We start from the raw sequence: 40,766 nt of genomic DNA on the forward strand, positions 1-40,766 counted from the left end.
AGTCCACCAATAACAAGTAACAAGTTCACCAATAACAAGTAACCAAATAACGAGTAACCATTACAATAGAACCCATATTTTCCTAATAAAATGAAAACAAACGTTGCTTTACTACTTTTGCTTATAAGCATTCAAGGAGTATTTGCCCAGCAGGCTATACTTCCTGAAGTTCCTAAAAAACTAGAGTTTGCTAGCATAACCGTAAAACTCGACGTAGATGCCCAAAAACTTGTCCAAAAAGAAGTCAATTCTTTACTTACTCCCGAAAATAAATACTTACTCGATAAACTTGAGCGAATTCAATGGTATTTTCCAATCATTGAAAATATTCTCGAAGAAGAAGAAGTACCCGAAGATTTTAAATACGTAGCCGTGGCCGAAAGTTCGCTCCTACCTGACGCAATTTCTACATCAAATGCCGTTGGTTTTTGGCAAATGAAGCCAGCCACTGCTCAAGAATTAGGCTTACGAGTTGATAAAGAAATTGATGAACGTAAAAACATTTATGCTTCTACAAGAGCAGCAGCTTTGTATATCAAACGTAATAATCTGATTTATAAAAACTGGATTTCCTCACTTTTTTCTTATTCTCTTGGTGCAACTGGCATTAGCAAAATTGTTCCATCACAATGGTCTTATGCCAACGAAGTAAGCTTTGACGCCCAAACTGACCGCTATTTAATAAAAGCGATTGCCCACCGCATAGCTTTTGAATACAGAATCAATCGTTTGAAAGAATCTCGTTTCTCGTTTGTTGAATACAAAAAAACAAAAGGCAAAACATTCAACGACATTGCAGCCATGGCAAATGTAGATGTCAATGAACTAAAAAAATATAATTCTTGGCTTCTAACCGACGCCATTCCCAGCGATAAAGATTATTCAGTGGCGATCTTGGTTCCGGCCGAAAACCTAGAAGATGTACAATCGAAACTTAACCGTCAAAATGAATTGGCAACAAGTGATGCTGCATTCCCGATTTTGAAGAGAGTAACGGTTGTAACAGCGTCGGAGGAAGAACCAATTTTCTATGAAATCAATGGTAAAAAAGGTATTTTGGCAAAACCAGGCGATGATGTGGCTTCGTTGGCAAGAAGTGGCAAAATGAAAATTGCAGATTTCCTTCGCTATAATGATATGACCGACAAAGATTTTGTTGAAGAAGGAAAAATCTATTATTTGAAGAAAAAAGATCGCAAAGGGCCAGTGCCTCATCATGTTGTTTTGACAGGACAAACTATGTGGCAGATTTCGCAGATGTACGGTATCCGTATGAAGAATTTACTTCGCCTCAACCGCATGAATACTGTTCAAAGAATTCAAAAAGGTAGAGTGGTTTATTTGCAGAAAAAACGCCCGAAAGACCAACCAATTGAGTATCTAAATGGCAAAGACAGCGAAGAATTGGAGAAAGTGCCAATGAAAGAGCAATATGATGGAACAGAGGAAAAGGTGTTGGTAAAAGATGCTCGTCAGCCAGAAACTACAGAAAAACCAACAAAACCAACGCCTAAACCTACAATTCCTGAAAGTGTGGTTGTAGAGGAAAGTGGTAAGAAAAATAATCGTCCTTCAAGAGAAGAAGATGATATAATAGTGATTTCGGACAGAGACGATGTAACTCCAGCCGAACCCAAAAAAGCACCTGTGAATCCAACACCTCCAGCTGCGGTAAAGAATACACCAGTGAATCCGACACCAACTACTGTAAAATCGGCACCAGTAAAAACAACTACTACGCCAGCCCCGACAACTACTTCATCGAGTTCGGGCGTACACACAGTTGATGTTGGCCAAACACTTTATAGTATTGCTCGTCAATATAATGTTTCTGTGAAAGAATTAGCTGAATGGAATAACATCACCACCAGCGAACGTGTAAAAGTAGGTCAAACCCTAATTGTTAAACAACCGAAAGGAAATACTCCGGCCGCAGTTGTAGAGCCAAAAACGACAAAACCAGCTGCTACGTCAAGCACCTCGCACGTTGTACAAAAAGGAGAAACACTGTATAGTATTTCGAAACGATATGGTGTAACAACTAAGCAAGTACAAGAGTGGAACGACATGAACGACCAAAATGTAAAACTTGGACAGAAATTGATAATTAAGAAATAGTCCATGGACAATTGTCGATAGTCCATAGAAAAGATTTGTAATTTTTATAAGTATAAGAGAAAATATAATGATTCTAATAGATAATACTTGTATTAGTGATGATGTCGCCGACAAAATGTTTGTCTGTGATTTAGAAAAGTGCAAAGGGGCGTGTTGTGTTGAAGGAGATTTAGGAGCTCCGCTCGAGGAAGCAGAATTATCTATTTTAGAAGAAGTATATGAGCAAGTAAAACCCTATCTCTCGGCAGAAGGAATCAAGGCAATAGAAGAACAAGGAAAATATATCAAAGATTGGGAAGGAGATTACTCAACTACAACAATCGGCGATAGAGAATGTGCCTATGCCATTTATGACGAAAATAAGATTTTGAAATGTGGTATCGAACAGGCTTATCTTGACGGCAAGATTTCTTGGAAAAAGCCAATTTCGTGCCACCTCTACCCTATTCGTATCACCAAATATGAAAGTTATCACGCTCTCAACTACGACCGTTGGTCAATTTGTAGTGATGCTTGTTCGTTGGGTGAAAAACTGGGTGTACCTGTTTATAAATTCTTGAAAGAGCCTCTCATCAGAGCCTATGGCGAAGCATGGTATGCTGAGTTAGAAAAAGAAATTAGCAAAACCCCTAACCCCTAAAGGGGAATTTTTGAATTTTATAACGTCGGCAAAATTTGGCGTCCGTAATGAAACTATTTACCGACGTTTTATTACTCGTATCAATTCTAATGTCTAAAGCGAAAGAAAATAGATTTGATGATATTTTTGATGTTGTTCGGCTTATCCCACACGGTCGAGTGACAAGCTATGGTGCTATTGCCAAATATCTTGGAGGCGGTGGTGCCAGAATGGTTGGCTGGGCGATGAATGCTTCACACGGTGAGCTTGATGTTCCTGCTCATCGGGTTGTTAACCGAAACGGATTACTAACAGGAAAGCATCATTTTGGCGGTAATAGAATGCAAGAATTACTTGAAAGTGAAGGAGTTAAGGTTGAAAAAGACCAAGTTGTCGATTTCAAAAAACTTTTCTGGAATCCATCAGACGAATTACTTTGAGCCACTTTTACTTCTTCGGCAAGCATCGCTGCAATACTTTACTTCATCCCAAACTTTTTCCCACTTTTTTCGCCACGTAAATGGTCGCCCGCAGGTAATACACATTTTTGATGGCAGATTTTCTTTTTTTACACCTTTCATTGATTTATTCTATTTTTCTATATTTTATCTGACAAAACGCTGCATTCATTAAACAATCTGATTTTGGAATTGTTGTTTAAAATGAGAATTAAGATTGTTTTTTATGAATTCAAAAGAAAAATACAAAGCACTACCCGACGAAGATAAAGATAGAATTGTAGAAATGGCTTGGGAAGACCGAACCCCATTCGATGCCATCGAAATACAGTTTGGCTTGAAAGAACAAGAAGTAATAGAATTGATGCGTAGAGAAATGAAGCCATCATCGTGGCGTATGTGGCGTGAACGTGTGCAAGGACGCAGCACGAAACATTTGGCCAAATCTTCAATTGACGATTTTAGACATAAATGCAGTCGTCAACGAAGTATCTCGCACAATAAAGTTTCTAAAAGATAAAACACCCAATTTCTGTTTTCGGTGATTTTCCCAAAATAAGTTTTCTTTTTTGTTAATTTTTCAGAATTTATAATTGTTTTATTCAAAAAAGCAGTAACTTTGTGCCAAATAATATTTTGCACTTCCAAAAACAATTACTCCCAATGAGTATTAACAAACTTGACCAGATAGACCATAGCCTACTGGAAATCCTTCAAAGTAACGGTAAAATTACCAACGCTCAACTTTCAAAAGAAATCGGTTTATCACCTGCACCTACCCTCGAAAGGGTAAAGAAATTAGAAACTTCGGGTATCATCAAAAGTTACCACGCTCAAATAGATAGAGAAAAAGTTGGTCTTGGAGTTATGACATTTGTACAGGTTTCGCTTGCGGGGCATAGAAAAGCAGTAAGTGAGGCTTTTGTCGAAAAAATTTCTAAAGTACCTGAAATCATCGAGTGTCATCACGTAACTGGCTCATGCGATTTTTTACTGAAAGTTATTGCAAAGGATATTAATTCGTACCAAAAACTTATCATGGAAACTATCAATGAGATTGAAGAGGTAGCAAGTACCCAAACGATGGTGATTCTTTCTACTTTCAAAGATACTCAGGTTTTACCTGTACCTTGATAGATATTGATTTGTCCACTGGCAATAGTCGGCAGTCAACTGAAGCTAAAAAAAGCTCTAAAACTAATGGTTTTAGAGCTTTTTTATTGCCGTTTTTATCAAGGTAATTTTTCAATCTTACCAATCTTTTGCCAATTTGGGTCTGGTTGTAAAGTAGTAGCAATATAAACCTCGCTCTTTTTATAGTTAAAAACATTTGCCCCATTCATTTTCATTTGTGCTGAAATTTGACTCGGTGTCAGTTTATACATACTTCCTGTAACTGCATCAATTACAATTCCAATCACTCCTCCTACTAATATATTGCCGAAAAACCACCCATCGACTTTTCGTTGTAAGATTGTTTCATAAGGCATATATCCTTCAAGTGATAGTGTAATTTTGTACTCTTTTTTAGTGCTTGGTTCACCATCCATTCTGCCCATACGTGGTAAACCTAGAACTTTTGGTGTCTGTCCGAAATCTCTATCATCAACTCGTATTATTGCACCTTTGGGTTGGCTACTAATAAAAACATCTTGGCTTTTACCGTGAATAATTGATGCACAGCTCATAGAACTAAGTAGTAAACAAGAGCAAATGAACAGTTTAAATACCTTATTAGTTGTAGAATTCATAATAAATTGTGTTTAAATAATTGTGGTGATATAAAATTGGTAAAACGAATACAGTACTAATATCGAGTAAAAAATCAATTTTTGATAATTTTCTTGCTAAATCTCAAACTTGCTGATTTTATTGTAATTATATAAACTCCTGCGTGCAAATCACTCAACAAAACTTTCTCTGACTGATTAAACGATACATTTTTTTGTAGGACTTGTTTCCCTCTTACATCTTTGATTGTCAGCGTTCCTATGATTGGTTTAGCTGTGTGGTTTTCAATCGTAATTTCATCGGATATTGGATTTGGGAAAATACTTATTTTTTCAGAAGATTCCTCATTGCTCAATGGTGCTAATACACTCACACTATTTTCTGATAAAACCGTGCCTACACCGCACGAATTCATCACTTTTTCTATTGTATAATTGATAGCAGCCGTTGGCTTAACTTTCAAACTTAGTTCTTTGGCTTGCGTGGTTGCTTCGGGTAAGGAAGAGATTTTATAAGTAAAAGGCGGCGTACCATTGAAGCGTAAATTTAAAGTCAGTGTGGTATCAAAAGGCATTACTTTATTACTTATAAAACCTACTAATGCTGGAGTGGCAATTGAGAAGCTTTTACTTGGAACTTCCTCAAAATAATCTACATTGGGTCTTACTCGAAAGCGATAATTTTTCCCTTCTGGCAAGGCATCCGACAAAATAATCTGAAACGGACTTTTATTAGTTTTTCCTAATAGTATAGGTTGCGTGAATGAACCATTAGCATCTGACAATTCGAGTTGGTATTCCCATTTATCAAGTTGAGTATTTTTGACCGAGAATGGCACATTTACACTGTTTTTGACACAAATTTGCACATTTTCAGGAAATTCAGTTGCGATAACTGGCTGAGGCAAAACCGAAATTTGAAAATTATCCTTCAAAAAGCCGAGCGAATCTACCACCGAGATAAGGGTATCTTTTCGAGGAGAAACCTCGATAAAATCTTGATTATTAACGCCATTCGACCATAAATGTGAACCTTTCCACGAAGAGGTCAACCGAATTTTTTCGCCGTATTCTATCGTTTTTTTCTCGGTTTTGTTGACATTCTTAAAAACCGTAAAATTATCTCTAATCACGCCATCGGCAGCAACCCAACGAGCATCCAAACGGTTATCATTAATGGTAAAAAGCAAAGAACCACCAATCGAAATATTAGAATACACCGAACTCGGGTGCGGGTTTGGGTCGCCATTCCAATCCAATCGACCAGCCGAGCCGACTACGCAATAAATTGTTCCTTCATTTTTATTGATAATTGGCTTTGAACCTTCAGTTTTTTCGTACCTCCCATTCACATTCTGAACAGCATGTACGTTTACATTAAATGATGTTGAATGTCCTGTATGCCCTTTCATCAAATACGAACGTTCGTAAGAATGGCTATGCCCATTTAAAACTAAATCTACATTAAATGTATCAAAAATCGGAACAAGTTTCTCTCTTGTAGATACTAAATCAGGTTCGGCATTTGAATCATGCGAACGCTTAGTATAGGGCGGATGGTGAAAAGTAATGATGGTCCAAAGAGATTTTCCTCTATTGGCTTCTAAATCATTGATTAGCCATTGATATTGTTTACTTCTAGGGTCAGAAAGTCGATATTTACCCTCATCTAAGCCATACGAATCGAGTGCGATGATGTGAATATTTCCGTAATTAAATGAGTAATATTCCTTTGTATTTGATGCTAAACCACCCATTTCACCTTTGGTTGGCACACTGATTACATTGAAATAATTAATCTTTTTATCGACTTGGGCAGTGGGTGTTTCTAAGTATTCGTGATTGCCTGGCACTGGAAAAAAAGCAGTATTTCCGAGAACATTACCTCCATAAAAATCAAAAATTTGGCGTTGATATTCAATATCCGTTCCGCAACAATAAGCGTTATCGCCCAACCAAAGCCATAAATCAGTATAGTTTGATTTATTCTTGAGGTATTGTTCCTTTACTGCTGTTTGATTGTTTATATACTTTTCGGTAGAATTATCGCCAAAATCGCCCATTGCCCAAATATTTATTGGGCGTACATCTGTTTGAGAAGGTGCGGTAATGAAATAATGATCTTTTCCTGAAACCAAAATTTTAGATTCAGTGCCAACTGTGTACCGATATTTAGTATTTGCTTGAAGGCCCCTAAGTTGAACAATGTGCTCGGTAGTGGCTAGATTTTTTAACTCAACTTTCGGATTATTAATTATACTCACATTTGCAGAGTCTACTACATAAGTTACAAAACTTAGGGTTGGTATGTCAGTTCGCCAGCGAATAATAACACCATTTTCACTTAACTGTTGTAGATATGGCCCACGTGTTATAGTCTGTGCAACAGCAGTACCCAACCATTCTTTTTCGAATGGGAAGGACAAGAAGGAAAGAATTACTAGAGTAAACTTAAGTTTGTTTTTGAGCATATTTTTAGGAAAATTCCCCAAAAATACGCCCAAAAGTGCTTTCATTGTTCAGAAAACTATTATTTCTTTTTCCTTTCGGCTTTGATTAGCTTTTTAGTTTCATCAATTAGTTTACTGGCTTCTTTGTACGTATCTAGCTTTTTATCGCCATTGCTTGTTACGATATTAAAATATTGAAGTGCTTTTACGTAGTCTTTTTCGGCACTTGCAATTTTACCCAGTGTAAGATTAGCTCCGAGAAAATACCCAGAATCTTTGGAGTTATTTTGCAAGGCAAAATCAATCGTTTTTTGATAATACTCCTTCGCTTTGGGTAAATCTCGCTTATAATTATAGTTGATATAACCCAAAATATAAGCTGCATAACGCCCTGCGGTACTTTCATACCCATATTTCGCAACATTCACATTGGCCAATAATTCTTCGGCCAATTTTTCTGCTTCATCAGATTTACCCAACATAAAGGCTGTTCGTGCCGCATAACGATGAAAAAACGAATTATCAGGATACATGGCGTGCATCTGTGCTGCTTCGTAATAGGCTTTTTGGTGCTGATTTTCCATCGAATAAATTTGCATCAAAAAATATTTTGCTTCCATTCGGGTATAAAAAGCATTCGATGCCACATACTCTAACTGCTTGATTCCCTGTGCTTTAACTCCTTTATGAAAGAAAACTAACATCGGTTTAAGTGAGGGATAATTTTCGGGAATCCATTTTGAATAATAATTATAAAGCCCGTCGCCAATGGCCAGTTCTGGGTTAAAATCACCAAAACCACGACATTTATCCAAATATTTCATGGCTTGTTTGCCTGCCCAAGCTGCTTTTACCCAATTCCCACGCTCAGAATGTAATCGACCTTTGAAAGCATAAGCGGCGGCTTGAAAGAAAGCAGCTTCTTTATCGCCATCATCATCATCGAGCATATCATCGGCTAAATCAATGGCTCGGTCCATGTTAGCAAAAAACGAATCATCGTGCGATTCATCTTTGGTATCTGGTACTATTTTCCACCATTCATTTAGACCCAGCAAGAAAAAACCAATCGGATGCTCGGGGTATTTAACAGTCAACCATCTAAAGTCGCGTTCGGCAGCATCATATTTAAAGTTATACATATTATTGATAGCCTGCGTAGCTTCAATCTGAATTGCCCGATTGGCCAATAATACCTCGTGTTGTTTCTTTTTTGTACTGCCTCCAAACCACGAAAACTGAGCTTGAGCCATTTGGCTCATCATCAACAAAACTAATATACTTCTAAAACTTATTTTTACTGACATCTGATTCAAGGTTTTCATAAAATAGCTTTTATGCAACATTAACGGCTTTTTGTTTTCTAAATTATATAAACTTAAAATTTTCTTAAAATTATTTATCTAATTTCCATCGAAGCTTTCGCTTTGGGCGAAGCCTTCCTTAAAAATTCAAATCATTTTCTTAAATTGCAACACCAATAAAATTACCACCAAAATGAGACAAATCAGAGATAAATCTTTCGTTCCATTCATCGAACATAATCCTCTACAGAATCGTATAAAAGCACTTGCTCAAGAAATAAACAAAGATTACGCAGGAAAAAATCCATTATTGATAGGAGTTTTGAATGGCTCATTTATGTTTATTGCCGATTTGTTTAAATCTATTGACATTGAATGCGAGGTAACTTTTATCAGAGTTTCGTCGTACCAAAGTACAGAATCTACTGGAAAAGTAAAGCAAGTATTAGGTTTGAAAGAAGATATTCAGAATCGTCACATTGTAATTGTAGAAGATATTGTTGATACAGGCATGACGATGCAGGAAATTTTGGGTCAATTGGCTGCCAAACAACCTGCTTCAATAAAAATCATGACCATGCTTTTCAAACCAGAAGCGTTGAAAGTTCCACTAAAACTCGATTATGTGGGTTTTGAGATTGAGAATAAGTTTGTAGTGGGTTACGGACTTGATTATGATGGTTTTGGTCGGAATTTAGATGCTATTTATGTTTTAAAGGAATAAATACACTGTAATTTTAGTTAGCAAAGTTTATGTGCGGCCGACGCTCAGTCGCTGTCATTCCGAAGGAATCTGTTAGAAACAAATGAAGTCTGATAAAATAAGTTGAATTTCGATAGATTTACAATATATGAAAGGAGAACAAATTCAAACACTTCATCCGCAAGCAGGAAAATCGAATAAACGTATTTCTTTAGAAAAATATCTTATCGTGAAAGGAAATATTCTTTCAATTTTGAGTGAAGCTCAACTCACACATACTGAGCTGATGGAGCGTTTGTACGAAAATATTAAAGACACTTTTAAAGGAGGCATCCAATGGTATGGAGAAACCGTAAAACTGGATTTGGAGGCAAGAGGTGTAATCGAACGAACTGGCTCAAAACCAGAAAAATATAGATTATTGAAGGATAAGTACAAAGAACTATTTAATTGATAGTATTTTACCACAGAGGTACACAAAGTACAACACGGAGTTACACAATGAATAAATAAAAAAACTCTGTGAAACTCTGTGATTTTTAAACTCTGGGCAACTCCGTGGCGACCGACGCTCGGTATTATCAATTTAATTTTTACCATCACTTATTCATGAATAAACACTAAACTTCTATTAAAGCCCAATAAAATCTTAGGCTTTTTTTCTTAACTTTAAGTCATCTCAAACTAAACCCTAAAATCACCGTGAAGAAACTTCTAACGTTTGTTTACTGCCTCGGCATTTCTGCCATTTGTTTTGCCCAAAACGACTATTTTTTTCCTAAAAAACAGCTCAATTCAGCTATTCCAACTCCAGAACAGTTCTTGGGATATGGCATTGGTTCGCACCACACTCGCCACGACAAATTGGTTGAGTATATGCGTGAACTCGACCGAGTATCTGACCGAGTAACAGTTCAGAAAATTGGCGAAACCAACGAACATCGTGAGCAAATCATCGTGACGATTTCTACGCCCGATAACATCAAGCGATTAGAGGAAATCAGAAAAGAACATCTGACAATTACTGACCCAAGCAAACAAATGCCAGATACCAAGAAAGCACCTGCCATTATTTGGTTGGGCTATAATGTACACGGCAATGAGCCTTCGGGTGGAGAAGCCTCAATTCTGACAGCCTATTATTTAACTGCTACCGAAGACCCAGAGGCTCTCGGATGGCTGAAAGATGCCGTGATTTTGATGGAGCCCGTGATAAATCCAGATGGACGTGACCGACATACGCACTGGGCGAATATGCACAAAGGCGACCCGATGGTAGCTGATGCCAACGACCGTGAACACAACGAAGTTTGGCCAGGTGGACGCACGAACCATTATTGGTTTGATTTAAACCGTGATTGGTATTTGGCCGTGAATGTTGAAAGTAGAAATCGTTTGGCATTTTATCACCAATGGTTGCCAAATGTCGTGACGGATTTTCATGAAATGGGAACAAATGCTTCACACTTTTTTGAACCAACCAAAGAAAATGCCGAAAATCCGCTCGTTCCGAAAACTGTTTATAAAGATTTAAATGGCAAATTTGCTAAATATTTTGAGCAAGCCTTAAACGAAATTGGTTCGTTATACTATACAAAAGAATCGTTTGATAATTTCTACCCAGGTTATGGCTCAAGCTACCCAGACATGGAAGGTGGATTAGGGCTTTTGTTTGAACAAGCAAGCTCACGCGGACACGTACAGGAAAGCCAAAATGGAGATTTAACTTTTGGTTTTACGGTCAGAAATCAACTTGTCAATGCCTTAGCAACCATTAGGGCTTCGCTGGTAGAAAGAGAAACTCTTTTAAAACATCAACGTTCATTTTTTACAGAAATCATAGCTCAGGGGCAAAAATTTCCCACTAAAGCCTATATTATTGGCGATGCAAACGACCAAAGTCGTAATCGAGCTTTTTGGGATTTATTGCTACAACACAACATCGAATTCTATCATTTAACAGCTGATGTTACCGAAAATGGCTCCACATTCAAGAAAGGTAAAGCAGTCGTGATTCCATCGGCACAGCCACAGTTTTTAATGGTTCGTTCGATATTTGACCGACCAACAACATTTGCCGATAGCTTATTTTACGATGCATCGGCATGGAATTTAGCACTGGCTTATGGCCTTCCTCATGCCGAATTGAAAGGAGCTTTCCAAAAAGGAGAACGTATCACAAAAACTGATTTAAAGCCAACCCCTGCCCCATTCACCAAAAGTGACTATGCTTATCTGATTGAGTGGACAGATTATTACGCTCCCAAGGCATTGAATCAACTACTTAATAATCAGATACTTACCAAAACTTCTTTCAAAAAATTTGGTATCGGTGGCAAAGAATATGGATATGGAACCTTACTGGTTTCTGTGCAAAAACAAAAAATTACTTCAGAAGAATTATACCAGAAACTAAAACAAATTTCGCAAAATACGGGCGTCACGATTGAACCCGTTTCAACAGGCTTTAGTACATCTGGCATTGATTTAGGAAGCAATAGTTTTCAGACCGTCAAGAAACCCCAAGCAATGATGCTCGTTGGTGGAGGTGTGGCGGCCCCGGAAGCTGGCGAAGTTTGGCATTTGTTAGATACCAAAATCGGAATGCCAATCACGAAGGTAGAAGTCTATAACTTTGCTCGCTTGAATATCAACCGCTATAACGTTATAGTTTTAGTAGGTGGAAATTATGCGGCATTAGATAAGGCAGCGGCTCAAAAAATAAAAAATTGGGTGGCAAACGGTGGCACACTAATCACCCTTAAGGGAGGCACTGAATGGGCAATCAAACAAGAAATTGCAAAAGAAAAACTGCGTGAAGCCAAACCAGACAGCAGCCGTAATAAGACTCGAATCAACTACGAAGACTTTCAAGCATCAGAAGGAGCAAAACAAACTGGTGGAGCAATTTTTGAAGCCGATTTAGATATTACGAGTCCCATTGGGTTTGGTTTTACAAGTAAAAAACTGGCTATTTATCGAAATAATAATACGATTTTGGAGCGTAGCACAGGAGCAGCAAATTCGGTTTTGGTTTATACTCAAAATCCAAGAATTACGGGTTATGTACATCAAGAATCTTTGAAGCGTATAGCCAACTCGGCTGCCATCAATATTAGTTACGAAGGAAACGGTAGAGCAATTTTATTTTCTGACAACCCAAATTTCAGAGGTACTTGGTTTGGCACAAACAAACTTTTCTTAAACGCCCTTTTCTTTGGCAGTAATATCAATTCTGGAGGACAATTTGGAGCGGAAGAAGAGTGATCGATTGAAACAAAGTAAAAGTCCGAATCAAGTTATCTTTGTTCGGATTTTACTTTTAGAAATTGTCATAAAAATGTCATAATATCTGTATAAAATATCTATAAACTTAAATAATATTGAAAATTTCATTTTGCACGACGGTTATGAATCGCTTGCATCATCTGAAGGAAACACTTCCGATGAATTTAGCCGATACCTCAGCCATCGAAAACATCGAGTTTGTCATTTTAGATTATAATTCTACCGATGGTTTAGAAGAATGGATGCAGCAAAATTTCGATAATTTTTGCGGTAAGGTTGTTTATTTCAGAACTACTCAACCAACTTTCTATAACCGCAGCCATTCTCGAAATATGGCTTTCAGATTAGCCACCGGCGATATTATTTGTAATTTAGATGCCGATAATTATGCAGGAAATGGCTTCGCCGAATATTTAATGGATGCCTTTCAGCAGCAAAACTCCATATTTATTGCTCCCGAAAACAACACTTTGAGCGATACTTTCGGAAAAATTTCTCTAACAAAAATTGACTTTCTACAAATTAGAGGTTACGATGAAGCAATCAAAGGCTATGGTTTCGAAGACAATGATCTAAAAAATCGTCTAATAAATTTAGGCCGTAATGAAACCACATTTAACAAATCTGAATTTTTAAAGGCCATCACACATAGTGAAGTAGAACGAATACAGAACGAATACATCTATAATAATCTTAGGGCAATTTATGTCGAAAAAATAAATTTTTGGAAATCAAAATTGATAATTCTGTATAAAAACAATACTTATGAAGCCGCTCAAATTATTGATAACATGTTTAATAATCTTGAGTCAACAACTGGGCCAATACAGCCGATAGAGTTTCTAAATCGATATTACATTCTCGAAAATTCTATTGAAAAAGGTACTTTTAATAGTGAAGTAATAAAAAAGGCAAATCTAATGACACACCAAGAAACAATTATATCGACAATCAATTTCTACACACAATTGAGCAATAAACTTCGGTTTATAGAGAATTTTAACCTTAAACGAACCATTGTAAACAATGACTCCTTTGGAAAAGGTACAGTTTTTAAAAATTTCGAAAAAAAACACCCTATCGTTTTGGTATGAAAAATCTCTTTAAAGACACTAATATTGAGGGTTTTATGGTATTTTCACATAAAAAAAATTGGAAAACTTTACTTTCTTTTATAGCAAAAACCCTTGAGCACAATCACTTTTTTTTCTTTTTTGATTCCGAACGAGGCTATCACCTAAAAATATTCGTCAGTGAGATTCAAAAAAATCAACTAAATACAATTACCTCCTACTTAAAATCTCTACCATTATCTGATGCTTCGCTATATGAAGATCCTTTATTTGTAAATGTTCCCGAAAACTCATTACACACGCTCAAATATATTCCCTATACACACAACCTTACTTTTCCCGAAAATATAACTAGCCAAGAATATTTTATTCATTTAAAAAATCTAAGTGCTGTTGTGATTGGGGCCTTACAATACAACGATTTTTTTGTTGAAGAAAAAAACAGAATAAACTTTGCTATTCAACTAGTTTTTCTGGCATTAGTCAAAGCCGATAAAACCCTCTTAATGCAGGAGCTTGCAAAAGCATCTGTCAACTTTACAGATAATATTTCTAGTAACTCTCCGTTATTTAATTTTTATAAGGAAATTCAACTCATTGAAACTGAAGAAAACATTGAAGAATGGGTAATCAATTGGCTTATAAATGGAGCGGAATTCTTAAATAAGACTAACCTACATACACTAATAGGAAGTATTTGTATGCTACTTGAAATCAGAGGTTTTACCGATCAATTATATTACACTACAAAGGCGGTATTAAATTACTAATTTTAGATAAATTCTAGCAAAAATCATACCACTTAATAACTTTTTTTCTTTTTTTGATATATATCAAAAAAGACTACGCCAGTGCCTATTTGGGGTTTACAATTACTAAAAAATTATACTTTTGTAAAGTAATTATTTAGGCAAAAATCTATTGAGTGAACCAATGTCTAAATGTTCGTGAACCTTATAAAATATTAACACAATGAAATCATTAGACAATTTTTCATCGTTTGAGATCACAAACGCAGAGGAAGTACAAGGTGGTACTTTCGGTCTTTTCTCATTATTAAGTGCACCTAAGACAATCACTTGTCAGCCCGCACCGAAACCTGCACCATGTTACACTCCTCCGCCAACATCTTGCAACACTGGAGGTTACGCACCTGTATGTGCTCCAAAACCAACAACAAGCATTCCAAAATTTTCGTTTTCATTTAACTGGTCATTTGGAGGTTGTAGATAATCTTTATCAAAACACATATCCCTAAAACAAAAAATAGCCTTGGTTTTCAGGGCTATTTTACTTTCTAAATCTTACTCCTCATTCTACTCAGAGTTTCTTTACTCATACCTAAAAAGGTGGCTAAATGGCTGAGTGGAACTCGCTGCAATATCTTTGGTGTCTTTTCCATGAAGAGCTCGTAACGCTCCAAGGCACTTTTTGTTCTTATTGAGTTGAGTAAATTTATCTCATTTATTAGTAAAGACTCATAGATCTTTCTTACAAAAACATTAAATTCGACGTATTTATCTAATAGTCCTTGAATACTTTTATATGAAATAAAATAACATACTGTTTCCTCAAGCGTTTGAATATATTCTTCGGAAGATGTCTGAGATAAATAGCTGTATGCACTACATATAATATTTGTATCAATTCCAAAGGAGGTTGTAATCTCTTTCCCCCCTTCTTCAAGATAGGTTCGACAACAGCCTTTTTCAATGATATAAATGCCTTTGCAAATTTCACCCTTTTTCAACAAGAATTCGTTTTTAGCAAATTCTAAAATCTTTAATTTCGCCAAAATATCGGCCTGGATATTCGGACTCAGTGATTTGTATTCGTCTATTATATTGAAGGAGTAGTTCATAATATGCTGTGAAAGATAGTATATAAATACTAAAAAAATCAAGTCTTATAAACTAAAACTTAAATTATGGGTACTAAATGGCAAATATTATACCACTTACAACAATTATGATTCCTAATTTATTATTACACTGTTGAAATTTGATTAGGCTGATATTCACTATGAGGCAAAGAGAATGCTGCCGAAATATAATACGTTTTAAGACCTTTCTATGGAATGATTTAAGAGATATGTCTACAGAGTTTTACTAAATTACATCTTAATTAATTCATTCACTCATTAAATAGATTGAATTCGATATTTTTGCTCGAAAATTTCTGCAAATTTTTTCCCAATTGGAATCTCTTTTTTTCCTATAAGCAATTTAGTTTTCTGAAAAGCAGTTATCTTATCAAGAGCAACAATGTAAGAGTGATGTACCCTACAAAATTGCGGTTTTGCAAGTTTCGACTCCATCATTTTTAAGTTCTGACGTGTTAAAATTGGCTTTAGTTGGTTTCTTAAAAAGATTTTGACATAATCTTTTAATCCTTCAACATACTCAACGTCATCAAATAAAATTTTGATCTGTTTATACTCCGAAAAAACAAAAAAAGACCCATTTTCTGGTGTGGTTTGAAGCGTTACCGGTGCTCTGTCTTTCTTTCTGAGCCTAAGTAGTTCTTCGGCTTTATTACATGCTTTAAGCAATCGGTCGAAAGGTATAGGTTTTAGTAGGTAATCAATCACATCCAAATCGTATCCTTCAAGGGCATATTGTTGATAGGCTGTAGTAAAAATTACCATCGGAGGTGAGGGAAGACTTCTTAAAAACTGAGTACCCGTAATGATTGGCATCTGAATATCTAAAAATATCAAATCTACTTTACCTTGCTTGATCAACTCCCAAGCATCAAGCGGATTAGAAAACGTTGCGACCATATTCAAAAAACTTATTTTTTGAATATCATCGGCCATTATCTCTAAAGCAAATGGCTCATCATCAATAGCAATACAGTTTATCTTCGACATCACGTAGTTTTGATTTTTAAATCTACTCTAAATTTACCTTCGGCATTTCTGATATGTAATTCATGCAAATCAGGATAATGCAAGGCCAATCTCCGCTCTACATTTAAAATCCCAATACCTGAGTTTTCATCAGCAAGAAGCATATTTGAGCCATGAATCATATTTTCAGCATAAAACCAAATTTCATTTTTTGTCACACGAATACCTGTTAAAATATCACTTTTTTCTTGGTTGTGCAATCCATATTTAAAAGCATTCTCTACAAATGGAATAAACAAGAGTGGCTCAATCATTATCTGAGAAGTATCACCTTCACAAATAAAATCGACCGAATTCTTCTCTGTAAGTCTCATTTTTTGAAGGTCGATGTAATTTCTCAAATGCTCAATTTCGTGGTCTAATGAGACCTTATCATTCCCGGACTGATAAATCATATACCTCAATAACTGCGAAAGTTTCACAACTGCATCTTCGGTCATTTCTGATTTTTGGCGTGCCAACCAACGAATATTATTGAGTGTATTAAATAAAAAATGAGGACTCACTTGTAGTTTCAAAACTGCTAATTCGGCGGCGGTTTTTTCTAATAACATTTGTTGATTTTCTTCTTTACTCCTAGTACGTTCGTACACAAGAGCCAACATCGAACTAGCAATCACAGATAATAAATAAGAAAAAAATATTCCAAAATATCTCGGATTAAAAAGCCTTGAAGGTGGCTGAATGGGTTTTCCATTATTAAACCTCATGCTCGTTTTCGGAAAAAAAAAATGTTTGAAATGAGGCTTGAATAAAAATTCATAAGCAACCGAATTTATGACTAAAACAAGGCAGAGGCCTAAAGTAAAAAAGCCCAAAAAGTACCAACTCTTTTTTGCATTTAGATAATTGGGCGTTATTACATGCAGATTAATATAAAACACCATTATCAACAAAACCGTACTAAATAATTGTTGATATATAAAAACTTTATAATTGGGCGATGAAAAGATATTATTGAATGGAAGAGCCATTAATGGAATAATACTGAAGATTATCCATCCAGTAATGTGCAACAAAACCGAGTATCGTTTGAGATTATTCATTAAAAATTCTACTTTACCATTGATCAAAACTATGACAAACAAGCTAGATATTTTAAAAAAAAGAAAAAAAATAACTTTGTGTAGAGTAAGGCTGCATTTGTGTAGAGTTGTTTGTATTTTATTCTTGCATTCGCACCCTTAAATAATTCTTTTACAAAATCAAATTTTGTTGTCAACAACTACTTTTTTTGATACACTATCATAGCTTTTTTATTTCATTGACTCTCGAAAAAAAGTCTTTATTTCAATTTTCAAATCCAATTATTGAGCAAATATAAATGAGTACTTAAAAGTAGGTAGTGCTTCACAAACTTAGAGTAAAGACAATTAACCAGATACCGAAGAATATCCACTTTAAATAATTCGTTAATTGGTTTTAGGCTGAAATATTAGTATGGCTTTAACCTAAAATCAATTAGTATTCAATTCAGTTACCACTAGTTTGCAATACTCTTTATGTTATAACATTCTTAGGTAGTTCACATAATTAAGTTGTAAATAACATTTTTTTGCGAAATATCTTGGAAGTATAAAATGTTAGATTTACTTTCGCAAACTATTGATAATCAATCAATTAATAGTTCCTATAAACTAACCCCTAAAAAGAAGCAAAATGGAATTTCGTACTGAAATTGAAGTGGCTCCAGCTCGCTTCAAAATCAGCACTGACTCTAAGATTATGACCGTTGGTTCGTGTTTTTCCGAGGTCATAGGAGGTCAGCTAACTGATAACAAATTACAATGTCTCTGTAATCCTTATGGGACTGTATTTAACCCCTCTTCAATTTTTAAATTGATAAGCCATAGTTTGCAAAATCAGCCCGTTTTTAAGCACTTAATGCTCGAAAATAACGGTATTTGGCAACATTATGATTTCCACTCGAAATTTTATGCCCATTCAAAGGAAGAACTCGAACGAGAACTTAACCTTACACACAGAAAAGTAAACCAGTTTTTGCGTAAAGCTAATTTTTTGGTCATTACGCTTGGTTCGTCGATTGTTTATCAACTCAAAGAAAACAGTCAAATTGTATCTAATTGCCACAAAACTCCTGCAACTAACTTCAAAAAAGAAATGCTAAACGTCAAGGAAATCATCCTGCGTTTCCGTTCGATGTACGAAGCACTCAAGATGCAAAATAATAAAATAAAGATTTTACTGACGGTAAGCCCCGTACGCCACACCCGTGAGACTTTACAGCTTAACTCGGTCAGTAAAAGTATTTTACGCACAGCCTGCTATCATCTCGAACAAGATTTCAACGATGTGCATTACTTCCCAAGTTACGAAATCATGATGGACGACCTACGAGACTATCGTTTCTACAAAGCCGACATGATTCACCCTAACGAACAAGCCGAACAATACATTTTTGAGAAATTTGCCAATACTTATTTCACCGAAGACCTCAATGGTTTTCTGAAAGAATGGAATAAAGTAAAGATGTCGCTCAATCACCGCCCGATTCAGACCGATACTCCAGCACATCAGAAGTTTTTAACCGATTTACTTGAAAAGTTGGATGTTCTGAGCAAAAAAATTGATGTATCAAACGAAATCGCAATCGTACGTTCGCAACTCATTGCAGCGTAAAACATATAAATTCATTGCAAAAATCAGTGTGAACATTCGCACTGATTTTTGCGTTTTATAGGTATAATGATTTGATAACTTTATAAACAGTACGACGATTCGCAGCCTTATCAAATCTCTAAATTAGATAAAAATATGTTCGGTAAAACCTTTCTGAAAGCCCATTGGAGCAAGCTCGTAATGGCAAACTACGAAGTTCCACCCAAAATCTTAGAGAAATACGTACCGTACAAAACCGAACTTGATTTCTGGAATGGTCGATGCTACGCCAGTTTAGTAGGTTTTCGCTTTCTCGAAACCCAAGTTTTAGGGATAAAATTTCCTTTTCATACAAATTTCGATGAAGTAAATCTTCGTTTCTACGTTCGCTACAACGATAACGGAGAATGGAAACGAGGTGTGGTTTTTATCAAAGAAATTGTGCCAAAAGCTATGATTACATTCGTAGCAAATACACTTTACAAAGAAAACTACGCAACGCACCCCTGTAAACACGAAATTAAAACCACTGATAATCAACTCTTTGTAAAATATTCGTGGAAGTCAGATTCGGGTTGGAATCACATCGAAGTAGAAGCCGAAAATGAAACCGAGCCTATCGATGTGGGTAGTGAAGAAGAATTCATCACCGAACATTATTGGGGCTATGCGGGCTATTCGGCCAATAAAACCAATGAATATCAAGTACAACACCCAAGATGGAACGTGCATCGTGTGAAGAACTCGCAAATCTTATGTAATTTTGAGGAACTTTATGGCCAAGAATTCGCTTTTTTAAAAGATACATCACCCACATCGGTGCTTTTGGCCGAAGGCTCAGAAGTAGCGGTTTTTAAAGGAAAAGTAATCATTTAAAGTCGATAGTCAACAGACCGCAGTCAATAATTGCGGCATTTTTCTAAATATAATTTACAGATTAATCACATAAATCAGGTTAATCAAAGTCTAAAATAAATGGGAGAACTAACCATCACGAAAGAAAAAGTGCTACAAGCCCTCAGTACAGTTGAGGAGCCAGATTTAAAAAAAGACCTCGTTACGCTCAACATGATTCGTGACATTGAGGTAGGTGTCAATCAAGTTACTTTCACGGTAGTGCTTACAACGCCTGCTTGCCCACTGAAAGAACTCATCAAGAAAAATTGTACCGAAGCCATTCATACACATCTCAATCCAGATGTAAAAGTAACGGTAAACATGACGGCCGATGTTACGTCGATTCGTAATAATGCTCCAGTTTTGGCGGGTGTAAAAAATATCATTGCTATATCGTCGGGCAAAGGTGGCGTCGGGAAATCGACTGTGACCGTAAACTTGGCAATGGCACTCAAAAAAGCAGGTGCAAAAGTTGGTATCATTGATGCCGATATTTCGGGGCCTTCGATTCCGATAATGTTTGGGGCTGAAAATATGCAACCACTCATTACTCAAAAAGATGGCAAAAACATGATTACCCCAATCATGCAATACGGCATCAAAATGATTTCGATTGGTTTCCTTACTCCAGCCGATAGTGCGGTAGTGTGGCGTGGGCCAATGGCCAGCCAAGCCTTACGTCAGTTCTTCGGTGATGTTGATTGGGGCGAGTTAGATTATATTTTAATTGACCTTCCGCCAGGTACGAGCGATATTCACCTAACTTTGGTGCAAACCGTGCCTTTGACAGGTGCAGTGGTAGTAACAACCCCACAAAAAGTGGCTTTGGCCGACGTAACTAAGGGAGCTTCAATGTTCCGCCAACAACAAATCAATGTACCCATCTTAGGTATTGTTGAAAACATGGCTTACTTCACTCCTGCCGAACTACCCGACAATAAATATTATTTATTTGGGAAAGATGGCGGTAAAAACATGGCCGAAAAACTCAATGTGCCACTTTTGGGTCAAATTCCAATCGTACAAAGCATTCGTGAAGGAGGCGATGAAGGTCGCCCTGTGATGATGGATGAAACACCAATCGTAAGCGAAGCATTCAAAAATGCAGCCGAAGCATTGGCTCGCCAAGTAGCCATCAGAAATGCTTCTGGCGAAAAAACCGTGAGAGTTGAGGTAAGATAATTTAGGCCACAGTCAATAGTTGGCAGCCTACGGTGAGATTATTTTTTAGGTAGAAAGTCAATCAATACATTGCCAGTCCTAAAATCTTTTTAATCGTGTAAATTTTTTATTATTTTTACAACAATATACTTGCTGAAAATAAGCTAAATGGAGAATTTAATAGAAAAAGTAGAAGCGGCATTAAATAGTGTCAGACCGTATTTACAGACTGACGGAGGCAACGTAAGAGTTGTAGAAATAACAGAAGATTTCACGGCGAGACTCGAACTCCTCGGTGCATGTGGCAGCTGCCCGATGTCAACCATGACATTCAAAGCAGGTTTGGAAGAAGCAATTTTAAAGGCTGTACCCGAAATCAAGAAAGTAGAAGCCTTAAATTTGACTCCTGCATTTTAAGACAAAATTGTATTTTTTACAGAAATTACGCTTAAAAATATAAGCCACTTGTTTTTGCAAGTGGCTTTTTTATTAACTTGCACTTGGAATAATTAAGAATTACCTGAATTAGTATATCATTAAGGATTAACAGTTTGAAAAAAATGTAATTCGATAAACAGAATGAACCATGAAATCAGAAATGTCATTTCAGGAAATAGCCGAAATTCAGAAAGAAATCTTATCAAAACAGCCCTCTTTTTCATTAGAGAAGGCAAGAGAGCAAGTATTAAGACTGAAAAATCAGAATACTTCAATAAAGAAAATGAGATAAAGAAACTCATCTTATTTTCCGACATCAATAAGTTGTGGTACAATGATAAGTTAGATGAAAGTAGATATATAGCAGAAGGAGCAGAACAAAAGGTTTACCTTGATTATGATGGAAGGAATGTTATAAAAATCAACGATACGATTTTTTACGAATCATGGAAAGATTATTTCATTAGCCTTCTTATTCATAATTATTTATTTCCAGCTACTTCTTATGAACTGATAGGTTTTTATAAGAATGAACAAAAACTTTGCTCGGTAGTTAGACAACCTTTTGTAGAATCGACCGAACCTACAGATTTGATAAAAGTAAGGGATTTTCTAAAAGCCAATGGTTTTGAAAGAAAGAAAAACAATGATTACTACAATAACGAATTAGGTATTATTTTGGAGGACTTACATGACGAAAATGTCCTGACTAATCAAGGAGTACTATTTGTGATTGATAGTGTAATATATTTAAAGAAAGACCTAAATTAGGAATATATTGGAATATTTTTGCAGACCAAAAACTGTGAACAAAATTTAATAATGGCAAATAAAATCAGAGTCGGTGTTTTTTTCGGTGGACAAGCACGAGAAAGAGAAATTTCGTATTTAGGCGGTAAAACTGCCTTTGAGCATATTGACAAGGCTATTTTTGAGCCTGTGCCTATCTTTGTCGATAGCTTGGGGCATTTCATTCAGATAAATCCAGAGTTGCTCTACGAAGAATCAATTCGTGATTTCTTCCCTTCTAAAAACCTCAACCGTGGTTTTAGAGTTTATATCGAATCTTTGGGCGAACTCAACGAAACCCAACTTTACAAACTCATTTATAAAGTCGGAAAACAAATCCAACCTACTGATTTTTCACAAATCATGGATTTTGCGTTTGTCATTATGCACGGCCCACAAGCCGAAGATGGTGCGATTCAGGGTTTGCTCGAATGGTACGGCATTCCGTACATGGGGCCGGGTCTGATGGGTTCGTCGGTGGGTATCGATAAGCCGATGCAAAACAAGCTCATTTCGCTCGTTACAGGTCAGAAAAAGAAAATGGTAACATTTACTCGTGAAGAATGGCAAGTGGCTGACCGCTCAAAAATGTTTACTGACCTAATTAATAATATCGGTTTTCCGTTTGTGGTTAAAGCTCCGCACCAAGGTTCATCCATTGGTGTGGCTATTGTTCGAAAACGAAGCCTCGAAGAGTTTACAAAAGCCGTTCAACAATGTTTCTTTGAAGTAACATTCTTGAAACGTGACTGGGAAAAAATGACCGACCGCCAAAAACGTCATTTGATGGAAAAAACCTCCAATCTTGATGAAGGCATCGGTTTTCCGCTTTACGTGAATGGTAAAATATTGCATCACCCTGTCGAATTGATGGAGGAATTAGATGCACTTTTATTTACGCTTGATTCAGTAACAGCAATATCAGCCAATGCCGAAGACCACGTAATGATTGAAGAATTTGTGGTTGGACAGGAGTTTTCGTGTGGCGTAATTCAGCACGACGATGGCACAGCCATTGCCCTACCTCCTACCGAAATTTACGGCGAAATTCAGACTTTCGATTTCAAATCAAAATATAAATCGAACGTTACCAAAAAACGTATACCAGTTGAAACAAGCCTCGAAAACCTTCATAAGATTCACGAAAGCTTGCTTAAAACATTCAATAGTCTTGGCTTTAGTGTTGTTACTCGTATTGATGGATTCCTGACTCCTGACAGCCGAGTTTTACTACATGACCCCAACACTTTGCCTGGCATGTCGCCTGCTTCGCTGATTTTCAAGCAAATGGCCGAAATCGGACTAACAGTTACACAATCTATTACATATTTCATTCGTCAGTCAGTACGAGAGCGTATCCGTAACGGAAAAAATACGGTATCGCTCCGTAATTTACTCGAAAAAATTGATTCTCTGATCGAAGAGAGAGTTGCAGCACATAGAAAAAAGGTTGCGATTATTTTTGGTGAAACTGACGAAGAATACAAAATAGCTCAAAAGAAGTTGGGCGAATTTTCTTCCTCACCAATTTACGAACCAGTGCCAATTTGTGCAGCACGTAACGGTCAAATGTATAAAATTCCGGTTAATTTGATGTTTAAGGCTGATATTCAGGATTTTGGACAAAATATTGGTAAGTCAAAGCACCCTTTTATCGCTGAAATTATGCGTAAAGCTGAAAAAATCACGGCAAAATATGCAGGAAGTTTTGATTGGCAAGTGAAGAAATTATCTGAAGCTGATCTAGCCGAAAATGTTCAATTTATCTTCCAATGTGATTCTGAAACTTTGATTGAGTTGTAAATTGAAACATCTGTCATAGATATTGAAAACAAAAAAATCTCCGCCTATATGACGGAGATTTTTTTTACGTAGGTCTCTAAAAATCTTAATTACAATATTCACGAATTACATTATATGCCGCCGAGTAACCTAATTCACCAGCACGGCTAAGGTCATAACAACCAGCGTTTTCGTCGCCTAAAGCGTGTTTGATGATACCTCTTACGTAGTATGCTTCACCGTATTTAGGATTTAATTTAATAGCATTTGAGCAGTCTTGCAAAGCTTCTTTTTGAAGCCCCATCGATGAACGAACCAATCCACGAGAGAAATATGCTTCTGCGTAGGTTGGATTCAATTCTATTGATTTATTCAAGTCAATGATTGCACCTTTGCCATCGCCAGTTTTGAACTTCGAAATACCACGGCTATAAAATGCTTCCGAACGGTCCTCTGAAAATTCATTAATTTTGCTTCTTTCCTGTACAACATTACGCAATTCATCTAATGTATTTTTAGTCATACGACCAGTATAATATACCTTAGAATCAATATTTACGTTATCAACTTCGATTGCTTTAGTCAAATCACTCGTTGCATCTTTTTGATTACCAAGCTTGCTATTGCAGAAACCTCTACCATAAAATGCACGTACATTTTTAGGGTCAAGTTGAATTGCTTTGTCGTAGTCATTCATTGCTCCACGAAAATCATCAATTTTAGTTTTTGCAAAACCACGGTTAAAGTATGATTCACTATCTTCTGGATTTAACTTAACAGCCTCATCAAAATCTTTGATTGCACCAGAGAAATCATTGATTTTTAGTCGGCTAAAACCTCTACTTGCATATGACTGCGAGCGTTTAGGGTTCATATCAATTGATTTCGTAAAATCAGAGATACTTCCTTGAAAATCTTCTAAACGGGATTTACAGGCTCCACGCGAAAAATATGCTTGATACTTCTTATCATCTTCAGTATTTAATTCTACAACTTTAGAGAAATCTTGTATCGCACGACGATAATCTAATAATTTTGCTCTGGTCATACCGCGATACAAAAATGCTAAAGCATCTTCGGGATTTAATTCAATCGTACGGTTATAATCTTGTAAAGCCGAACGATGATCATCTTGATCACTCTTGCTTTTTCCACGATATAAATATGCCAAAGCGTTTTTAGGATCAAGATCAATTGTGCGGTCGAAATCCAAAATTGCTCCACGATGGTCTTTCAGCTGTTGCTTGGCTAAACCTCGATTATAATAACTTGTGGAATTTTCTGGATTCATCGCAATAGCAGTACTATAGGCTTGAGATGCCCCGATATAATCACCTGCTTTGCTCTTATTAACACCTATATCAAAGAATTCAGACGCAGTTTGTTGAGCATTTGTGTGTAAAGAACAAACAGTCAAACAGATTGATAAAAATGGTAAAACTACTTTTTTCATAAGATTTTTAGAAAAATTTAAAATCATGTATAACCATGAATTTATAGAGAAAATACTATTTAGGTATAAAATAATATACTAAAACTTTATTCAGCAAAGATAAATTTTATGCCTGTTTACTCAATGCATTTTACTAAAAAGTTTTTGTTAAACACACATATTGGTACCGAATAATAATTTTTTAACCAAATAGCTTGCCAATTTCATTTTTTTTTTGCCAATTTTACATAATTATTATTTTTCATGTGAAAAAATAATATGCTTACGTTGCTATAAAAACACCTAATTTCATGAAATCACTCCATCTTTTGGCAAGCATGGCCATTATTGTGTCATTGCTTATCGCTTGTAATTCAACAAAAAATTCAACTTCGAACCAGAAGAATAGCCGCAAAAAAGACCCTGTAGCAGCCGAGGCTGCTGTGAAAATTGGTAATATGCTCGACCTTTTAGCCACTGATCTGATTGGTGCTTCGGGACAAAAAGCAGAAATTATACGCACGGCCGAGGGAATCAATATCACATTTCAACCAGATTTTTATTTTGAGTCGAGTTCTGACCATTTAACACCAGAAGCTAAGGGTATTTTGGATGATATTTCGAGCGTTTTGAGTCGTTATCCATACACTGAGATCTTTATCGAAGGCCATGCTGATAGCAGCGGTAATCAGTGGAATAATAAAAAACTCTCTGAAATGAGGGCCAAAGCGGTAGCTCTATATTTCAAAGCTCATGATGTAACGGCCGATAGACTGGCAATTGCAGGCTATGGAGCCACTCGTCCGATTGAAAGTAATAGTACGCCCGAAGGAAGACGTAGAAATCGTAGAGTTTTGGTAAAAATCAGAGCAAACGAAGAAAAATTCTTAGCCTCACAAGCCCCTACTAAAGTTTCGGGAGGGAAATAAAAAGAAATTAATAAAAAATGGGAGCAGGAAATTCTAATTTCTTGCTCCCATTTTTTATGAAAATATCTGAGTCAAACCAAAGATTAGTACAAATACCAAAGTCGATAAGGCCATTTGTTTGAGCATTGGGTCGGGGTTTGGCAAACGAGCAACTTTGATTCCATTCAAGAAAAATAAAGGGAAGCAAATGATATAATAATATTTATTTTCTGCTTGTAAAAAGCTAAAAATCAAAATACTGAGCATTCCGAGTGAAAGTAAAACCCAGTGATAAATGATTGCTTTAGCTTTACCAAGCCGAGCGGGAATTGTCTTTTTACCCGCACGAGTATCTGATTCAATATCTCTGATGTTATTGATATTTAAGACACCCGTAGCAAAAAGGCCACAACTTAATGCTGGAAGTACGTTGGCCCAATCAAAAGTCTTGGTAAATAAATAATTACTACCCAAAACCCCTACTAAACCGAAGAAAATCAATACCGAAATATCGCCTAAACCTGCATAACCATAAGGTTTTTTTCCTGCGGTGTAAGTGTAGGCAGCCAACATTGAGAGCAATCCAAGTCCAAAAAATCCCCAAAATACTTGCATTGAAGCATCTTTGAACGAAAAATAAAGTAGTGAAACTCCAAAAATTAAGCAAAGTACCGCCAAAACATAAATTCCACCGAGCATTTGTTTGGGTGTAATCGCCCCTGACTGTACGGCACGCTGAGGCCCAACTCTTCCTGCTAAATCTGCACCGTTTTGAGTATCGCCGTAATCATTGGCGAAGTTGGATAAAACCTGCAAAGCAATTGTAGTAAGGCAGCATAAAGCAAAAATGAGCCAGTTGAACTGCCCCACCGAAGCTGCCAAAAAGCTACCCATAAAAATACTCGCCAATGCTAAAGGAAGGGTACGTGGGCGAGCCGCCGAAAGCCAATGTTTCATAATGAGTGAATGAGCGAATGAGCGAATGAGCGAATGTAGAAAACACTACTACTCAATCATTCACTCATTCAAAATTAGATTAAATGCCTACTGCCTTTTTAAATTCGGGTGAATTTGGTTTTACACCCGATGCAAAGAAATGAGATACTTCGCCCTTTTCGTTGATAACGTATTTACAGAAATTCCAAGTTGGTTCTTTATCATTCCAACCGTTTAAATCTTTTTTGCTCAACCATTTATATAGTGGGTGTTGGTCGCTGCCAACAACACTTACTTTTTCAAGCATTTGGAAGGTTACTCCGTAATTTTTCTGACAAAATGTAGCAATGTCTTTGTTACTACCAGGTTCTTGACCACCAAAATTATTAGCAGGAACACCCAAGACTACTATTTTATCGCCATGTTCTTTATGAAAAGCCTGCCAATCAGCGTATTGTGGCGTGTAACCGCACTCAGAAGCAGTATTTACTACCACCACCTTTTTACCTTTATATTTTGAAAAATCAATGGTTTCTTTGCCATCGAGCGACTTCAATTTGAAATCGTAAAACGAACCTTTTGCCATAACATTTGCGGGTTTTACTGCTACCATTTTCTTGTCAGAAAAAAGCATCTTGATTAGACGAAAACTCATAAGACTTGTCAGTGTTAAGATAGAAACTGTAACGAAAATGAATTTCTTTTTCATAGTTTGATTACATCCTTGTTGGAACTTGTATTCCTAATAACCCTGTAGCTTTACTAATTGTTTCGGCAACTGCTTTTATTAATGATAATCTAAATTGTTGTTTGTCGTTATCGGTTTCGTTCATAATCGACACTTCCGCATAGAATTGATTGAATGTTTTGGCCAAATCATATACATAATTGGCAATTACAGCTGGCGAATACTCATCTCCTGCTTTCTTGACGGCAGTTGGATATTCGTTCAAAAGATAAACCAATTCAGATTCTGGCTTTAATAACTCTACTGCTTTTACTTGTTTGTTTACTGGCACATTCTGAGATTCAGCCTTGCGTAGAATCGAACAAATACGTGCGTGTGTATATTGAATAAAAGGCCCTGTATTTCCTTGAAAATCAATTGATTCGGCAGGATTAAAGAGCATACGCTTCTTCGGTTCAACTTTCAATAAGAAGTATTTCAAAGCACCCAAAGCCAGCATTTGGAAAAGGTTTTCGGCCTCTTCTTTGCTAAAGTCATCAATTTTGCCACGTTCACGAGTAGTTTCGGCGGCGGTTTCAATCATTTCGGCTACCAATTCATCGGCATCAACTACCGTTCCTTCACGAGATTTCATTTTTCCCGACGGCAAATCAACCATGCCATAGCTTAGGTGATAACAGCCATCGGCATACGCACGACCGAGTTTCTTCATAATCGCAAAAAGCACCTGAAAATGATAATCTTGCTCATTGCCCACTACCCAAATCGACTTATCGTTGTGATAATCGTTGAATTTCAAATCGGTTGTGCCTAAATCTTGGGTAATGTAAACCGAAGTTCCATCGGCACGAAGTACCAATTTCTCGTCGAGTCCTTCTTCTTTCAAATCAATCCAAACGCTACCATTTTCTTTTTTGAAGAAAACACCATTTTTCAGGCCTTCCTCAACCAAATCTTTCCCGAGCAGATAAGTGTTTGATTCGTAATATACTTTATCAAACGAAACCCCAATTTTTTTATAAGTTTCGGCAAATCCTTCAAAAACCCAATCGTTCATTTTTCTCCACAACGCCATTGTTTCGGCATCGCCTTGCTCCCATTTTTGCAACATTTCTTGGGTTTCGAGCATCAATGGAGCAGTTTTCTTGGCTTCTTCTTCGGTTTTCCCTTCGGCCATCAATTGTGAGATTTCAGCTTTGTAGGCCTTATCAAACTCCACATAAAATTTACCCGCCAAATGGTCGCCTTTGATACCCAAAGATTCGGGCGTTGCACCATTTCCAAATTTCTGATAAGCCAGCATCGACTTACAAATATGCACGCCACGGTCATTGACCAAGCAAGTTTTGGCAACATCAAAGCCACCCGCAGATAAAATATTAGAAACGGCTGCTCCCAAAAAATTATTACGTAAATGCCCTAAGTGTAGTGGTTTATTAGTATTTGGCGAAGAAAACTCTACCATCACCGACTGGCCGTTTGATGGTAAAACACCAAAATTTTCGTTGGCCAAAATAGCATTGAGGGTATCAATCCAGACCGAATCATTCAGAACAATATTCAAAAAGCCCTGAACAACATTAAAACTACTGATAAAATCGTTGTTATCCTTAATGTGTTGACCGATGGCATTACCCAATTCAGCAGGATTTTTTCGGAGAGACTTAACCAACGGAAATACAACATAAGTGTAGTTTCCTTCAAAATCTTTTTTGGTTGGTTGCAAAACCACCTCTTCTTCTACCTGATATAATGCCAAAAGTGCTTCTTTTATGGCAGTTTTTAATGATTGTTCGATATTCATGAATTATTATACTGTGTTTATTATAAACAAGTTGGAAACTTGTTCTACTAAAGTGCAAAATTACAGTTTTTTAATAGAATTGTCGTATAATATTTAAAGGTTTAGGTTGTAGAAAAAACAAACGATTAAATAAAATATAAATTCTGTGAGAAAATTTATCTCAACTATGCTATATTTTTACGTTATTTGCTTAAAATTTATACCAATTATTGGATATAACTGCGAGCTTTGTATATTTTGAGGATTAGCCCTACAAATATTCTATCATTCGCTCATTCTATCATTCACTCATTATATTATGCTGCAATCAATGACTGGTTTTGGCTCGGCAACTGTCGAGAATGCCAAAATCGCTGTAACTGTCGAAATCAAATCGTTAAACTCTAAGTTTTTTGATATTTATTGCCGAATTCCACGTACTTATTCAGAAAGAGAAATCGAAATAAGAAATATCCTTACTGCCGAACTTGAGCGTGGAAAAGTAGAATTCACAATGAATGTGGTGCCTAAAGATGAGTCTGGTGCTGCCACGGTCGTGAATCGCCCGTTAATTAAGGCATATTTCAAAGACCTAAAAGCAACTGCCCTCGAATTAGGTTTTGAGCCAAGCCCAACCGAATTATTGCGAATGGCTTCCATGATGCCCAATGCTTATAATACCGATTCTTTGAGCGAAGTAGATGCAAAAGCTGAGTGGGATTTAATGAAAAGTGCTATTAATCAGGCCATTGCCAAATGTAAAGAATTCCGCACGCAAGAAGGAAGCAATACGGCGGCTAAATTTGCAGAATACATACAGAGTATAGCTTCGCTTCTCTCGCAGGTTGAAGAGCAAGATCCAAAACGTATTCCTGTGGTACGTGAACGTATCGAGAAAGCAGTTGCAGAATGGTCATCGAGCGACACTTTTGATAAAAATCGTTTTGAACAAGAATTGATTTATTACGTCGAAAAATTTGATATTTCGGAAGAAAAAGTACGTTTGAAAAACCATTTAGAATATTTCGTACAAGAGTTAAAAATTGCCTCAAATGGTAAAAAACTCAACTTTATTGCCCAAGAAATTGGCCGTGAGGTAAATACTATCGGCTCGAAAGCCAATGATTCGGTCATTCAGCGATTGGTAGTGCAAATGAAAGACGAATTGGAAAAAATCAAAGAACAAACAATGAATATTGTTTAAAAAACTTTTTCGAGCATATACATTTATTTCATTGCCGTCTGCTTTAGCTGACGGATGTTGAATCAAAACAAAATTGGCTTTAGCCTAAATCACAACGATTTTTGACTAAAGTCAAGTCGATTTTCTATTTTTTACCGTCAGCTAAAGCAGACGGCAATGAATGTTAAGGTTGTATTAATTTTCAAAGTTGACACAACTTAAACTATAATTATGACAATACAATTTGCCCCATTCTGAAAAATTGACTAATTTTACAGTTGTTACCAAAGAAAATATTGCTTTTTTGGACAATTCCAATATTTTTTATAACCAAAATACCTAATACTTACAAGTTTTAACTTATGAGCCAAATTGTTAGAGTACACGCAAGACAAATTCTCGATTCAAGAGGAAATCCTACTATCGAAGTTGATATTTTAACTGATAACGGTTACTTAGGGCGTGCCGCTGTGCCATCAGGTGCATCGACAGGTGTTCACGAAGCCGTTGAGTTACGTGATGATGATTCAAAAGTGTATCAAGGCAAAGGTGTTTTGAAAGCAGTTAAGAATGTAAACGAAACTATCGCTTCTGAACTTCTCGGAGCAAATGTTTTCGAACAAAACTTGATTGACCAAATCATGATTGACCTCGATGGCACACCAAATAAAGGAAACTTAGGTGCAAATGCTATCTTAGGTGTTTCGTTGGCAGTAGCAAAAGCAGCTGCTCACGAAGCAGGTTTATCGTTGTTCCGCTACTTAGGTGGTGTAAACGCCAACACTTTGCCAGTGCCGATGATGAACATCTTGAATGGTGGTTCTCACGCCGACAATTCAATTGATTTCCAAGAGTTTATGGTAATGCCAGCAAAAGCTGAGTCATTCTCGCACGCTCTACAAATGGGAACTGATATTTTCCATACTTTGAAAAAAGTATTGAAATCTAAAGGATATTCTACAAACGTTGGTGATGAAGGTGGTTTTGCACCAAACATCAAATCAAACGAAGAGGCTATCGAAATCGTATTGCAATCAATCGAGAAAGCTGGTTTCAAACCAGGTGAAGATGTATTCATCGCTATGGATGCTGCTGCTTCTGAATTCTACAATGCCGAAACAGGTCTTTACACTTTCAAGAAATCTGATGGCAAACAATTGAATTCGGCTGAAATGGCTGCTTATTGGGCTACTTGGGTTGAGAAATATCCAATCATCTCAATCGAAGATGGTATGGCAGAAGACGACTGGGCTGGTTGGGCTGAACAAACTAAATTGATTGGTAGCAAATGCCAATTGGTTGGTGACGATTTATTCGTAACAAACGTGAAGCGTTTACAAGAAGGTATTGATAAAGGAATCGCTAATGCTATTTTGGTAAAAGTAAACCAAATTGGTTCATTAACCGAAACAATCAATGCTGTAAACTTAGCTCATAAAAACAAATATAAGAGCATCATGTCGCACCGTTCGGGTGAAACTGAAGACGCAACAATCGCTGACTTGGCAGTAGCATTGAATACTGGTCAAATCAAAACTGGTTCGGCTTCACGTTCTGACCGTATGGCTAAATACAACCAATTGCTTCGTATCGAAGAAGAATTAGGTTCGGCGGCTACATTCCCAGGATTGAAGTTCTAACCCCCAACCCCTAAAGGGGAGTTTTGCAAAAAAGTCTGCCAAAATGTTGGCAGACTTTTTTGTTTTTCCTACTTTTGGCTTACAATCGTGCTTTAAAAATTTCCTAACAATGAAAATCTACGTACCAAAATTCGTGCATAAATATCGATTTTATGTATTTACACTCCTTGGCCTCTTAATTTGGGTTTTATTCTTCGATGGTAGCAATCTTGTAGCACAATTCAGGCTTTGGCAAAAATTATCTGACTTAGAAAATCAACAAGAATATTATGTTGAAGAGCTAAAAAAAGTAAAGGAAGAAGAAAGAGAAGTAATGGGCAACCACAAATCAATGGAGAAATTTGCTCGTGAAAAATATCTGATGAAAAAAACAGGAGAAACCGTATTTGTAATTGTTGATGAAGATAACAAATCGGTTGAAAAAGAAAATGATGACAACTAGAAACATATAAAAAAGCCTCTATTGAGTATTCAGCAGAGGCTTTTTCTTTACATTATTTCAAAGTCGTAATCCATTTAGCAATTTTCAATGCTTCGTCTTTCGGAACATTAGTTAAAGCAGCCATTGGCGGGTACCCTTCCCAGTTTTTAGGGTTTGGTTTGTAGATTAACTCTACGATTTGCTCAGGCTTATATTTTTTCTTTTGCATAACTTCTTTATACGCAGGCCCAACCAAACGAGTATCAACTTTATGACAAGCTAAACAAGTATTTTTTTGAAGTAACTTCTCAATATCTGGTGGAATTTTTGTCTGTGCTTTTGATACTGATGCAATGCCAAGTACAACCGCAACGGTCAGGAGTGATTTTTTCATTTTACTATGTGCTTTTAAATATTAATTAAATCGAACCGTTGATGCGGTCGTTTTCCGAATTCATCTGCTAAATTCGTAAACAAAACGTAAGAATGAAAGTATTTGTTGAATTTTTAGAAGATTATTTTGTTAATGAAACGTTAAATGAAAAGTAATCATAAAAAATGCATTTAAAAGTTTACAATTATTGACAGTAATTGCCTGATGATAAGCAAACTATCCATGATAATTGTTGAATTTTGTAAAAAACCCGCATAAAAGCATCATTCTGTGCGTTGGTAATTTTGATAGTCTAATAAAATTGTATACTTTCGCTATCAACAAAAAAAACTAACCCAAATAGAGCAAAAAACAGTGATTATCCCAAAGAAAATGTTTTTCACTCAAGATGTGCCTTCTCGTAAATCTTCTACTATTACCTCATTACTACAATTTGGTACACTCCTATTAGTCCTTTTTTCAGCCGAAACCATCATTGCACAACCCAAAATCCAATGGGCAAGTAAAGTATTGGGCTTTTCGTCGGAAAGAGTTGATGCCAATAATCCAGGGCCACAGTATAGAGCTATTCAGGTTTTGGGAAAGCCAAATACATATACCTTTCAACATACTTCTGCTGCTTGGTCAACTGAGAAAGCGGATAATTATAAAAATGAATTTATAAAAGTGGCTTTTGCAACTCCTGCAATTACTTCAAATATAATCATAGTTGAAAACCTAAATCCTGGAGCAATCACACAAGTTTTTGCTTATGATTCTACCGATACAGAATATCTTATTCATGAGAACAACAACCATACTATTGAAGCAAAAGGAAGATTTTGGAATATTTCAATTACTAAAACAAATTACAGAGTTCATGCAGTCAAAATTATTCTAAATCCAAATTTGGTAAATGGATTTAATCAGATAGATGCTATAGGTATTTCAGGTGAAAATACAAAATTGGATAATACGCTCAATTTACCTGACGCTTTACCGAAAAAAACTATAAGAGAAAATTTGGGTAAAAGTATCAACTCCGATACACGAGAAGTGGCCCCAATAATTAGTAATGATGGAAAAAGAATTTTCTTCACAAGAGAGGTTCATAAAAAAAATATTGGTAAGTACAAATTACAAGACATTTGGATGGCTGAAAGCATCAACGAGAATAAATGGTCTGAAGCTAAAAATATCGGTTCTCCCATTAATACTGATGAGCATAATGCTCTTACCTCTGTATCTTTAGATGGAAAAACAATTTATCTTTTGAATGTTTATTTACCAAATAATACATTCAAACCAGGTCTTTCAAAGTCTACATTTCAAGATGGGAAATGGAGTTTCCCAAAAGAAGTTAAGCTAAAAGATTACTACACAACCAGTTCATACACAGAATTTAGTATATCATCAAATGAACAAGTTTTGATAATTGCTGCTCAACGTAAAGACACGTTTGGTCAAAAGGATTTATATGTTTCGTTCCTCGAAAATGACAGTACATGGTCTAAACCTATAAATTTGGGTAACACAATAAATACTGCGGAAAATGAAAGTACACCTTTTTTAGCAGCAGACACTAAAACCTTGTACTTTTCAACAAGCGGACTTCCAGGTTATGGCGATAATGATATTTTCATGACCCATCGTTTAGATAGTACATGGACAAATTGGAGCGAGCCATTGAACCTTGGCAATGCGATTAACACACCAAAATGGGATGGGTATTTTACTGTTTCAGCGACTGGAGATTACGCTTATACAAGTTCGGAAGAGAATTCAATTGGAGCCGAAGACATTTTCAGGATAAAATTATTTCCTTCAATTCAACCTGAGCCTGTCGCTATACTTTCAGGTGTAATCAAAAGTGAAATTGATGATAAGCCTATAAAAGCCAGTATTTTTGTAGAATCTTTAGATAAGAATACATCTTTTTCAATAGAATCTGATGACGACACAGGAGAATTTAAGTTGATTATACCTGTGCAACATAGCTATCAATTAACAATCTCAAATAAAAATTTTAAACCTTTGAAAGCAGTCACAGATTTATCAAATTTTAATTCCTTTACTGTGATTAAAAAAGAATTTATTCTTACTCGTCAATAAGATTTATTTTACAAATTTCTACTATAATCCATACTTAAAATCAAATGCTAAGTACTATCATGACATGAAACCAGAGATTCGCATTATAATTTATTTATTAATTTTATCATTTTCAGCTTCCGCACAACCCAAAATCCAATGGGCAAGTAAAGTATTGGGCTTTTCGTCGGAAAGAGTTGATGCCAATAATCCAGGGCCACAGTATAGAGCAATTCAGGTTTTGGGCAGCCCTAATAAATTACCACAAAAAGGAGAAAGTGTGTGTGCTTGGTCATCGGCAGGAGCAGATACTTATGCCGAAGAATATATAAAAGTGGGCTTTGAAAATCCTGTTAGAATCAAACAAGTGAGCATTGCCGAAAATTGGGGTGCTGGGGCAGTTGTGCGAGTTTTGGCGTATGACTCTACTGATAGAGAATATATCATTCACGAAAACAAAGAAGATGGGCCCACCGAAAAAGGTAGAATGTGGAATATCATTATTCCGCAGACTGAATATAAAGTTCATGCCATAAAATTAATTGTTGCTCCCGCCAAAATACCAGGCTATAATCAAATAGATGCTATCGGTATTTCGGAAATTGATTTGCCATTTGAAGCTAAAATAAATCTTGCAAAAGATATTCCAAAGGAAATTATTAAAGAGAATTTGGGTAAAAGCATTAATTCTAGAGTAAGAGAAGTTGCCCCAATTATTACACCAGATGGAAAAACATTATTTTTTACGAGAGAAAGCCACGACCAAAATATTGGTAAACTAAAACTTCAAGATGTTTGGGTTTCTAAAATGATGCCCGACGGCACTTGGGGAGAAGCTGAAAACATCAAAGAACCCATCAATACGCCCGAACATAACGCCGTTTCTACGATCTCGGCCGATGGTAAAACTATTTATTTAGTAAATATCTATATGACAGATGGTTCTTTCAAACCTGGTTTGTCTAAATCAAGAAGAACCCGAACTGGCTGGGAGTTTCCGAAAGAAGAAAAGATTATTGACTACTCAAATCTGAGCGATTATACAGAATTTACACTTGCCCCCAACGGCAAAGTACTGGTGATTGCTTGTCAACGAAAAGATACAAAAGGAAGAAAAGATTTGTATGTGTCGTTTTTGAGAGAAGACAAAGTTTGGTCGAAGCCTATTAATATGGGTTCGACAATCAACACAGCTGAAAGTGAGAGTACGCCATTTGTTGCGGCCGACTCAAAAACTATTTATTTCTCAACGGCAGGTTTCCCGGGTTATGGCGATAACGATATTTTTCTGAGCCGCCGTCTCGACAGTACTTGGACAAATTGGAGCGAACCCGAAAATATTGGAGATCTGATAAATACCTCAAAATGGGATGGTTATTTCACTATTCCAGCTTCGGGTGAATTTGCTTATTTGAGTTCGGAAGAACGCTCAATTGGAGCAGAAGATATTTTCCGTATTAAGCTTTTTCCTTCGATTAAGCCCGACCCAGTTGCGATTATTTCAGGAACAGTCTTGAATGCCTTAGATAAAAAGACAATAGCTGCTGAGGTTGTGATGGAATTGTTAAATGATAGTACAAGCAAAGACCGAATCGTGGCCGAATTTGACCCCGAAACTGGAGAATATAAAATGGTAGTGCCACTCAAAAAAGCATACAGTTTGAATGCTTCGAAGAAAGGTTTTATCAGTATCAGCGAAAGCCTTGACCTTACAAAAGACCGTCGATTTAGAGAAATTAAGAAGAATATCAACTTAATTCCGGTAAAAGAAGGGCAAACAATGGTTTTGAATAATCTTTTCTTCAACCAAAGTAAGTTTGACATTTTACCTGCTTCTTACCCTGAGCTCAATCGTATCATTGAATTGATGCAAGAGTACCCAACAATGGAGGTTATCATTGAAGGACACACCGACGGTAGCGATGAAAACATGATGCTAAACGTGAAACTTTCGCAAGATAGAGCCAATGAAGTAAAGAAATATTTGGTAGAAAAAGGCCAAATAGAAGCGAAACGGATTCAGACAAAAGGTTGGGGACAATCGAAACCGATTGCGAGTAATGCAACCGAAGAAACTCGCAAAAAAAATCGTCGTGTAGAGTTTACGATTCTAAAACTTTAGAAATTTTTCATTATTATTATTCATTTTTCAAGTGCCAAACCTTTCTATCAAAAACCTACTTGCTACTATTTTAATTTTATTTCCGATTGCAGTATTCTATTTCGTATTTCAAAAATATGCCGTCAATATTCCACACTGGGATGATTTCGCTATCAGGAATACACTGGCTCAAATGACTGAGACAGATGCTGTCTTTCAAAAAATAAAATTATTGTTTTCTCAGCACAACGAGCATCGAATTTTACTTACTCGTCTTTCGGCTTGGGTCGTTTTTCTTTTACAAGAAACGCTCAATCTAAAAAGCCTAATGTTTATAGGTATTATCGCTTTGCTCGGAATTCTTTTTCTTTTTTATAAAGTATCAGAAAAATACAATTCTCCCCTACTTGCATTCGTACCTGTTTCTTTTATTTTTTTCAATGTAGGATTGTTTGAAAACACATTTTGGGGAATGGCATCGGTGCAGAATTTCGGAGTGATTTTCTTTGCATTTCTGACCTTCTACTGGCTTGTTTTCTCCGTTGAAAACAAATATAAACATTACTTTTATCTGGCTTTATTTTCATGCTTCTTTGGTGTTTTTACGAGTAGCAATGGTATCATTATTCCACTCATTGGATGCCTAACTTTGCTTGTTCAACAACGAAAAAAGCAACTTTTCATTTGGTTGAGTAGTTCTTTGGTATTTGTTCTTGGCTTTTTTTATGGGTTCCAGAAAAATCCTGATAATGTAGTAAAAACCGACTTTTCTGATTTTAAAACTATCTTCAAAGGTATTTTAGCTACTTTCGGAAGTGTACTTGATTCATCAGCCATTGCCCCAGCCAAACACTTAGATTTAGCTATGGCTTTTGGCTTATTTTTATTGATATTTGTTTGTTTATTTGCCTATCAAGTTATATTCAATAAATACAATCGGGCGGCGTTCCGCTTGTCGCAACGCACAGCCGACCTGTTTTTGTTAGCTTGCTTGGCTTTTATCGGTATAACAAGTGTTGGAATTGCGATTGCCCGTATATCGTATGGTATTGAAATATTAATGACAAGTAAATACAAAATTTACTCGGTGCTATCGGTAGTTATTTTTTATTTGGTAACCTACAATTCATTGGCTGCAAGATATAAAAATAACTTTATTCAGCTGGGTATTGGCTTGAGTATTGGGTTTAACTTTTACACTTATCTAACTGTTTATCAAGACATTAAATATCTGAATCAAGAACGTATAACCGACCAATTCAAACAACAATACAGCGATAAATCATTTCCTAATGGTGGAATAATGAAGGTTTTACAACAACCCGAAAAAACTTTCTACGATTCGATTATTGATGAAATGTGGCAGGTAAAAGACAGCTCATTGAATGACTTAAAAATAATTCCTAAATCAGAAAGTTATGAGATTGTAAGAACTCATAATGGAGAGAAATTTGATTTTTCCGATGCTGCCTCGGGTTTGTATTTTATCCTTAAATCAGATAAAAATATTTATTTATATCCCTCACACATCAAGCCCCTGGGTATGAAAGCCTACCTCGAACGTGACTTTTTAATAAATAATCAACTCAAAATTGATAACTTTACAGCCGAAATCAGTAAACTATATATTCAATCGGGTAAATACCGTGTTGGAGTAGTAGTAGTAGAAAACAATACTAAAAATATTTCTTGGAGTAATCAAATACTTGATATTCAAGCAATTGAAAAAATTAGACCTAAGCAAAATTGGTAAGATAATTCTCTCATAATGACACAAACAACCACAAACACTTCATATTTAAGACAATTAGATGGGCTTCGCTTTTTGGCGGTAACGATGGTTTTGATTGACCACTGGTCGGGCGATGTCTTGCAGTTTCCGATTAGTTATTTGGGGGTTTGTATGTTTTTTGTGCTGAGTGGCTTTCTGATTACTCGCATTCTATTGCAGGCTCGCCAAAAAGATGAGAGTTTAGGTCGATCGCATAAGTTTTCTTTGAAACAATTTTACATTCGTCGAACAGTCAGGATTTTTCCGATTTATTATCTCACTATTTTGGCCTTGTTTATTTGGAATGTTGAGCCAGTTCGTGAAAAAATTTGGTGGTATCTCACCTACACGACCAATATGTACATCGCCATCAAGCAAACTTGGATGGGTTCGAGCGACCACCTCTGGTCATTGGCCGTTGAAGAGCAATTTTATTTGTTTTTTCCGTTTATAGTTTTCTTTTTATCGGCTCGTTTGTTGCCTAAAATTCTCTTTGGTTTTATTGCTTTATCAGTTGGGCTTCGATTGTTTTTCTTCCTCAATGGCACTGCTTGGATGACACCATACGTGCTAATGCCAACTTGCTTAGATGCTTTCGGAATCGGTGGGCTATTTGCTTATTTCTATTTTCATAAAAATGAAGCAGTGAAGAAATTTGTAACTAACAAGGTTTGGTTGGCGGTTAGTCTATTTTTATACATCGGAATCGTACTTTGGGGCAAGCAATTTCCCGATGGACATAATATTATCACGGTAGTTTTTCTACGCCTTTTCGAGTCGTTTTTCTCACTTTTCATGGTCGGAAATGCCGTTTATGGTTTTAGTGGCGTCACGAAAAGTGTGTTAGAAAACAAAGCAACGGTTTATTTGGGTCGAATCAGCTACGGAATTTATATCTACCATAAATTTATTTATAATCATTACCATAACTCTCCATCAAACCCTGTAGTGAAGATACTTAATAAATTGCCGGTAATAGAAGAAAATATGGTTTTGAAAATCATCTTCCTTTATGCTGTTACGGTCATAATTTCCACGATTTCATGGTATCTGATTGAAAAACCAATCAATAAATGGAAAGATAAGTTTAGTTATTGAG

Annotated in this window: 37 protein-coding genes; 25 read left to right on the forward strand and 12 right to left on the reverse strand. The window is 36.2% G+C overall.

The annotated features are described in order from the left end of the window. The first annotated feature begins 90 nt into the window (after positions 1–90). The 3 genes from ACOVO2_RS24375 (at position 91) to ACOVO2_RS24385 (ending at position 3,177) form a co-directional block, all read left to right on the forward strand. Positions 91–2,118, forward strand: a complete 2,028-nt coding sequence (locus ACOVO2_RS24375) for a LysM peptidoglycan-binding domain-containing protein (RefSeq protein WP_421772477.1) — start codon at positions 91–93, stop codon at positions 2,116–2,118. A gap of 67 nt (positions 2,119–2,185) precedes the next feature. Then, positions 2,186–2,758, forward strand: a complete 573-nt coding sequence (locus ACOVO2_RS24380; RefSeq protein WP_421772478.1) for a DUF3109 family protein — start codon at positions 2,186–2,188, stop codon at positions 2,756–2,758. Positions 2,759–2,847: 89 nt separating this feature from the next. Next, positions 2,848–3,177 (forward strand): MGMT family protein, encoded by a 330-nt coding sequence (locus ACOVO2_RS24385; RefSeq protein WP_421772607.1) that lies wholly within the window; start codon positions 2,848–2,850, stop codon positions 3,175–3,177. Here the strand turns inward: ACOVO2_RS24385 and ACOVO2_RS24390 are convergent. Further along, positions 3,169–3,318 carry a DUF2256 domain-containing protein gene (locus ACOVO2_RS24390; RefSeq protein WP_421772479.1) on the reverse strand — a complete coding sequence of 50 codons (150 nt, stop codon included), beginning with the start codon at positions 3,316–3,318 and terminating at the stop codon, positions 3,169–3,171. The two genes, ACOVO2_RS24385 and ACOVO2_RS24390, sit on opposite strands and share 9 nt — an antisense overlap. 103 nt (positions 3,319–3,421) lie before the next feature. Between ACOVO2_RS24390 and ACOVO2_RS24395 the strand changes: the two genes are divergently transcribed. Together ACOVO2_RS24395 and ACOVO2_RS24400 are read left to right on the forward strand one after the other, a co-directional pair. Further along, positions 3,422–3,715 (forward strand): TIGR03643 family protein, encoded by a 294-nt coding sequence (locus ACOVO2_RS24395; protein WP_188764882.1) that lies wholly within the window; start codon positions 3,422–3,424, stop codon positions 3,713–3,715. Between the two features lie 143 nt (positions 3,716–3,858). Continuing rightward, positions 3,859–4,329: an Lrp/AsnC family transcriptional regulator gene (locus ACOVO2_RS24400; RefSeq protein WP_188764881.1), complete on the forward strand. Its 471-nt coding sequence runs from the start codon at positions 3,859–3,861 to the stop codon at positions 4,327–4,329. A gap of 98 nt (positions 4,330–4,427) precedes the next feature. Here the strand turns inward: ACOVO2_RS24400 and ACOVO2_RS24405 are convergent, their stop codons facing one another. The 3 genes from ACOVO2_RS24405 to ACOVO2_RS24415 form a co-directional block, all read right to left on the reverse strand. Continuing rightward, positions 4,428–4,946, reverse strand: a complete 519-nt coding sequence (locus tag ACOVO2_RS24405; RefSeq protein WP_421772480.1) for a hypothetical protein — start codon at positions 4,944–4,946, stop codon at positions 4,428–4,430. A gap of 74 nt (positions 4,947–5,020) precedes the next feature. Beyond that, the gene (locus tag ACOVO2_RS24410; protein WP_421772481.1) at positions 5,021–7,441 is read right to left on the reverse strand and encodes a metallophosphoesterase; all 2,421 of its coding nucleotides are present in this window, start codon (positions 7,439–7,441) and stop codon (positions 5,021–5,023) included. A gap of 14 nt (positions 7,442–7,455) precedes the next feature. After that, positions 7,456–8,700, reverse strand: coding sequence for a tetratricopeptide repeat protein (locus ACOVO2_RS24415; RefSeq protein WP_421772482.1), 1,245 nt, complete (start codon positions 8,698–8,700; stop codon positions 7,456–7,458). Between the two features lie 172 nt (positions 8,701–8,872). Between ACOVO2_RS24415 and hpt the strand changes: the two genes are divergently transcribed. The 6 genes from hpt to ACOVO2_RS24445 all read left to right on the forward strand — a co-directional run bounded on the left by hpt (position 8,873) and on the right by ACOVO2_RS24445 (position 14,976). Continuing rightward, the gene (hpt, locus tag ACOVO2_RS24420) at positions 8,873–9,403 is read left to right on the forward strand and encodes a hypoxanthine phosphoribosyltransferase (protein ID WP_421772483.1); all 531 of its coding nucleotides are present in this window, start codon (positions 8,873–8,875) and stop codon (positions 9,401–9,403) included. A 127-nt stretch (positions 9,404–9,530) separates the two neighbouring features. Further along, positions 9,531–9,836, forward strand: coding sequence for a DUF6958 family protein (locus ACOVO2_RS24425; protein WP_421772484.1), 306 nt, complete (start codon positions 9,531–9,533; stop codon positions 9,834–9,836). A 248-nt stretch (positions 9,837–10,084) separates the two neighbouring features. Beyond that, on the forward strand, positions 10,085–12,649 hold the full coding sequence (locus ACOVO2_RS24430) for a M14 family zinc carboxypeptidase (RefSeq protein ID WP_421772485.1): 2,565 nt from the start codon (positions 10,085–10,087) through the stop codon (positions 12,647–12,649). 116 nt (positions 12,650–12,765) lie between these two features. Then, complete coding sequence (locus tag ACOVO2_RS24435) at positions 12,766–13,764, forward strand: glycosyltransferase family 2 protein (protein ID WP_421772486.1); 999 nt, start codon at positions 12,766–12,768, stop codon at positions 13,762–13,764. Next, positions 13,761–14,513, forward strand: a complete 753-nt coding sequence (locus ACOVO2_RS24440; RefSeq protein ID WP_421772487.1) for a hypothetical protein — start codon at positions 13,761–13,763, stop codon at positions 14,511–14,513. The genes ACOVO2_RS24435 and ACOVO2_RS24440 overlap by 4 nt, the downstream gene beginning before the upstream one ends. 202 nt (positions 14,514–14,715) lie before the next feature. Next, positions 14,716–14,976, forward strand: coding sequence for a hypothetical protein (locus ACOVO2_RS24445; RefSeq protein ID WP_421772488.1), 261 nt, complete (start codon positions 14,716–14,718; stop codon positions 14,974–14,976). A gap of 64 nt (positions 14,977–15,040) precedes the next feature. Here the strand turns inward: ACOVO2_RS24445 and ACOVO2_RS24450 are convergent, their stop codons facing one another. From ACOVO2_RS24450 to ACOVO2_RS24460, 3 genes are all read right to left on the reverse strand, one after another. Then, the gene (locus ACOVO2_RS24450) at positions 15,041–15,604 is read right to left on the reverse strand and encodes a Crp/Fnr family transcriptional regulator (RefSeq protein ID WP_421772489.1); all 564 of its coding nucleotides are present in this window, start codon (positions 15,602–15,604) and stop codon (positions 15,041–15,043) included. 279 nt (positions 15,605–15,883) lie between these two features. Beyond that, positions 15,884–16,615: a LytR/AlgR family response regulator transcription factor gene (locus ACOVO2_RS24455; RefSeq protein ID WP_421772490.1), complete on the reverse strand. Its 732-nt coding sequence runs from the start codon at positions 16,613–16,615 to the stop codon at positions 15,884–15,886. Further along, positions 16,615–17,700 (reverse strand): sensor histidine kinase, encoded by a 1,086-nt coding sequence (locus ACOVO2_RS24460; protein ID WP_421772491.1) that lies wholly within the window; start codon positions 17,698–17,700, stop codon positions 16,615–16,617. The genes ACOVO2_RS24455 and ACOVO2_RS24460 overlap by 1 nt, the downstream gene beginning before the upstream one ends. A gap of 613 nt (positions 17,701–18,313) precedes the next feature. Between ACOVO2_RS24460 and ACOVO2_RS24465 the strand changes: the two genes are divergently transcribed. The 6 genes from ACOVO2_RS24465 (at position 18,314) to ACOVO2_RS24490 (ending at position 24,361) form a co-directional block, all read left to right on the forward strand. Next, positions 18,314–19,294 (forward strand): GSCFA domain-containing protein, encoded by a 981-nt coding sequence (locus ACOVO2_RS24465; protein ID WP_421772492.1) that lies wholly within the window; start codon positions 18,314–18,316, stop codon positions 19,292–19,294. Between the two features lie 135 nt (positions 19,295–19,429). Further along, entirely contained in the window at positions 19,430–20,149 is a 720-nt protein-coding gene (locus tag ACOVO2_RS24470; protein WP_421772493.1) for a YqjF family protein, read from the forward strand. Positions 20,150–20,248: 99 nt separating this feature from the next. Further along, complete coding sequence (locus ACOVO2_RS24475) at positions 20,249–21,352, forward strand: Mrp/NBP35 family ATP-binding protein (RefSeq protein WP_421772494.1); 1,104 nt, start codon at positions 20,249–20,251, stop codon at positions 21,350–21,352. A gap of 147 nt (positions 21,353–21,499) precedes the next feature. After that, positions 21,500–21,748, forward strand: coding sequence for a NifU family protein (locus ACOVO2_RS24480; protein ID WP_421772495.1), 249 nt, complete (start codon positions 21,500–21,502; stop codon positions 21,746–21,748). 162 nt (positions 21,749–21,910) lie between these two features. After that, positions 21,911–22,540: a hypothetical protein gene (locus ACOVO2_RS24485; protein WP_421772496.1), complete on the forward strand. Its 630-nt coding sequence runs from the start codon at positions 21,911–21,913 to the stop codon at positions 22,538–22,540. 51 nt (positions 22,541–22,591) lie between these two features. Then, a complete protein-coding gene (locus ACOVO2_RS24490; RefSeq protein WP_421772497.1) occupies positions 22,592–24,361 on the forward strand; it encodes a D-alanine--D-alanine ligase family protein in 1,770 nt (589 codons plus the stop codon). 85 nt (positions 24,362–24,446) lie between these two features. Here the strand turns inward: ACOVO2_RS24490 and ACOVO2_RS24495 are convergent, their stop codons facing one another. Beyond that, positions 24,447–25,793: a tetratricopeptide repeat protein gene (locus ACOVO2_RS24495; protein ID WP_421772498.1), complete on the reverse strand. Its 1,347-nt coding sequence runs from the start codon at positions 25,791–25,793 to the stop codon at positions 24,447–24,449. A 290-nt stretch (positions 25,794–26,083) separates the two neighbouring features. Here ACOVO2_RS24495 and ACOVO2_RS24500 point away from each other — a divergent pair, with 290 nt between their 5' ends. After that, complete coding sequence (locus tag ACOVO2_RS24500; protein WP_421772499.1) at positions 26,084–26,701, forward strand: OmpA family protein; 618 nt, start codon at positions 26,084–26,086, stop codon at positions 26,699–26,701. Positions 26,702–26,755: 54 nt separating this feature from the next. Here ACOVO2_RS24500 and ACOVO2_RS24505 read toward each other — a convergent pair whose 3' ends face one another. From ACOVO2_RS24505 to argS, 3 genes are all read right to left on the reverse strand, one after another. Beyond that, positions 26,756–27,637, reverse strand: coding sequence for a 1,4-dihydroxy-2-naphthoate polyprenyltransferase (locus tag ACOVO2_RS24505; protein WP_421772500.1), 882 nt, complete (start codon positions 27,635–27,637; stop codon positions 26,756–26,758). 79 nt (positions 27,638–27,716) lie between these two features. After that, complete coding sequence (locus ACOVO2_RS24510; protein WP_421772501.1) at positions 27,717–28,325, reverse strand: glutathione peroxidase; 609 nt, start codon at positions 28,323–28,325, stop codon at positions 27,717–27,719. 7 nt (positions 28,326–28,332) lie between these two features. Further along, positions 28,333–30,108, reverse strand: a complete 1,776-nt coding sequence (gene argS, locus ACOVO2_RS24515) for an arginine--tRNA ligase (RefSeq protein WP_421772502.1) — start codon at positions 30,106–30,108, stop codon at positions 28,333–28,335. A gap of 298 nt (positions 30,109–30,406) precedes the next feature. Between argS and ACOVO2_RS24520 the strand changes: the two genes are divergently transcribed. The 3 genes from ACOVO2_RS24520 to ACOVO2_RS24530 all read left to right on the forward strand — a co-directional run bounded on the left by ACOVO2_RS24520 (position 30,407) and on the right by ACOVO2_RS24530 (position 33,352). Beyond that, complete coding sequence (locus ACOVO2_RS24520) at positions 30,407–31,291, forward strand: YicC/YloC family endoribonuclease (RefSeq protein WP_421772503.1); 885 nt, start codon at positions 30,407–30,409, stop codon at positions 31,289–31,291. A 341-nt stretch (positions 31,292–31,632) separates the two neighbouring features. Then, the gene (gene eno, locus ACOVO2_RS24525; RefSeq protein ID WP_421772504.1) at positions 31,633–32,910 is read left to right on the forward strand and encodes a phosphopyruvate hydratase; all 1,278 of its coding nucleotides are present in this window, start codon (positions 31,633–31,635) and stop codon (positions 32,908–32,910) included. Between the two features lie 109 nt (positions 32,911–33,019). Continuing rightward, positions 33,020–33,352: a septum formation initiator family protein gene (locus tag ACOVO2_RS24530; RefSeq protein WP_421772505.1), complete on the forward strand. Its 333-nt coding sequence runs from the start codon at positions 33,020–33,022 to the stop codon at positions 33,350–33,352. Positions 33,353–33,404: 52 nt separating this feature from the next. Here ACOVO2_RS24530 and ACOVO2_RS24535 read toward each other — a convergent pair whose 3' ends face one another. Beyond that, the gene (locus ACOVO2_RS24535) at positions 33,405–33,725 is read right to left on the reverse strand and encodes a c-type cytochrome (protein WP_421772506.1); all 321 of its coding nucleotides are present in this window, start codon (positions 33,723–33,725) and stop codon (positions 33,405–33,407) included. Between the two features lie 354 nt (positions 33,726–34,079). On the opposite strand from ACOVO2_RS24535, the gene ACOVO2_RS24540 reads away from it, so the two are divergent. From ACOVO2_RS24540 to ACOVO2_RS24555, 4 genes are all read left to right on the forward strand, one after another. Then, positions 34,080–35,816 (forward strand): flagellar motor protein MotB, encoded by a 1,737-nt coding sequence (locus ACOVO2_RS24540; RefSeq protein ID WP_421772507.1) that lies wholly within the window; start codon positions 34,080–34,082, stop codon positions 35,814–35,816. A 64-nt stretch (positions 35,817–35,880) separates the two neighbouring features. Beyond that, the gene (locus ACOVO2_RS24545; protein ID WP_421772508.1) at positions 35,881–37,917 is read left to right on the forward strand and encodes an OmpA family protein; all 2,037 of its coding nucleotides are present in this window, start codon (positions 35,881–35,883) and stop codon (positions 37,915–37,917) included. Between the two features lie 31 nt (positions 37,918–37,948). Further along, complete coding sequence (locus ACOVO2_RS24550) at positions 37,949–39,649, forward strand: hypothetical protein (RefSeq protein ID WP_421772509.1); 1,701 nt, start codon at positions 37,949–37,951, stop codon at positions 39,647–39,649. 15 nt (positions 39,650–39,664) lie between these two features. After that, positions 39,665–40,765 carry an acyltransferase family protein gene (locus ACOVO2_RS24555; protein ID WP_421772510.1) on the forward strand — a complete coding sequence of 367 codons (1,101 nt, stop codon included), beginning with the start codon at positions 39,665–39,667 and terminating at the stop codon, positions 40,763–40,765. Position 40,766 lies beyond the last annotated feature (1 nt).

The organism is Emticicia sp., from assembly GCF_049241225.1.
In the GTDB taxonomy this organism is placed as follows: domain Bacteria; phylum Bacteroidota; class Bacteroidia; order Cytophagales; family Spirosomataceae; genus Emticicia.

Excerpts from the sequence above, each read along its gene's own strand:
- ACOVO2_RS24555 (WP_421772510.1), top strand. The coding sequence starts at position 39,665 with ATGACACAAACAACCACAAACACTTCATATTTAAGACAATTAGATGGG.
- ACOVO2_RS24465 (WP_421772492.1), top strand. The coding sequence starts at position 18,314 with ATGGAATTTCGTACTGAAATTGAAGTGGCTCCAGCTCGCTTCAAAATC.
- ACOVO2_RS24410 (WP_421772481.1), bottom strand. The coding sequence starts at position 7,441 with ATGAAAGCACTTTTGGGCGTATTTTTGGGGAATTTTCCTAAAAATATG.
- ACOVO2_RS24440 (WP_421772487.1), top strand. The coding sequence starts at position 13,761 with ATGAAAAATCTCTTTAAAGACACTAATATTGAGGGTTTTATGGTATTT.
- ACOVO2_RS24385 (WP_421772607.1), top strand. The coding sequence starts at position 2,848 with ATGTCTAAAGCGAAAGAAAATAGATTTGATGATATTTTTGATGTTGTT.
- ACOVO2_RS24425 (WP_421772484.1), top strand. The coding sequence starts at position 9,531 with ATGAAAGGAGAACAAATTCAAACACTTCATCCGCAAGCAGGAAAATCG.
- ACOVO2_RS24520 (WP_421772503.1), top strand. The coding sequence starts at position 30,407 with ATGCTGCAATCAATGACTGGTTTTGGCTCGGCAACTGTCGAGAATGCC.
- ACOVO2_RS24400 (WP_188764881.1), top strand. The coding sequence starts at position 3,859 with ATGAGTATTAACAAACTTGACCAGATAGACCATAGCCTACTGGAAATC.
- ACOVO2_RS24455 (WP_421772490.1), bottom strand. The coding sequence starts at position 16,615 with ATGTCGAAGATAAACTGTATTGCTATTGATGATGAGCCATTTGCTTTA.
- argS (WP_421772502.1), bottom strand. The coding sequence starts at position 30,108 with ATGAATATCGAACAATCATTAAAAACTGCCATAAAAGAAGCACTTTTG.
- ACOVO2_RS24375 (WP_421772477.1), top strand. The coding sequence starts at position 91 with ATGAAAACAAACGTTGCTTTACTACTTTTGCTTATAAGCATTCAAGGA.
- ACOVO2_RS24475 (WP_421772494.1), top strand. The coding sequence starts at position 20,249 with ATGGGAGAACTAACCATCACGAAAGAAAAAGTGCTACAAGCCCTCAGT.
- ACOVO2_RS24405 (WP_421772480.1), bottom strand. The coding sequence starts at position 4,946 with ATGAATTCTACAACTAATAAGGTATTTAAACTGTTCATTTGCTCTTGT.
- ACOVO2_RS24460 (WP_421772491.1), bottom strand. The coding sequence starts at position 17,700 with ATGAATAATCTCAAACGATACTCGGTTTTGTTGCACATTACTGGATGG.
- ACOVO2_RS24505 (WP_421772500.1), bottom strand. The coding sequence starts at position 27,637 with ATGAAACATTGGCTTTCGGCGGCTCGCCCACGTACCCTTCCTTTAGCA.
- eno (WP_421772504.1), top strand. The coding sequence starts at position 31,633 with ATGAGCCAAATTGTTAGAGTACACGCAAGACAAATTCTCGATTCAAGA.
- ACOVO2_RS24510 (WP_421772501.1), bottom strand. The coding sequence starts at position 28,325 with ATGAAAAAGAAATTCATTTTCGTTACAGTTTCTATCTTAACACTGACA.
- ACOVO2_RS24485 (WP_421772496.1), top strand. The coding sequence starts at position 21,911 with ATGAACCATGAAATCAGAAATGTCATTTCAGGAAATAGCCGAAATTCA.
- ACOVO2_RS24500 (WP_421772499.1), top strand. The coding sequence starts at position 26,084 with ATGAAATCACTCCATCTTTTGGCAAGCATGGCCATTATTGTGTCATTG.
- ACOVO2_RS24495 (WP_421772498.1), bottom strand. The coding sequence starts at position 25,793 with ATGAAAAAAGTAGTTTTACCATTTTTATCAATCTGTTTGACTGTTTGT.
- ACOVO2_RS24545 (WP_421772508.1), top strand. The coding sequence starts at position 35,881 with ATGAAACCAGAGATTCGCATTATAATTTATTTATTAATTTTATCATTT.
- ACOVO2_RS24480 (WP_421772495.1), top strand. The coding sequence starts at position 21,500 with ATGGAGAATTTAATAGAAAAAGTAGAAGCGGCATTAAATAGTGTCAGA.
- hpt (WP_421772483.1), top strand. The coding sequence starts at position 8,873 with ATGAGACAAATCAGAGATAAATCTTTCGTTCCATTCATCGAACATAAT.
- ACOVO2_RS24415 (WP_421772482.1), bottom strand. The coding sequence starts at position 8,700 with ATGAAAACCTTGAATCAGATGTCAGTAAAAATAAGTTTTAGAAGTATA.
- ACOVO2_RS24530 (WP_421772505.1), top strand. The coding sequence starts at position 33,020 with ATGAAAATCTACGTACCAAAATTCGTGCATAAATATCGATTTTATGTA.
- ACOVO2_RS24380 (WP_421772478.1), top strand. The coding sequence starts at position 2,186 with ATGATTCTAATAGATAATACTTGTATTAGTGATGATGTCGCCGACAAA.
- ACOVO2_RS24395 (WP_188764882.1), top strand. The coding sequence starts at position 3,422 with ATGAATTCAAAAGAAAAATACAAAGCACTACCCGACGAAGATAAAGAT.
- ACOVO2_RS24390 (WP_421772479.1), bottom strand. The coding sequence starts at position 3,318 with ATGAAAGGTGTAAAAAAAGAAAATCTGCCATCAAAAATGTGTATTACC.
- ACOVO2_RS24535 (WP_421772506.1), bottom strand. The coding sequence starts at position 33,725 with ATGAAAAAATCACTCCTGACCGTTGCGGTTGTACTTGGCATTGCATCA.
- ACOVO2_RS24445 (WP_421772488.1), top strand. The coding sequence starts at position 14,716 with ATGAAATCATTAGACAATTTTTCATCGTTTGAGATCACAAACGCAGAG.
- ACOVO2_RS24490 (WP_421772497.1), top strand. The coding sequence starts at position 22,592 with ATGGCAAATAAAATCAGAGTCGGTGTTTTTTTCGGTGGACAAGCACGA.
- ACOVO2_RS24450 (WP_421772489.1), bottom strand. The coding sequence starts at position 15,604 with ATGAACTACTCCTTCAATATAATAGACGAATACAAATCACTGAGTCCG.
- ACOVO2_RS24470 (WP_421772493.1), top strand. The coding sequence starts at position 19,430 with ATGTTCGGTAAAACCTTTCTGAAAGCCCATTGGAGCAAGCTCGTAATG.